This window comes from Polaribacter glomeratus, from assembly GCF_002954665.1.
In the GTDB taxonomy this organism is placed as follows: domain Bacteria; phylum Bacteroidota; class Bacteroidia; order Flavobacteriales; family Flavobacteriaceae; genus Polaribacter; species Polaribacter glomeratus.
The window spans coordinates 541,608-599,278 of sequence record NZ_MSCM01000001.1 but is presented as its reverse complement, the minus strand read 5'-3'; the positions used below and the strand labels follow the sequence as shown (position 1 = coordinate 599,278).

Here is a 57,671-nt window from a genome sequence, read left to right as displayed (position 1 = left end):
TTCTTCTTTTGTGGTGAATTTTGAAAAAGAAAAACGAACAGACGTTTTATCTGCTTCTTGATCCTTTAAAATTTCTGCCAATACATGAGAACCTTTATTGCTTCCACTTTGACAAGCAGAACCTCCTGAAACAGCAATTCCTGCCATATCTAAACTAAACAAAAGCATATCATTTTTAACAGGAAAACGAACGTTTAAAATAGTATAACTACTTTTTTCAAAGTCTGATGAACGTCCGTTAAACTGAATATCCGAAGATATATTTTGCAATTCAGTACTAAAATAATGTTTTAGGTTTTCTATATATTTTGTATCACTTTTAAGATTATTCATTGCAATAGTTAGCGCTTTATCCATTCCTAAAATGGAGTGCACATTTTCTGTACTAGACCTCGCTCCTCTTTCTTGATCACCGCCATAAAACATTGGTAAAACTCCGAATCCTTTTTTAAAAAAAGCAAATCCAACTCCTTTTGGTCCGTGGAATTTATGAGCGCTTGCAACGAAAAAATCTAGTGGATATTTCTGTAAATCTAGCGCATAATGCCCAATTACTTGCACGGTATCAGAATGAAATAAAGCATTATATTTTTTGCATAAAACACAAATTTCATCCACAGGTAAAATGTTACCAATTTCATTGTTGATGTGCATTAAACTAACCAAGGTTTTTTTATCCGAAGCAGCTAAAAGCTCTTCTAAATGATTTAAATCTATAACTCCAAATTCATCGACATGTACAAAATCTAAAATGATATTTTGAGTTCTTTGAAGAAACTCCGCAGTATGTAAAACCGCATGATGTTCAATTTTTGAGGTTATAATTCTTTGAACGCCTAAATTTAAAACGGCATTATTTAGAATTAGATTGTCGGCTTCGGTTCCGCCAGCCGTAAAAATAATTTCTGGTGCGGTTACGTTAAAATGTTTTGCAATATTTTTTCTAGCAGTTTCAACGGCTGATTTTGCTTTTCGTCCAAATTGATGGGTAGAAGAAGGATTTCCAAAATTTTCTTGCATCGAAATATGCATTAATTCTAAAACCTCAATATCAATTTTTGTAGTAGCGGCGTTGTCTAAATAAATAGCTTTCATGTTACAAAAATACGTTTTATTAGGGAAGTTTTAAGGAATACGAGCTAACTAAAAAAAACGAAATTAAGAACTATTTAATGACACGGATTTTCAAGGATACTAAAGTAAAAATAAAAATCAGCTTTTCTTGTTTCCTGTTTCCTGTTTCCTGTTTCCTGTTTCCTGTTTCCTGTTTCCTGTTTCCTGTTTCCTAAAATTAAAAAAACGACCATATAAGCACATAGAAAAACATAGCTTTAGTCTCTTTTTCTTCTTTCTTCTTTCTTCTTTCTTGTTTCTTGTTTCTTGTTTCTTGTCTCTTGTTTCTTATTTCCTTAATTAGTATCAGTATAAAAACCCTCTACTTTCCTACTCTGTAGGATTCTGAAAAACGTACACTTCTGTAGCTCCTAGACCATATTTTTTGTAGGAAGCATCATAATATCTCACCGGATATTTATTAAGTAAATAATGTAGTTCAGATTTTAAAACTCCTTCGCCAACTCCATGAATAAAGACAATTTTAGAAATTCTTTTACTAATAGCAAACTCAACTTTACTTTTTGCTGTATCTAATTGCAGGTTTAACATGTCATAATTATCCAAACCTCTTACAGACTTTACTAACTTATTAATATGCAAATCAACCTCTAAAATAACTTCGTGTTTTTCTTTTTGAAAAAAGCTTTTTTTAGGCTTATTAGATATCATTTTCTCTTTTAAAAGATCGTTGTTTATATCAGAAAACTTACTTAACTCATCTTGTTCCTTACCAATTTTAACCAATTCTGATTCATGAAAATTAAAAATCATTCCATCTGTAGTTTTAATAGAAACTATGCCACCGTTTACATTGGTTACGATTCCTTTTAAAACATCATCTAAAACAGCAACTTTATGACCAATTTCTAAACGCATTCTTAACTTAATTTTAATTTACAAAAATACTTTATTTCCTTAACTTGCAATCAAAAATAACAAGATGCTTATCTCTTCAACAATTTCTTTAGAAAACTTTTTTGTAAACGCTTATAAAAAAGCAATAATTTCTGATGAAAGAAAAATACTTTTACTTAAAATTTCTGATGCAATTGCGAAAGAATACACTTTAAATAAAGAAGTTAACCTTAATTTTATATGTACTCACAATTCAAGAAGAAGTCAATTAGGGCAAGTTTGGAGTTTTTATGCCGCTCATTATTTTAAACTGAATATCAATGCTTTTTCTGGCGGAACAGAAGTAACCGCTTTTTATAGAAATACGGTAAAAACCCTTCAAAAAGTTGGTTTTGAGTTTCAGTTAACAGATTTTTCTCATCAAAATCCTACTTATCAAATTTCTTTTAAAGGGACAAAAAAAGCTGTTTTGGGTTTTTCTAAATTTTATAGCGATCCTATAAATAAAGAACCTTTTATGGCAATTACAACGTGCAATAATGCGGATGTAAATTGCCCATTTATACCAACTGCAAGTCACCGTTTTCATTTGCCTTTTGTAGATCCAAAACATGCTGATGGATCTGATATACAAGAAGAAACCTATTTAGAAACGAGCCAACAAATTGCTGCTGAAGTTTATTTAATTTTTTCTGAAGTTAAAACGTTAATCTAGCTATTTCTTAAAAATAACACTTGTTGTGAAGCAACCATCTCGAATTTCTGTTTAAATTTAAATCTAAATGGAAAATAATTTCATGAGAACTTAAATTACCACCAAGTGTTGATAATTTATAATCATACGCGTATCCTACTCTATATTTCTCATTAATGATAAGTGCAAATAACGCACTAACTGAGTTTTCATAGCGATAAGACAACCCTGCTTCTATAATTTCTTTGTACAAAAAATTAGAATTAATGTCTACAGAAATAGGTAAATTAGGAGCGTATCTCACCATTGTTGATGGTTTAAATAGCAAATCTTCTGTTAGTATAAACAAAGCGCCTGTTGAAAAAAAATAGTTTGCATTTGTTGCAATTTTACCATTATCAATATTTTCTTGGGTGTAAAATTGTGGCGTTTCTAACAAATAAGGCAAAGATAAACCTACATAAAATTTTCTATTATAATAAAAAGTACCAAATCCTACATTGGGGAAACTACCTGTTGCAGAAGCGTATATGTCATTATCTGGTGTAATTCCGTTTGCCAAATTATTACTGTAAAAAGTAATTCCGCTTTTTAATCCAACGGCTAGTCTACCATATTCTGATGTTACAATTGTGTAAGAAGCATCGATATTTACATTTGTACTTTCTGATAAACCTATTTTGTCATTTACAACGGTAGCACCAAAACCTAGGCCCATACTTGTTCTTCCGTTTACGGAAAAAGTTCTAGTAACTGGCGCACCCGCTACACCTACCCATTGATCTCTTGACAATACAGACATGCTTAATTCTGCTCTAGAACCAACGTATGCAGGATTTATAATCTGCATATTGTATAAATATTGTGTATAGTTGGGTACTTGTTGTGCATCCGTATATAAACTAAAAGTAAAAATGAATACTATTGCCCAAGTTTTAAACCAATGAGTTTTAGCGTTTTTAATTTTAAAGACAATATCGTTATTAGTTCGTATCATCTTATCAATTCTATAAAATTTCTAATTGGCTTTGTAGTTCCGTCATTAAAATCTAACGTGTAAAAATAAACACCAGCCGGAACGGGATTTCCATTGCGAGTTCCATCCCACCAAATTGGGTTTACCCTGCCATTATTAGTATAGTTGTATACTTCATTTCCCCAACGATCAACAATATTTAGTTTAAAATTTGCATACTCTTCAATACCAGATATTTTAAATAAATCGCTTTTACCATCAGAATTTGGTGAAAATAAATTAGGATAATCATTGTCTTTAATAAAACCTATTCCCGCTGGTATAAATGTATTTGATACATTTGATAGGTTTGTAGTCGCTTGCAAAATTAGTGTTTCTGTGTCTTCGTTTAACGCATCTTCTAAGGTTTCTACAGCTTGAATTATCGAAGAAGTGAAAGCGGGAATATTCGTAAATATAGCAATCGGTTTGTAATCTTCATTTGCATTTGCAGTATCGTCTAAAGTTTCTAAAATAAAATTTATTGGACGATAATTTTGCATCGGTTGTAAATCTGCATTTAAAAGCCTGATTGTAAACACTAAAACACCACCTTCAACAACAGTTATATCTTGAATATCCACTAACGGATTTGGATCAATATCTAAAATTACACCTGTTTTATTTAAATCTTGAGCGCCAATATTATTTGTTGTAACGACACCAATTACATTTAAATTTTCTTCTTCTAACTCGTTTAAATTATCAGTTTTTGTAGCAATACTAAATGAAATTTGTGTGTTTGCATTGTTTGGATTTACGGTGCCATTAATGGTTAAGCTTTCTAAAATTGAAGTATAATCATCTGGACTTATAGCAAGGTTATCACTTGTATTAATTTCTATAATGATGGGTGTAGAACTTGGGTTACTTATTTTAATTGTGTGTTCTAAATCAATGCCTTCTTCTTCTCTAGAATTATTCATTGTAACTGAAGGCTTTGCATCATTGTCTAAAATAGTACCGATTCCTCTAATACTATTATTTATGGTATTGTTGGATGTAATTGCTCCGTTTAATGTAAATAACTCATCCAATTCATAGATAATATCCTCTAAAGAATTTACTGTAAACTGAATGGTATTCGTAAAAGGAGGAATCGTGAAAGTTGTATTTGTAAAACCACTATAATCGAAAGGAGAAGTAGCTACATCATACACATTTGTAGTATCCGTGCCGTTTATAGTTGATAAATTAATATCAATTGGCGAAGCACTTTCTATTAAAATACTGTTGTCGTTTTTTGTAACTAACTTTAAAGTAAACACAAAATCCTCTCCTTCTGTTGCAATAACATTATCGATAACAACAATAATAGCTAGTATTTCTCTCCAATCTCTTTCTGGATTATCAATATTATCTATGTTTGGAAAATCCGTAGGAACTTGTCCATTTGTAGGATTTACTAAGTTTCTATTCCTATCAAAAGCATCATCAAGGCCGTCGTTGTCTGCATCTAAATTAAACGCTATTGTTTCTGCAATTCCGTCGCTATTTGTATCCCAACCTTCAATACGATCATCACGAATATCATTATCAGAATTTAAATCTATGTAATCGAAAATAGTATCGTTGTCTGTGTCTGTAGGATTAATTCCGTTTGGATATGCAGTATCAATTCCTGTTGATGAAACAGTGCCACTTAATGGTTTATAATTCTCTGTTAATTGTGCTTCAATGTTGTCTACAATTCCGTCTCCATCCGCATCAATATCTAAATAATTAGGATTTCCATTTGCATCAGTATTAGGAATTGTGTAATTAATTGAAGCATTAGGAGAATCATTATTTTCTAGCGCATTATCCAGTCCGTTTGCGCCAACTGCATTATTCGTTGCACCATTATTATTGGTGTCTTTAATTGCATTTCCTGCCTCAACAATGTCTAAAATTCCATCATTATCACTGTCTAAATCAAAATGATTTGGAACGCCATCGCTATCAAAATCAAAAATATCTACAATTCCGTCTCCATTCGCATCTGCTCCAAAATCTGTATCTCTATAATTTGGAATAAAATCCGCATCATCGTCATCTAGCGGATTTAAACCATTGTATTCTAACGTATCTAAAATGGTATCATTGTCATCATCAATATCGATGCTATTTATAATTCCGTCATTATCTGTATCTGTAGAAGCGTTTACAATTACAGATCCAAAGGACTCCGTTGGGTCACCCAGCGGAACTGTTGATGTAAAAAAAGCAGTATTTATCCCAATACAAGACTCACTATAAACCACCGAAAATTGAATCGTAATCGTTTCATTTACTTTTAATAATCCTGATGTTCCATCAAAAAAAGAACTATCAGAAGAACCATCAAAATCTACATTTAATATAGGGTTTGTAGTTGCTGATGATTTTTGAATAAACGGTTTTGTTACAGAAATTATATTTCCGCCACAGATGTTTGTTAAATCATCTTTTAACTGCAAATTTTCTAATTGTACAGATTCACTCGTATTTTTAATCGTAATTTGAAACGTAACTTCTTCTTGTTCTAAAATAGTGTTTGGTGCTTTTTTAACCTCTGAAATTATCTTATTTGTGCTTGACGAAGAGGTAAATAAAAATCGCATACTTGCTCTAGTACAATCACATTGCAATGAAGAAGATACAATTTCTGTAGGCGAATTTGATTTGTAATATCGATCTAAATGATTTCCTAAATTATCCGACCAAACAACAAAAGAGTTCAATCTTTTATTACTAGTCGTCGTTTCATCAAAGCCATCGAGACCTCCTTGTGTTTGAGATTTGTCATTTTGATAAAAATAGCTGTAATTAGTTGAAGAATAAGGCTCTATTAAATAAAAAACCTCTAATATTATAGTTTGCCCTGGTGCAAGTGACGTATTTGGCATTAACAAAGTTGAACTTGTATCACCATTAAAAGCAGTATTAACTAGAACATTTGGACCAGAAACTTGGTTGACTTTTAATTCTTGAAAAGTAATTCCGTTATCCAAAAAACTACCTAAACCCATGTTATAATTTACATTATTAGCCGTAGAAGTTCCTTCGTTTGTAATAATTACTGTATTAATATAATCATAAGTTCCATCAGAATTTATGGTTCCTGGAGGATCTAATAAATCATTAAACTTAGGCACATGCAAACCTGCAGCTATAACCGCTTCTGTAGTATGAAAATCTGTAAGCGTAAAGCCATCCGAGTCATTACCTCTATCTGAAGTAACATTTATAGTACTGTCAAAATCAATTCCAGCGCCAGAAGGTGTTGGGTTTGGCCTACCATTACAAAAAGGATTTACGGTAACACAAAAAACAACTACAATATTTTGTCTAGGATATAATGTTAGATTAGCTATTGCATCTGCATTAAAAATTGAATTTGATGTTACGTTTAAGAAATTAGAGTTTGTAGCAGCACCCGTAAATTCTCTTGGGTAACCAGTATCGTTTATATAATCTGGTGTAAAATTATTATTGTAAATTTCTACTCCGTCAACGCCAACAACACAACCGTTGCCAAAAGTTGATTGCAAATTACTCGTTAAATCTATGTTTTTTATCAAACTTGAAGGATGATAATCTCTTGCTGTACTTTTATTTTTAAGAACTACTGTATATCTTAATTTATACTCTCCGTTTGCCGTAAATCCTTGATTACAACTACTAAATGGTGATATATCTAGCAAATTATCAATATGTTCTACCGTTAATAATAAATTGGCAGTTGTTGTAAAAGTACCGTCAGAAACCGTATAAATAATTGTAGGAACGTTGCCTGTATAATTTAAAAAAGGAATAAAAGTATAACTACCGTCTGTATTTATTGTAATACTACCTTCGGCAAGTACGGCTAGTTGACTTGCTACATATGATATACCATTTACATTAAATGCGGAAACGGTTAATATATCGTCTGGATCTGCATCTGAGTCATTTACTAAAACTCCTGGAGCAGCAACATTTAAAGTAGTATTTACTTCTGCAGTATCATAATCAACTTGTGCAAATGGTGGAACTTGTGCTGTTAAAAACTGTAAAAATGTTAAGAAAAAAAATAGTACTATAAAATGTCTTTTTTTCATACCAGAAAAACAGGGTTTAATAAATACATAAAAATATAGGGTTGTTGAAAAACTTAGATTTTTAAATTTTTATCGTAAGGAATACTTTTTAATATGTGAGTGATAACATTAGCTCTAGCTTCCGTTTTTCTATTAGCACGTATAATTTTCCATGGAGAGATTTTAGTGTTCGTTTTTGCAAACATGGCGTTTTTATACTCTGTGTATTGATCCCATAAAACCTGTGCTTTTTCGTCTAACTTGGTCATTTTCCATTGTTTTAAAGGATCATTTTTAATATCTTCAAAACGTTGTGCTTGTTCTTTTTTAGAAATAGACATATAGATTTTAACCAAATGAATTCCAGATTCTAAAATCATTCTTTCAAAATCGTTTACTTGATTCATAAAAATATCATATTCTTCTGGAGTACAAAATCCGTTTACAGGCTCTACGACAGCTCTATTATACCAACTTCTATCAAAAAACACCATTTCGCCAGCTTTTGGAAACTGTTCTACATAGCGTTGAAAATACCATTGGGATTGCTCATCTTCCGATGGTTTGGGTAATGCTACAATACGCATATGACGCGGGTTGATTCGCTCTGTTACCCTTCTAATTGCGCCACCTTTTCCTGCTGCATCTCTTCCTTGAAAAACAACAATTATACGTTCATTATTATTAATTGCCCAAGTTTGCATTCTAATTAACTCGGTTTGCAATTTCTCTAATTTTTTCTGATAATCGATATATCTAAGCGCTTTTACAATATTAAAAGGCTCTTTAGATAACAAAGCTAAAAATCCTTTTTTAGAATTTAACTTTTTAATGTCTGATGCTGTTAATTTTATATCCATAAAATTTAATCTATTTGTAAAGTATTAGAACGATAATAACGCATGGCAATGTTTGGATCTGGATTTACAACAGTACCCGCATCTAACTTACCTTCATAATCAAATTGTGATAAAACGTGTCTCATCGCCTCTAATCTTGCAACTTTTTTGTCATTGGTTTTAATAATCATCCAAGGACTATAAGAAGTGTGTGTTTTTGAAAACATTTCTGACTTATAATGTGTGTATTTATCCCACAAAATTTGACCTTGTTTATCCACCGGACTAAATTTCCATCTTTTTAAAGGATTTTCTTTTCTTGCTTCAAAGCGCTTTTGCTGCTCCTCTTTAGTTATTGACAACCAAAACTTTATGATAACAACGCCATCTTCATACATCATGTGTTCAAATTCTGGAACTTGCACTAAAAATTGTTTGTATTGACTACCAGAACAGAAACCCATTACAGGTTCTACAACAGCTCTATTGTACCAGCTTCTATCAAAAAAAACAATTTCACCAGGATTTGGTAATTCTTTAATATATCGTTGAAAATACCATTGCCCTTTTTCTACATCCGTAGGTTTATTTAATGCTACCAATCTGCTCGATCTTGGGTTTAAATGCTCCATAAATCTACGAATATTACCACCTTTTCCGGCAGCATCTCTTCCTTCAAAAACAATCGCAACTCGTTTCTTTTTTTTAGAAATATAGTTTTGAAGCTTTACAAGCTCTATTTGTAATAATCTTAATTCGTTATTATAAGAGAGTGTATTTACTACCTTATTATAAGAAATATTCTTTTTCTGTAAAAGAGATAATAGTTCTTCATTATTTTTTATGTTCTCGAATTCTTCTCTGCTCAGGGCTTCTTTGGTATCCATGTATTAAATTTAAAAGGTCTAAAATAAAACCTTTTTTTTAAAAAGCTGTTAAAATTTCACTCTTTTAAATTAGTTCTTTTATATTTGTTTACTATGAAATATAGCTTTTATTTTTGTTTGCTTTTCCTTTCTTTTCAAATTCTTTCTCAAGAAAAATTCTCAAAAGAAATAACACTTACAACGGATAATGATTTGTATGTTTCTTCTAAAAAAGATAGATATTATACAAATGGAATGTTTTTAAATTACAGATATCTTTCTAAAACTAAAAAAGAAAATCAAGAAAAAAGAATTTTTGAAATTGAAATTGGTCACGAAATGTATACGCCTTACAAGGCAATTGTAGAAAACATTAATGATCATGACAGACCTTTTGCTAGTTATTTATATGGAAGTTTTGGTGTTAATCGAATTTATAAAAATGATAAAATTCTAAAAACTTCTATACAAATTGGAGTTATTGGTCCAGACGCTTTTGGTAAAGAATTACAAGATTTTATACATGATATTTACGGGTTTAAAAGAGCAATTGGCTGGGAGTATCAAATAAAAAATGCTTTTGGATTGAATTTTAATACCGAATATTCTCAGTTTTTAGTAAAAGATGAATCAAGTAATTATGATGTATCTTGGATTAATGAAGCAAAACTAGGAACCGTTTATACCAATATTTCTTCGGGGTTTTATGCAAGACTGGGTTTAAAAACCTTGGCTAAAATTACAAATTCAATTGCTTTTAACACTAATTTAAATGATGAAAACACTGCCTTTAAACGAGAAACAGAATCTTTTTTATACATAAAGTCAATGGTTAGGTATGCACTTTACGACGCTACATTACAAGGTAGTTTTTTAAATACAACGAGCCCAGTTACTAAGGAGTTAATTCCTTTAGTTTTCCAATTAGAAGCAGGTTTAAAATTTACTGCTAACAGGTTTAATTTTGGCTATGCTTTTCATTTTAGCACAAATAAATCGAACCAATTAAGAAATGATAATGGCAATATTTTTGGCACAATTTCTTTTCATTATTTACTGCATTAATCTGTAAAGAAATCATCTTTAAACCCTATTAAATAGAGCTTTTCTTGAGCTCTTGTAATAGCGGTATACAACCATCTAAAATATTCTTTAGAAACACCATCTGGCAAATAAGGTTGTTCTATAAACACAGTCTTCCATTGCCCACCTTGAGATTTATGACAAGTCATAGCATACGAAAACTTTACTTGTAAAGAATTAAAGTATTTGTTCTTTTTAATAGCTAAAAATTGTTTGTATTTAGATTTTTCGTGCGCATAATCTTCTTTTACCGCTTGATATAATTTATTTGATTCCTCATAGGTTAAGGACGGACTTTCACTGGTTAATGTGTCTAATAAAAGCACCGTTTCAAAAGGTTGCATTTCTGGGTAATCAATCATTTTTAACTCAACTTCAGCAAAATTAAAACCGTACAATTCTTTTATAGAAAAGATTTTTAAAACTTGGCAAATATCGCCATTGGCGATAAAACCTGCTGTAGAGTTTTCTTCTAACCAATAATAATTATTTTTTACAACCATCACAAAGTCGCCAGCAGAAATTTCATTTTCTTGTCCGCGAATTCTCATTCGTATTTGCTGATTGTATTCATTGGCTCTTTTATTAGAGCGCACAATAAATGCAGTATCTTCTACTCCATCAGAATCATATGCAGTTACTAAAGCGTCTTCAATATCATAACCATCCGTTAATCTTTTAATATCAGGAAAATGAATATCAAACTGAAAGCTATTGCCTTCATTTTGTAATAATAACCTTAATTGTGTTGCATTTGCTAAAATACCCGAGTTTTCATGCTGTCGCATTACTTCATCTAATTCAATTTCTGTAACACTTTTATGATATTCATAGGTTAAAGTATCTGCTATTAATGCCGGACTTACGTCTAATTTTACGGGCGGAAGTTGCGCTGTATCACCAATAAAAATAATTTTACATTTTTCACCTGCATATACATAAGATATTAAATCGTCTAACAAAGAACCAGATTCAAACAATTTTTGATTTTGTCTACTATCTGGAATCATAGAAGCTTCATCAATGATAAAAATAGTGTTTTTATGTTTATTTGGTTGTAAAACAAAATCTACAGAACCATTTGATTGCTTTTTAGGAAAGTATATTTTTTTGTGAATTGTAAATGCGGGTCTTTTAGAATAAATAGAAATCACTTTAGCTGCTCTACCTGTTGGCGCCAATAAAACTGCTTTTTTGCCCACAGAAGTAAGCGCATTTACAAAAACACTTATCGTAGTTGTTTTTCCTGTACCGGCATATCCTTTTAATAAAAACAATGAATCTTTTTCTTCATTAAAAATAAAAGTGCTTAGTAAATTTAGTAATTGACCTTGTTTAACCGTTGGTGTGTATGGAAATTTCTTTAATAGTTCCTTATAAAAATCAGAAGATATTTTGTGCATATGTATTTTAAATGACCAAAGATACATTTCTTTATAAAGAAAAATTTTTATCATTAAAAAAAAAGTGTAGATTTGCGATAAGACTATTAAAAAACAATATAAAATGAATTTATTATTAATGATTATTGGAGCTATCGCAGCTGCTGTCGCTGTAGCCTTTGTTGTAGTTAAATATTTACCTCTAAAATTACGATGGATTCCATCTGTTATACTGCTGCTCTTAGCAATATATTTGGGGATTAAAATTTATGATGGTATTTTAGAACCTATTAAATTTAATGAAGAAAAAATTGAAAAATTCTCGGCTGTTGTAGATAATTTAAAAATTATTAGAGATGCAGAAGTAAAATATTACGAAGTTAACGCGCAATACACCAATGACAAAGCTGGTTTAATTAATTTTATCAACACAGCTAAAATGGCTATTACCGAAACTAAAACAATTGTAGTTCAAGTTAACAAAGGTGGTGGTGTAATTATTGACGAAGAGAAAAAAGTTACAGACACTATTGGCTATGAACCCGTTTTAAAATATTTTAAAGGTAGAAACTTTACAGATATGTTTAAAGTTCCTGGTGTAGAAGGTGCTGAATTCGAAATAGAAGTTGGTTCTGTTGAAAAAGTACCAGGTTTAGTTGTTGCAACTTTTAGAGCAAGAACTCCTAAAAAAGGAATTTTAACCGGTATGAATGAATCTTTAGTGAAACAAGAAATCGAAGCTATTGAGAATGATCAAATTAAAGGTGAGTATGTTTCTGTAGGTTCTTTAGAAGAAGTTACCACTGGTGGAAACTGGCCTCCTGCTTATGATAAAAAAGACGGTGCAAAAAAAGACGAGTAAAATTTCTTTACAGAAAACAAAAAATATAGCATTATCCATCCAATTTAGTTTGGATGGATTTTCTTTTTGTGTAACTGACTCAGAAACACAAGAAAAAATTTATTTTACAGCATATCAATTTGAAGAAACCTTAAATTCTCCTGAAGATTTACTAGAAAATATTGAGTATATCTTTAAGAATAACGCAAATCTACAATTTGAATACACCTCAGTTTTAGTTATTCATAAAAATAACTTAGCTACGCTTGTACCTTCAAAATATTTTGATGAAAATAAACTAGCTTCCTATCTTAATTTCAATATTAAAACATTAAGTACAGATTTTATAGCTTTTGATGAAGTAACCTCTATTGAAGCTAAAAATTTGTATGTCCCTTATATAAATATCAATAATTATTTATTTCAAAATTTTGGTGAGTTTGAATACAGACATCATCATACAATTTTAATAGAAAAATTATTAATGCTTAAAAGGTTAAATGAAAAAACAATGTTTGTCAATGTGTCTAAAAACTCATTTGATATTGTTGTCTTAGAAAATAAAAAAATTATTTTTTTAAATTCATTTTTATATCAGACAAAAGAAGATTTTATCTATTATATTTTATTTACAGTAGAACAAATTCAACTAGATACAGCTATTTTTAAGTTGTTTTTTATGGGAGACATTCAAACTGAATCAGAAATTTATAAGATTGCTTACAAATACATAAAAAATATCTTTTTCCTAGAAAGTCAAAATTCCATTTTCAAAGATTTAGAAGCACCAAACCACTCTAACTTTATATTACTAGGATAATGAGAATAATATCAGGAAAACTAAAAGCAAGACGTTTAAGAGCACCTAAAAACCTACCAGTTCGGCCAACAACAGATATGGCAAAGGAAGCTTTGTTTAACATTTTAAACAATCAATATTATTTTGATAGCATCACTGTTATTGATTTATTTACCGGAACTGGAAATATTAGTTACGAATTTGCCTCTAGAGGTACAAAAACTATTTATGCAGTAGATGCTAATTTTAATTGTATAAAGTTTATTAATACAACTGCTAAAGAACTAGAATTAGACATTATTACCTACAAAAGTGATGTGTATAAATTTCTAGAAAAAACACCTTTAGAAGCAGATATTATTTTTGCAGATCCTCCATATGATTTTGAACTTGAAAAATTTCTTGAGATCATTGAAACTGTCTTTACTAAAAAAATGCTGAAAAATGATGGTGTTTTAATTATTGAACATTCTAAACATACAGATTTAACTACTCATGCAAAACATAGCTACGACAAGCGTTATGGAGGTAATGTGTTTAGCTTTTTTGAAAATTCTACCGAAGAAGAAACAGAAAATTAAAGTAAGGATGTTATAATATCGGCTATTGAGATTCCTTCTGCATCTGCTTTGTAATTTTTTACAATTCTGTGCGATAAAATAGGAATAGCCACCGACTTAACATCTTCTATATCTGGAGAATATTTACCATTTATCGCGGCGTGTGCTTTTGCCGCTAAAATTAAATTTTGTGATGCTCTTGGGCCTGCTCCCCAATCTAAATAACTTTTTACCATATCTGTAGCTTCGTTAGATTTTGGCCTGGTTTTGCCAACCAAAGTAACTGCATATTCTATTACATTATCTGTAACTGGTATTTTTCTGATCAATTTTTGGATTGCAATAATATCTTCACTAGTAAACAGGGCATTTACTTTTTGCTCTATGTTGCTTGTTGTGCTTTTAACAACTTCTACTTCTTCTTTAAATGAAGGATACTCTAAGTTAATAGAAAACATAAAACGGTCTAATTGAGCTTCTGGCAAAGGATATGTTCCTTCTTGCTCAATAGGGTTTTGAGTTGCCAAAACAAAAAAGGGTAACTCTAATTTGTAATGATTTCCAGAAACCGTTACAGAACGTTCTTGCATAGCTTCTAAAAGGGCTGCTTGCGTTTTTGGTGGAGTTCTATTGATTTCATCTGCTAAAATTATATTAGAGAAAATAGGTCCTTTTATAAACTTAAACTGTCTATTTTGATCTAAAATTTCGCTTCCTAAAATATCCGAAGGCATTAAATCTGGTGTAAATTGTATGCGTTTAAAATTTAATCCTAAAGCATTAGAAACTGTATTTACCAATAGAGTCTTAGCTAAACCTGGTACACCAATTAATAAAGAATGGCCTCCACAAAAAATAGATATAAGTGTAAACTTTACAGCTTCTTGCTGACCAATAATTACTTTACCAATTTCAGATTTTAATGAATTATATTGAACTACTAATTCATTTACAGCTTTAACATCAGACATTTTTTACTTAGTTTCTTTTTTCCAATTTTTTTCGAAAGTACATTTATTATGATCTGCAGACATTTTAATATATGTATCTTTTATTTTCTCTTTAGACCATTTAGTAACGGTTTCTTCTTTCTTTTTTCTTAATGCTAAATCTTGAATCTTTACATAATCTTCAACTAAATCTGCTGTGTGAGTATCTGTTCTATCTTTCATAATTATGAATTTAAACATTTTCTCTCCGCTTCTATTTTGATCAAAAAAGACATCTGAAAGTTCGCCTTTTTTTAACTCAGCAACCCTTGCATATAAATCTGGATCCATTCTGGTTAAATCAAATTTAGCATCACCAGTATACGGATTTACAATTGCGCCGCCATTATTTTTGGTTTCTTTATCTTCAGAATATTTTTTAACCGCTTCTTCAAAAGTAATTTTGCCTTCTTTAATATCTTCTGCAATTTGTTCTGCTCTAACTTGGGTATCTTTTAATCTGGTTTCAGGAATATCTGGCTGCATTAATATATGTGATGCAACCCTCATGTTTCCTTTAATTTCATGCAATTGCATTAAATGGTATCCAAAATCTGACTTAAATGGTTTAGAAACTTGATTAACATCTAAACTAAAAGCCATTTCTTTAAACTCTTTTATAAATGGTGAGTCTTTAGTTACCTCGTATTGCCCTCCATTTTGGGTAACTCCTGGATCATCAGAGTTTATAATTGCTTTCATTTTAAAGCTAGCACCATCTTCTATTTGCTTTTTAATCTCTTCTAATTGTGTAACAATTCTGTCGTTTTCTTCTTTAGTTGGAGCTGCATATAATACAACTTGCGCCAATTCTATTTCTGCAGGAAACTCTGGTAATTCTCCACTATTTTTTAATCCGTTAAAATACAAACGAACTTCTTCTGGTGTTACATCTATCTTTTCGGTGATTTTTTCCTGTTCTTTTTCAATTAAAACATTTTCTTTTTGAACAGTATATAATTCCTTTTTTAAGTCGTCTAAATCGTTAAAACCATAAGCTTCTATTACTTTATCTTCACTGCCATACTGTTGTGTAAAATACTGTATACTTCTTTCTACTCGGCTGTTGATATCTGCATCGGCAACTACAACACTATCTACAACGGCGTGGTGTGCTAAAAGTTTTTGTTGCATTAACTCCTCTAACATTTCACAGTCTGTAATAGTAATTTTACCTTCTGATCTAATTTCTACTTCTTGTTTAAATTTCTCTATATCAGAATCTAAAACGATGTTTTTACCAATAACTACAGCAACACCATCTATTTTTATTTTTTGAGCAAAAGTTGATATACTCATCAACCCAAGAAAAACTGATAAAAAGGTTAATTTAGTATACTTTAAAATTGTTGTTTTTTGTTGCATCTTTTACTAGTATTTTTTCTATATCTCTTATTAATTCAATTTTACGTTTGTGTAAAATCATTTGTTTTATGGTAGGTTTAATATAGCTTAATGGAGCTGTATCATTCCTTAATAAAACGTTTTTTATAGTGGCCAAATATAACCCTAATGAATCTTGTTTTTGGAGTAATTTTGATTTTTTTAACATATTATCCTTCGAAAAAGGAACTTTTAACAAAACCTTATCTAATTGTGTCCAAACAGAATCGTTAAACTGAAAATGCTTAAAACTTAATTGCTGTTTTTCTAATTTTTCTAAATCTTCAATTTTTTCTGATGCAAAAAGTTTTATAAGCTCATTTTTATTAATTACTTTTTTAGTAAAATGAAGATATTTAATTTTCACTAACTCTTCGTTCAATCTAAAATTTTCTTTATTTTTTGAGTAAAAATCAATAATTTCTTCTTCTTTTATAACGGTATCTAATTGTTGTTTAATAAGTATTTCTTTATAGTTATTAATAAGTAGACTTTCTCTATAATCTTTAACTAATGCAGAAATTTCATTTACTTCTTCTAAAGAATTATTGTTCTCTGCTTTTTGCAGTAATATTTGTTTTATTGCCCAATTATTAATAAAACTTTTTACCAAAATGAGACTATCTTCTTCGCTTATATCTTCTGGTAAAATACTATTTAAATCTTTTTTGAAAAGCTTTTCTGTATTTACAACTGCAACAATTTCTGATGTTATTTCGGTATCTTCTTGCATTTTAAAATAATTACAAGAGTTTAATAATACTATCGTTAAAAATGCAATTAAAAAATGTTTCATTAGTTGCTTTTATAAAATTTAATCAATTTTTTAAGTTGTCTTTTATCAACGTCTATAACGCTTTTTCTTCTTAAATCTGATATCCAATTTTTTTCTAAAAAGTTTTGATAATCGTTCATTACTTGACCTTTTATAGAATCTAATACCTTTGGCTGATACTCTTTTATATGATCGTTAAAGAAAGTTTTTAAGCCCAAGGAGTCTTTAGATGATTTTTCCCATATTTTCTGTTGCATTAACTCAAACAACAACAATCCGTCTTTATACTCTTGAATAGTATACGCAAATTCTGGTTCTGATTTTTCTAAATTATCTTTATAGTAAGATAAAATTTCTGAATCTTTAAAGTCTTCAAAACTTTGATATACGGGAATATCTGTACTTTTATTAAGATAATTTACAAACTGCTCTTGCGTTATTTTTAGGTCATTTATTGATAAAATTATTGATTGCAGTGAATCTTTTGAAATTGATTTTAAATCGGTTCTATTAAAAATATCTTTCGCTTGTTCATTTTCTACAATAGCATATTTTTTCTTTAATTTGTTAATTACCGCCTTTTGAGATAACTGAGCTCTATCACCAGATCTTACTTTACTTTTTAAATCACTCTCCATTTCACTAAAGGGTGCAATAGGATGTTTTTTAATGAGTTGAACAATATGCCAACCAAAACGTGTTTGAAATGGTTTAGAGTATTCGCCTTCTTTTTGCAAACTATAAGCAGCATCTTCAAAAGGTTTCACCATCATTCCTGGTCCAAATTGTCTCAATTTTCCTCCTTTAGATTTTGTACCAACATCACCAGAATATTGTCTTGCTAAAGCACCAAATTGCTCATCACTTTGTAGTTTTTTATAAACTTCATTGGCTAGAGCTTCACCATTCGTAGAAGTGTCTGTTATTAAAATATGAGCCACTTCAACTTCGCCTTTCGATTGTCTTAAAGAATCTACTTTTAAAATATGATACCCAAAACTAGTTCTAAAAGGTTCTGAAACTTCACCAACCTTGGTGTTATAAGCAGCAGCTTCAAAAGGATATACCATTCTAAAAGCAGAAAAATAACCTAAATTACCTCTATTACCTGGTTTGCCAGATTTTTGATCATCTCTGGTAGAAGGGTCTTCAGAAACCTCTATCGCAACTTCTTCAAAATCTTCTCCTTTTATAATTCTATCTCTAATTTTTACAATTTTCTGATACGCCTCTAAAGTATCTTTTGGACTAGGAGTTTTTGGAGTAATAATTAAAATGTGTTTTGCTTTTACTTCATTTTTTGTTCTAAAATAAGCATCCTTAACAAGTTTGTTTATAAAAGCCGAATCTTGCATATAAGGGGCAGAAAGCTGATTTCTATAAGTCTCCATTTCCCTTACATAAGACGTTAAAGTGTCTAAATTTATACCATAAGCTTCCTTTACTTTAAGCTTATAGTTAATAAAAAGGTCTAAATTTTTCTCAACATCTTTTGCTTCTTCATTATCAATTGCGTCTAAATTTTTTTCATAAACTCTCTTAAAATCAGAAATAGTGATTTTTTCACCATCAATAGTAAGTAAAACTTTGCTTTTCTTTTGTGCAAAAACGATGCTTGAAAAGCCTAAAACGACTAATAAAACTAACTTTCTCATAAATTTATAATGATATAATTCCTTTAATTTTTTCTGCTTTTTTGTAATACTCAATTACTTTAGAAGCACTTGCTATTTGTAATACGACAGAAAGACTATTATATTTTCCTGTTTTAGATTTTTTTGTTTTAATAACTGCACCCGTGTTATTAAATATTTCTTGCACTTCTTCAAATTGATTTTCATCCGAAGGAACAATAAATTTATACATATACTCTGCCGGAAAACTTGTTGTGTCTTCTAACTGAGTTTTTAATTTGGTGTAAAACGCATTTTTTTCACTCATTTCGCTCATATTTACATCTCTTTTAAGTATTTAAAAAATAACCGCCCACAATATTACATTAAAAATTAGTTTTATAAAACGAATGATTTATTTTTGTGGCACTCAAATTTTGGGTGAAAAATCAAAATTAATAATTCTAAGACAAAATACTTGCAAAAAAATCAGCAAAAAATCGTTTTAATTGGTGGTCCAGGAACAGGAAAAACAACTGTTTTAAATAAATTAAAAGAAAAAGGTTTTTTTTGTTTTAATGAAGTTTCTAGAGATGTTATTTTAAAAGCACAGAATAAAGGAATTGAACAACTCTTTTTAACAGAACCGCTACTATTTAGCGAAATGCTTCTAGAGGGTAGAGAAGAACAATTTTTATCTGCTGAAAAAAGACAAGAAAATATTGTTTTTTTTGATAGAGGAATTCCTGATGTTCATGCTTACATGAATTATTTTAAAACTGATTTCCCTGCTACTTTCTTAGAAAAAAGCAAACACTATAAGTACGATATAATCCTACATTTTTCTCCTTGGAAAGAAATACATATCACAGATAATGAGCGTTATGAGACTTTTGAAGAATCTTCTATTATTGATACTTTTTTACTAAGCGCATATTCAGAATTGGGATATAAAATTATAAACGTTCCTTTTGGTTCTGTTGATGAAAGAACTAATTTTATTATTAATTCGCTTTCTTGCGAATTATGATTTCGGCAAAAGAAATAATACAAGAATACTGGAATTTTTCTTCTTTTAGAGAACCTCAAGAAGAAATTATAAACGCTGTTTTAGAAAAAAAAGATGTAATTGCGCTCTTGCCAACTGGCGGCGGAAAATCGATTTGTTTTCAAGTTCCGGCTTTGTTAAAAGACGGCGTTTGCATTGTAATTTCGCCTTTAATTGCTTTAATGCAAGATCAAGTTGAAAACCTAAACAAAAGACATATTAAGGCTACAACTATAAAGTCTGGTTCTTCCCAAAATGAAATTATTACACTTTTCGATAATATTAAATTCGGGAATTTTAAATTTTTATATATTTCTCCAGAAAGATTACAATCCACCTTTATTCAGCAAAAAATACAAGAGTTAACTGTTTCTTTTGTTGCGATTGATGAAGCGCATTGTATTTCTGAATGGGGAAGTGATTTTAGACCTTCTTACCGAAATATTAAAATTTTAAAAGAACTAATTCCTGGTGTAAATTTTATCGCACTCACGGCAACTGCAAACAATATCGTTTTAAAAGATATTGCAGAAAATCTTGAATTAGAAAATACGCAGCTATTTAGAAAATCTTTTCAAAGAGAAAATTTAGCCTATCAAGTTTTTACAGTAGAAGACAAATTATTAAAGCTAGAACAAATTTTTACAAAGACTAAAAAGCCAGCAATTATTTATGTTACTTCTAGAAAAAGAACAGAAGAAATTAGTAATTTTTTAAACGCTAAAAATTATAAAAGCAGTTTTTATCACGCTGGATTATCTGCTAAAGAAAAGCAACTTTCTTTTGATAATTGGATGACAGAAAAAACACCAATCATAGTTTCTACAAATGCATTTGGAATGGGAATTGACAAGCCAAATGTTGGTATTGTTGTGCATTTTGATTTGCCTTTTAGTATCGAAAATTACATTCAAGAATCTGGTAGAGCAGGCAGAAACGGCAACAAATCTTTTGCTGTTTTATTTAAAAATGAAAATGATATTGCTATCTACAAAAAGCAAATAAAAAAAGCATTACCAAACATTGCAGAAGTAAAAGAAGTACACAGACAATTATACCAATATTTTAGAATTGCAAAAGGAGAAATAATTGATAAATATTACAGTTTTAACCTTTTAAAATTCTCTAAAATTTATAATTTTACAGCTGTAAAAGTAGATGCAATTTTAAAGATTTTATCTAATAACGGCATCCTAGAACTTACAAATACATACAATCAAAAATCTACAGTACTATTTACTGCAAGCAGCAAAAATGTTGTTTTATACGCCATAAACAATATCTATAACAAGAACTTTATAGATTCATTATTAAGAACTTATAGTGGTTTATTTAAACAAGAAGTTAAAGTAGATGAATTTCTACTCGCCAAGAAAAACAATATTACTTCTAGACAAGTAATTGCCAATTTAGAACAATTAGAAAAAGAAAATATACTAACTTACAAGAGTGTAAAAACAGATACAGAAATTCGTTTTTTAGTTCCAAGAGAAGATGATTTAACCATCAATAAATATTCTAGAGAAATCGTGCAATTTTTAAAACAAAAAGAAAAAAAGTCGGATGATTTTTTACTGTATATTCAAAATAATTCTATGTGCAGAAACACACAAATTTTAGATTATTTTGATGAAAAATCAACCAAAAATTGTGGCATTTGCGATGTTTGTTTGTCTAAAAAGAGTTCAAAAAAAATTGCTATTTCTTTAGAAATTCTAGCAATTTTGAAACAAAAAAATGCGTTAACATCGCAAGAAATAAATCAACATATAAAGGCAAATGAAAAAGACATTTTAATACATTTGCGTGTGCTTTTATCCGAAGATAAAATACAAATAAATCATCAAAATAAATACCAACTAAAATAAAATTATGAAAGATGTACGTATCGTTTTTATGGGAACTCCAGATTTTGCGGTTACCATTTTAAGACATTTAGTAGACAACAATTATAACATCGTTGGTGTAATTACGGCTGCAGATAAACCTGCCGGAAGAGGAAGAAAACTAAACGAATCTGATGTTAAAAAATATGCGTTATCAAAAAATTTAACAATTTTACAGCCTCAAAATTTAAAAAATGAGACGTTTCAACAAGAATTAAAAGCATTAAATGCCGATTTACAAATTGTAGTTGCATTTAGAATGTTGCCAGAAGCAGTTTGGAAAATGCCAAAATTTGGTACTTTTAATCTTCACGCTTCTTTATTACCGCAATACAGAGGTGCAGCGCCAATTCATTGGGCAATTATAAATGGCGAAACAAAAACAGGTGTTACTACTTTTTTTATTGATGATAAAATAGATACCGGAGAAATTATTTTACAAAAAGAAACTGCAATTGAAGATACAGAAACTGTTGGTACTTTGCATGACAAATTGATGTTTTTAGGAGCCGATTTAGTTTCTAAAACTATTGATTTAATTTCTGATGGAAATATAACAACTAAAAAACAACCAGTTCTAGAAGAAAAATTTGCCCCAAAGTTACATCCAGAAAACACAAAAATAGATTGGTCTGCTCCATTAGATAGTATTTATAATAAAATTAGAGGTTTAAATCCTTTTCCGGCTGCTTGGACGATTGTAAAAAATGAGGATGAAGAAATATCAGTAAAAATTTATGCAGTTCAAAAAGAAATTAGTGAGCATCAGTTTAATGTTGGTAAAATAATTACCACTAAAAAAGAGCTAAAAGTAGCAGTAAATAATGGATTTATTATTATTGACGAACTTAAACTTTCTGGAAAGAAAAAAATGGACTCAAAAAGTCTTTTAAACGGTTACACTTTTTCGCAAGAAGCAGAAATGCTTTAACCCTTTATTGATGCGGTTTTAAGAGTTTTTGATTTTTCAACCTCTCCTTATTAACAATTTGATGCTATTTATTAACAAAAAGGCACTTTTTTTAAGGTCAAACTTGCGCAAACCCTTAATCCGTCTATATTTGTTAAGCTATTACAGCACAAAAATAATATTCAATTAATTTAAAATCTATTTATTATGAACAAGTCTGATTTAATCGATGCAATGGCTGCTGACGCAGGAATTTCTAAAGTAGCAGCTAAGGCAGCTTTAGAGTCTTTTACAGGTAATGTAACTTCTGCTTTAAAAGGTGGTGGTAAAGTTGCTTTAGTTGGTTTTGGTACTTTTTCAGTTTCTAACAGAGCTGCAAGAAGTGGAAGAAATCCACAAACTGGAAAAACGATTCAAATTGCTGCTAAAAATGTAGCAAAATTTAAAGCTGGAGCTGGATTAAGCGAAGCTGTAAACTAATACGTTACAACTTAAAGCTATAAGGAAACTCTCTTTTAAGGGAGTTTTTTTTATACCTATATTTTACATATATTTACTTATGAGCCACTTAAAACCTCTTAAAGGAAGATTGCTAATTGCAGAACCATCTATTTTAAATGACAGTTCTTTTAATAGAGCAATTATTTTAATCACAGAGCATACAAACAAAAATTCTGTTGGTTTCATTTTAAACAGACCTTTAGAATATACACTACAAGATTTATTACCAGAAATAGCGTGTAATTTTACAATCTATCAAGGAGGACCTGTAGAACAAGATAATCTTTATTTTGTGCACAAGGTTCCCCATTTAATACCAGAAAGCATAGAAGTTGATAGTGGCATTTTTTGGGGTGGTAATTTTAAATCATTAAGAGAATTATTAAATAATGGTGATTTAGAAAGTACTGATATTCGTTTTTTTCTTGGTTATTCTGGCTGGGATAAAAATCAACTTACCGATGAATTAAACTTAAACTCTTGGTTTATATCAGAAAATGATATTAAAAATATTTTATCTACGGATGATGAATCTCTTTGGAGAAATAAAATACTACAAAAAGGCGGTGATTATAAACTTTGGGCAAATGCACCAAGTGATGTTAATTTAAATTAAGAAGTAGTTACTTCTAAAACCCTTAAACTCTTACTTATTTTATCTGAAAAACTAGTTGTAAATGTTTTCTTCTTGTAGTTTGTTACTGCCTGAATACCTATAATTGCATTGGTTATAAAAACTTCATCTGCTTTTTGAATTTCAAAAGGAGAAATGGTGGTTTCTTCTATAGAATACGCTTCGTTTTTAGTAATTATTTCAATTACCTTTTTTCTAACGATTCCTTTTATACATCCTTCTGTATATGCAGGAGTTTTAACTACATTTCCTTTTAGAATAAAAATATTAGCATTTGTTACTTCAACAACTCCTTTATTTTCGTTGATTAAAACACAATTGTCTAGCTCATTTTCTTTCGCAAAAATACTAGCTAAAGTATTCACCATTCTATTGTTTGTTTTTATAGTTGATAATAACCCTGAATAATTATAAAAGTCTTTAAAAACATCTACAATATAAACATCTTTAGTTACATAAGTATTTGGTTTTGCATCAATAAAATAATGAATTTTATTCGTTTTTGGTGTGTATAAACCACCATCTCTACGATACACGTTTAATCGAACTCTAAAAGAAGTATCACTATCTTGAGCTGCCACTGTTTTTAAAATTTCTTGCTCTAAAAATTCTAAGGTAAATTTCATAGGTATCTTCATGCGTAACATCCTCATAGAGGACATCAATCTAAAATAATGATCTTCCCAAAAAACAACTCTATTATTGCTAACTTTTATCGTTTCAAAAATTGCATCACCATATTTAAACCCTCTATTTTCAGGAGAAAGTTTCACATTTTCTTCAAATAATAATTCGCCATTAAAATTAATCATCAACATATATTTTAGACTTGCAAAATTACTACATTTTAATAAAAATTGGGCATAAAAAAACCCAGCAGTTTGCCGAGTTTTATTTATTTCAATTAATAATTATGCACCAATTGTGTGTTTTAATTCATCAATTTGATTTTCCCAAAGTTGTTTGGACTCTTCTACCTCATCGTCATCATCAGCAAAATCTGTAACAATTAAAGAAACATCTTTAGTTAAAGCGTCAACTTGAATCTTAATTTCAAAATAACTTTCGTCATCTTTACTCTCTAACCACTTAAATCTAATTCTGTCTTCTGACTTTTTTATAATTAATTCTGCTTTTTCTTCTACACCTTCCCAAATAAAAGTAAACATTTTACCTCTAGAATTCACTTTATCAGCAAACCACTCTTGCAAATTAGAAGGTGAAGAAATGTACTGATACAGCATGCTAGGTGACGCACGAATAGGGATTTCTAATTCAAATTTTACTTTATCCATTGTTAAAACGTTTGGATTACAATATAGGTATTAAATCTATTTAAAAAAAATTAAAAACACTTCTTGCGTATATGTAAAAATCGATTATATTTGCAGCCTCAAACACAAATGGCGAGGTAGCTCAGTTGGTTAGAGCGCAGGATTCATAACCCTGAGGTCACGGGTTCAAATCCCGTTCTCGCTACAAACTTCAATCGTTTACAAAACAACAGTTTAGTTCACTCTAAACTGTTTTTTTATGCTTAATATTCAAGAAATCATTACCTTTAACTCCAAAATTGAACACGATTTGGAACACGATTTGGAACACAAAAAGCTTTTTTCTCCTGCTAAAATATATTCCGCAAATGGAAACCTTTCTAAGCGCTGGTATATCTATTTTTCATTCAGAAATCCTAAAACAGGAAAACTTGAAAGGATGCAAAATATTTATGGGAAGGCTAATATCTACAAAACAAAGGAAGAACGATTGCAGGTTTTAACCTCTTATAGAAAGAATTTACTCATTTTACTAAAAAAAGGGTACAATCCTTTTGAAAATAATGAAAAACTATATCAAGAAATAAACACAATAAAAGACAATAAAGTTACGCCAGCGACTTCAAAAGAAAAGCCAGTTGAAAAGGAAGTAGAAATAGTTAAGACAGATATCTCAAAAATTGAAAGTAACACAGAAATTTTAGATAATGCAACGTCTGCAGAAATTTTAGATACTACGAATCTTTTACTACTTAATACCGCTTTTGAATTTGCTTTAAACTTGAAAGCCAAAGAGGTTAGCAAAGGAACAATCTACGATTATAAAAGAAAAAGTATTCATTTTACAAAATGGCTAGTAGAAACAAAACCTGAGGTAAAATATATTACAGAAATTTCTAGAAAAGATCTTATCAATTATTTAAACAGCATTCTACTAAAGACTAGTGCTAGAAATTACAACAACTACAGAGTAGATTTAAGTAGCTTGTTTCAAGTACTTAAAAACAACGAACACGTCGGCGAAAACTTTCTAAAAGGAATTCCTATTTTAAGAACGACCCCTGAAAAGCATAAAAGATTTTCTGAAGAAAAGCAACAAGAAATTTTCAATTATCTAGAAAAAGAAGATGAAATACTTTTTCTATTTATCAAATTTATTTCTTACTCACTTATAAGACCTGTAGAAATCTGTCGTTTAAAAATAAAAGACATTGATTTAGAAAGCAAAACAATGCAATTTAAAGCAAAAAATAGTCCTTTAAAAACAAAAATAATTCCAGAAATTTTATTTAAAGACTTACCTGATTTAAGCAAATTAGATAAAGAATCCTTCCTCTTTACTCCTACTAAATTTGGTGATTTATGGGAAGCTACCGACAACAATAGAAGAGATCATTTTTCAAAAAGATTTAAAAAAGTAGTAAAGGAACACTTTAAATTAGATGAAGATCATACCATATATAGCTTTAGACATACCTTTATATTTATACTCTACAATAATCTACGAAAAACAAAATCTCCATTTGAAGCTAAAAGTGAATTGATGCTCATAACTGGGCACAAATCTATGACCTCTTTAGAAAAATATTTGAGAAATATTGATGCTGAACTTCCTGCTGACTACTCTAAATTATTCGAGAAAAATGAAAAATAATAAGAGAAAAAATAGTGACATTTTTAATGACCTAAGAGATAGAGCAACATACCCTTCTATATTATTTATACCTCTAGACTACTTTAGTAAATTTTTGACAGAAAAAGAACTGAAGGCTTTAGATTGGATGTTTGATCGAATCGTTTTTGCAAGAGCAAAAATGGATGTTTTATTTATGGACGAAAATGAAATTAATTTTGATATTTTCAAAAAGCAAGATTATCTGCGTGAAAATTTATTTGAATTAGTAGATCTAAAAACAGATTTGAAACGAACTCAATTTGAGTTTATTTTTGAAAGGTATAAAGATCACATTTTAGCAATGGAATATTTCTTTGATTTAATGGTTAAAAAAATTAATACTGGAACAAACGTAGAATATTCAAAATATATTAAAATATTTGAGATTCAACTAGCTTATATAAGTATGCATCAAAAGTCTTTCAATGAAGCATTCCCTTTATATGCAGAAAAATACAAAAGAGAAATTGATCTTGATGCATTTATTATTGATAAAATCATAGAAAAAACTGCAAAAGAAACTCCAAAAAAAGCTTACACAAAACCTAAAGAAAAATTAATAACAGATTTTGAATCACAAAACTTTCTGCTTAAAACTGTATTTAAGTTAGATCAAGATATTTTAAACTAGAATCTTTTTCAAAGCCTCTAACTCTACTCCTAAATCAGTAAACATATTTATAATACTGCTTAATTTTAATTCGTGTTCTTCGTATTCTTGGGTGTTGATACTGCAGGTAAACTTCCATAATTCCAATACTTCTGTAACAGGAACTTCATAGGCTTGATAAGAGGAATTATCTGGTTTTAACAAAAAAGATTGCTTCTCCTCTACTTGATTGTACAACCTTTTGTAAGTCATTCCGTCATCTTTTGTAACAACAATATATGATTGACCACTTTTTGCGCTCTTAATATCCTCGACAAATTCTGCTACTAAATACGAACCATCTTTCATTGGCAACATCGAATCTCCTTTAATAGGAAATGCTCTGTGTTTTCCTTTTGGCAAAAAAGGGAGTTTAATTTTTTCTAATTGTTCTATATATTCTGGATCGTCATAGCCTAATAAATAACCTGCGGATGCTTTTGCAGAAACAACTTCTATCAAGTTTTCATTATCACTATCCACCGTTATTGGAAACAAGACTCTTTTATTACCAACTTCAATAAAAGAAACATCTTTTGCCTTTGTCAAATCGTTTTTGATAATAATGTCTATCGGAATTTTAAAATAGGTAGAAAAATCAATTAAAAAATCAATTGTAGGTGAAGATCTGCTTTCTTCATAAGAACTTATTCTTGATCTTGTTACCAATAATTCTTCCGCCAAAGATTCTTGTGTTAACTTTTTAAGGGTTCTTAGGTGTTTGATGTTTTTTGATAAATTATTCATAATGCTACAATATTGAGCAACAAATGTACGAATTTGTATCTAATTTTACAGTGTGAAAAAAAATATTTTACATCTCGATTTAGATACTTTTTTTGTTTCCTGCGAACGGTTGATTGATAGCAGGTTGCAAAAAAAACCGTTGTTAGTTGGCGGAACTGGAGACAGAGGTGTCGTGGCTGCTTGTAGTTATGAAACGAGACGATTTGGCGTGCACTCTGGCATGTCTATGAAAATTGCGAAAAGACTGTGCCCCGAAGCAATCATTATCCGAGGAAATACAGGTACCTATTCTAAATACTCAAACTTAGTAACCGAAATTATCAAAGAAAAAGTACCCGTTTTTGAAAAAGCAAGTATTGATGAATTCTATGCAGATCTCTCTGGTATGGATACTTTTTTTGGAAGCTATAAATATGCTTCTGAATTGCGTCAAAAAATAATCAAAGAAACTGGATTGCCTATTTCTTTTGGGATGTCAAAAAATAAAATAGTTTCCAAAGTAGCTACTGGTGAAGCAAAACCTAACAATCAATTGTTGATCGATGAAGGTTTTGAAAAATCGTTTTTAGCGCCTTTGTCAATTCGAAAAATCCCATCCGTAGGAGATAAAACCTATCAAATTTTACGGAATCTTGGCGTTGATAAAGTAAAGGTAATTCAAGAAATGCCTTTAGAAATGATGATTAGTGTTTTGGGTGCTAACGGAAAAACGATATGGAAACGCGCAAACGGCATCGACAATCCACCAATTATTGCCTTTCATGAACGTAAATCTTTATCCACAGAAAGAACGTTTAACAAAGACACTATTGATATGAAAAAACTAAAAGAAACCATTTTTGCAATGGCAGAAAATTTAGCATATCAATTGAGAAAAGGCGATAAATTAACAGGAACGATTAGCGTAAAAATTAGATATTCTGATTTTAACACCTATAGCAAACAGATCAAAATTCCTTATACAAGTGCAGATCACATTATTATTCCTACGGTGTTAGAATTGTTTGAAAAATTATATCAAAGACGATTATTAATACGATTGGTAGGTGTAAAAGTTTCTGATATTGTGAGTGGAAATTATCAAATTAATCTTTTTGATGATAATGTACAAATGCTAAATCTCTACAACGCTATGGATAACATCCGAAATAAATATGGCGAATTAAGTATAATGAGAGCGGCTGCGATGGGCGCAAAATCTATTGGACGATTTAGCAATCCGTTTAACGGAGAACCGCCTTTAATATTAGCACATCGAAAACAATAGTGTATGTATCTAAATTGTCATTCGTATTATTCGTTGCGTTATGGTACGTTTTCTGAAATTGAGTTATTGCAACTTGCTAAAGAAAATGGTATTGCGAGTATTGCACTTACAGACATTAACAACACGTCTGCGTGTTTAAATTTTGTGCAACAGGCTAAAAAACAAGGAATAAAACCTATTATTGGGGTTGATTTTAGAAATGGCAATACCCAACAATTTGTAGCACTTGCAAAAAGCAATACTGGCTTTGAAAATATAAATCAATACTTATCTTCTTTTTTAGAAGCAAAAAAAGCAATTCCTAACAAACCTATTTCTTTAAAAGAAGTGTATATCATTTATCCTTTTGAAAAAGTATTGGAATTGAATTTAACTTCTTTTGCTGAGAATGAATTTATTGGAATCTCTATTGCTGAAATCAATAAACTTCGTTTTTCCTATCTAAAAAAATACCAAGATAAATTGGTGATTCAACAACAAGTGACCATTCGAAATAAAAACGATTTTAATGCACATCGTTTATTGCGTGCTATTGCGAACAACATGCTATTGAGCAAATTACCAACAACCGAAGAATGTTTACTATCAGATCGCATGCATGCTGCAATAAAAATAGAAGAATATTTTAGCGAGTTCCCTTTTATTATTGCAAATACAAAAGCATTACTAGAAAAATGTACTATTAACTTTGGATTTGACACTGAACGTGAAAATCAAAATTTACAAGTCTATTGCTCTACTTTTGAAGAAGATTGCGAAATGTTATTGCAATTGTGTACTGATAAAATTCACAAACGATATCAACATCCTACGCAAAAAGTACATGACCGACTTGAAAAGGAATTGAAAGTAATCATCGATTTAAAATTTGTTTCCTTCTTTTTAATCAATTATGATATTATTAAATACGCGAAAGAAAATAACTTTTTTCATGTGGGTAGAGGAAGTGGCGCAAATAGCATTGTTGCTTATATTATTGGTATTACGGATGTAGATCCGATTGAATTAGATTTGTATTTTGAACGTTTTATCAATCCGTTTAGAGCTTCTCCACCTGATTTTGATATTGATTTTTCATGGAAAGATAGAAATACCGTTACGCAATATATTTTTGATCGTTTTGATAATGTTGCTTTGTTAGCAACCTACGTTACTTTTAAATACAAAGCAGTTGTTAGAGAATTAGGCAAAGTATTTGGATTGCCAAAAGAAGAAATTGATAAATTAAGTAAAAGATTAGCGCCAAATCAATTGGATGATATTTCTAAATTGGTTTTAAAATACGGGAAACTCATCGAAGGCTTTCCAAATTATGTGAGTGTACATTCTGCAGGAGTTTTAATTTTGGACAAACCCATCCATTATTTTTCTGCAACCAATTTACCTCCAAAAGGATTCGCTACCGTTCAGTTTGATATGAATATTGCAGATGATATTGGTGTTTTCAAATTTGATATTTTAGGGCAACGTGGTTTGGCTAAAATTAAAGATGCCTTAGAAATTATCAAAGAAAATAATCCTGATGCTCCTAAAATAGATATTACAGATGTTGAAACTTTTAAAAAGGATAAAAACATTAATAACCTTTTAAAAACGGGCGGTGCTGTTGGTGCGTATTATGTAGAATCGCCTGCAATGCGTGGATTGATGCAAAAACTACAAACGCAAGATTATTTAGGTTTGGTGGCTGCAAGTTCTATTATTAGACCAGGCGTTTCGGGTTCTGGTATGAAAGATGAGTTTATAAAAAGACATCGTTTTCCTGAAAAACGCAAAGAAGCGCATCCTATTTTATTAGAAATTATGCCAGAAACCTATGGCGTAATGGTGTATCAAGAAGATGTAATGAAGGTTGCAAATCAGTTTGCAGATTTAACCTTGGGTGAAGCTGATATTTTACGAAGAGGAATGAGTGGAAAATACCGTTCTGTGGAAGAATTTAAAGCGGTTGAAGATAAATTTATTTCTAATTGCAGAAAAAAAGGACATAAAGACGACTTAATTTTTGAGGTTTGGAATCAGATTAAAAGTTTTGCAGGATATGCGTTTGCAAAAGGACATTCGGCGTCCTACGCAGTAGAAAGTTACCAAAGTTTGTTTTTAAAATGCTACTACCCTATTGAGTTTATGACCGCTGTTTTAAATAATGGTGGTGGTTTTTATTCTACAGAACATTACATTCATGAGGCTAAAATGTGTGGCGCACTTATAGAATTACCTTGCATTAACAAAGGTGATCATGCAAATAGTGTAAAAGGAAAAACAATTTATCTAGGTTTTGGATATTTGAAAAATATAGAACATTTATTAATCCAAAGAATTTTAACGGAACGTCAAATTTATGGTGTTTTTCTTTCGTTGGATAATTTTATAGATCGCATTGCAATTAGTATTGAACAACTTACTATTTTGATTCGTATTAATGCGTTTCGTTTTACCAATAAATCTAAAACAGCATTGCTTTGGCAGGCCATTTTTAAATTAAAAGGAGCAAAAAAAGAACAGGAACAACAGCAGATAAAACTCTTTCAATTGCAACATCAAAATTATGAAATTCCGAAATTAAATACGCATTGGTTAGAAAATGTATATGATGAAATGGAGTTGTTAGGTTTTACAATTCACGATTATTTTTCATTAGTTACAGAAGCATTTCATCCGCATATAAAAGCGAAAGAAATGGAAGTTTTTACAAACCAGAATGTTTTGTTATACGGACAATTAGTAACCACCAGATACAACAAAACATCCCAAGGAAAACTAATGCGTTTAAGCACTTTTATTGATGCGGATGGCAATTATTTTGATGCCGTTCATTTTACGGATGTGGTTCAAATTTACCCAATTAACGGTATGGGAATTTATGCTTGTTATGGAAAAATTACAAATCGTTTTGGCTTTTGTAGTATGAATGTGATAAAATCTAAAAAAATGAGTATTGCTGGGGATCCTAGAATGTAAATTAATTTGAAAATTTAAAGTGTAAAGTTTAAATGATGGTATTGCAAATATAGATTGCAGATTGCGGTGTATAAAAATTACGGTAAACATAGGTTTTATGATAGTTAAAACTAAAAAAGCAATACCTTTTTTAGCAATACTGCAATACCTTTTGCAATACCTTCTGCAATACCGCAATACTCGAATACCGTAATACTAGAATACCAAATTAACGGAATATGAATTTGTACCTTTTATGGAAAAATTACAAATAGTTTTGGCTTTTGTAGTATGAATGTGATAAAATCTAAAAAAATGAGTATTGCTGGGGATCCTAGAATGTAAATTAATTTGAAAATTTAAAGTGTAAAGTTCAAATGATGGTATTGCAGATTGCGGTGTATAAGAATTATGATAAACATAGGTTTTATGATAATTAAAAATAAAAAAGCAATACCTTTTTTAGCAATACTGCAATACCTTTTGCAATACCGAAATACCCTTTTTTAGCAATACCAAAACACGGCTAGCAATGCCGTTAGCAATACCAACAATATCAAAAAAGACCGAAAACAATACTAAAAAAGACCAGAACATTCGTTTTAGCAATACCGCAATACCTTCTGCAATAACGCAAAACTCGAATACCGCAATACTCGAATACCCAATTAACGGAATATGAATTTGTGCCTTTTATGGAAAAATTACAAATAGTTTTGGCTTTTGCAGTATAGATATCATTAAAAATAAAAATAAGTATTGCCGGTGATCTAAGGGCTTGGGGCATTTTGAAAACTTAATAAATCTAAGTGTTCGCTTTACCTCCCATAATTCCCCAAACTAGCCTTCAAAATCCCAATAATCTCTTCTCGCAAAGATTGTGGACTTAAAACCTCTACCTCTGATCCGATTTTTAAAATTTGAGTTTTAAATTCATAATTAGGATATACAAAAAAATCAACTTGATGTTTGTTTTCATTATTTTTAGGAAGTATAACTTGCGATGAATGTAAAGGCAAACTACGCATGTATTTTACATGCAATTCGTCAACCAATAAACTTACTTTTTCTGGGGCGCCTTCACCATAAGTCACACCAACCGTGTGATTAAATTTTGACAATCTTTCTGCAAAATCTTCTCTTTTTTTCTTCGATAATTTCTGAATCTCAACATTTGTAATTCTATCAATACCAAAAGTTCTAATTTCATCACTGTTATCTAAAGCCCCAACAACATACCATCTATTTAAATATTCTTTTAAAATAAGAGGTGTAATCGTATATTTATGATTAGAATTTCGCCAAAAACTTTCATGTAAAAAAGTAATCTCTCTTTGTTCTTTAATCGCTAACAAAATATCTTTTAGATTTTCTATTCCTTTAAAGCCTTTAGAATCATCAAAACTTACGTATTCTAAAATTGTATTACTATCTTTTAAACTATTAGAAAAAATATCAGCAACCTGAACAATCTCAAGAAATTTAAAAAAAGAATCAACCTTCACACTCTTTTCTTCATTGATAAAATACCCTTTTTGTAGATAGTGGTATTCTATTTCCACTCCTAAATCTGCTCTAATTTTAGAAAAATACCTTTGTAATGTTCTTTCTGAGATATACTGATCTCTTTCTCCTAAATGCGATATAATATCTGTTTTTGTTGGGTATTGCTTATCGTATACAAACTGAATTAAAGATTGAAAACTCAACGGTATGTTATAATTTGACATCGCTTTTTTTTTATAAATATAAAAATAATAACGACACCTAATGACGTACTTATAAAATACTTTTGAAAAATAATTATGCCTCCAGAACTTAACCCATAAATACAAAAATTAACAGTACAATCTATGATTACTATTAAATGTTTTGGAGAAGGTAGTTGGATTCATTTATTGGATTCAACGACGAAAACAGTAAAATGCTATAATATAATTGCTGCTAAAATGAAACTTCCAATTGAAGAGGCTCTATTAGATATTTCATTTTATCAACACTTTAAAAATAATATTGATGAAATTGATCACTTAATTATTGATTCCTTTGGAGGTTTATTACATTTACAAAACGCCACAATAGAAATTTGGTTTGACAGAAAAAAAGTAGCCAAAATTCCTTTTCAAGATTTAGTTACCACCACTTCTCTCTTCCCACTTTATAAAACGACTAAAATAGACTTCAAAAAAAACCAATTTGAAAAAGGGATTTATTTAAAAGAAACCGTAATTGGTTGTGTTGGTGTTTATAAAATTGATGCTAAAAATTTTGACATCAATTTACTTTCTTTTCAACTACTTACCTCCTTTTTTAACCCTACTCTTTTATTAATCAACTTTACGTACCAAAATATTTTACTTAAAAAAGTAAAGGATGATTGCTTAACCATGCATCAAGAAATAATTATTTTAGAATAATTTATATTTTATTTTTATTAATCCGACACGGGTTGTCGTAGTTGAAGTTGTTCTTTGTATCAAACTTTAAAAAACGAGAGCACATGGTACCAAAGTTATTAGAATTACAAAACAAATTTGAATCGAAAAAAGAGATTCTAGAAAATGCAAGAATCATTTTAAAAACCGAATTTATTGGAATAGACAAACCCATAGATGCTATTATAGATGCTATAAATTCATGGTTTATGCTTTCTACAATGCAAGAAAGACCTTTCATTATTAATTTATGGGGATTAACAGGTGTTGGCAAAACTTCCTTATTAATACGAGTAAAAAATATTCCATCATTATCAACAATTTGTTTAAATAAAAAATAATGAAACATCGATTAGGTATTTTTAAGATTCAAACTGCACCCTTTTTATGTGATTTTATTCAAAAATTTAAGTTCAAAAACAACGATAAAAACCTGTTATTGATTCGTAAATTATATGCTACATTAAATCAGAATGATGCTTTTGAAAAAAAAGCTTTTCAACATATTTATAATGCAACTTGTTTTTACACTAATGGAGAGAAAGTAATTTCTTATAGAATAGAAAATGGTTTTCATGAATTGGGTATTCATCATCATATCCATAATTTTGAGCATTACTTTTCTAAAAATTTATCAACTCGAGAACTTTGTGATGTAAATTTTTCTTTTAAAAAATATCGCTTTAAAGAAAGCTTAGAAAAAGAAATTTACGCTATGCTTTCTGTAAAAGAAGGCAAACAAAAAGTACTGGTATCAAATTCTGATGTTCATTATATTCAAGCTTTTAAGGAGCAAAACATTGGCATCTATCTACAAATGAATACAATCAAGGTCATTGAATATTACACCAATGATTTAATAGTTATTTCTAAACGGTTAGAAGAAAAACATACACCCATAAAATTGAAATCTTGTTTTAATTGTGTTTATTTTAAAATGATGGATGATTTACCTCTAGTTTCCAACAATAGCTTACATACTTGCATGCTGATAAAAGAAAAAGCAACTGATATAGAATTCAATGAAGCCATTACTCATATTTGGAGTTATTGCAGTGCATATAAGCCTAAATAGTACCCGATTTATGAACCTTTTTTAAATATTTATTATGAATCATATACTTTTAACATCAGATAACACCTCTAATAGTGTAGCGCAAAGATTTAATGAAATTGAGATTACTCTTACCTCTTTTAGCAACAAACTAAGACTGCTTAATCTTGGAATTATAAGGGGGATTAAGGAAATTAAAAACTGGGAACTTTATCAAAACATGACTACACATCAGTTTAACAAATTTTTAGAGGCATTGATCCAAATAAATGAACTAAATTTATTTATAACACTCGAAAGAAAGAGAAACCAAAGACAACTAGAAATTAATTTTGCTAAACTTCTGGTAATTTGTTCTGTATTTAATAATTACATGAATATGCCTTTAATTAACGCAATAAAAAAAAACATTAATCACGATAACTTAGACCCAAATGAATTATTTTCTAAACTATTTAATACCTACGAAGTATCTAAAGATTTTACAAATAGTGCATCAGTGATTGAAGATTTTATATATAATAACTTTAAAAATGCTACATTTAATAATAGAAATTATATTGAATTTGATTACTTTAAAACCTACGAAGATTTTACTATTATATTAGGCATCAGAAATGGAAAAAATATAAGAAAATTAAACCCAACAGCTTTAGAGATTTCTAAAAAGGAAAGTTTTTATTTTCACAGTCAAGATAATTTATTGTCGGTTCAAAATTCAGAAAACTATATAAAAAAAAGAATTATAGCTTCTAAATTAGCCATCATTTGTGAGGAAAATACTGAAAATGAATTTGGCTTCAACAGAACCTTTACCCAGAAAATAAATTTAATTGAAAACTATTTAGAGAGCAGCGATACATTTAGAGATACTATTGACAAGTATTATACTGATATTTACTTCTGGAAGTCTGGTTTCAGGATTTTAATGCAATCTCATTGTAATCCTCATGAAATTCAGACCTATGTAGATTATATAGAAAACCAGAGGAATCATTTAGGTTCAAATTTTACTCTAAAAGGTAAAACGTATAAAAGTATTATAAATCAAATGGAAGTTTGGCATGACACCATAACATACAATGAAATAGAAGGAAACCCCATTGTATGGGGAACAAAAGAAGAAGGTGCCTTAAAAACCATTACAGTAAAAGATAAAATATACGAGTATCAACAAATAATTGATTCCTTTGAATTATATATAGAGGGGCAAAAGAAAAAACATTGTGTGTACACCTATTTAGATCGTTGTGTAGAAAAGAAAATTCAGATATGGCGACTTTATGAGAAAAACACCAATTATGGTTTAACTATGGAAATAAAAAATGGAAAAATAACACAAGCTCTGGGAAAATTCAATATGGCAGACCACTATTTAGAGCGAAATGTTTTAACAGTAATGGCTAAAAGGGAAAATTTAAAAATATATATTTAAAAAAATATGCTATCAAAATCAAGATATTTAAAACGATTAAAATGTCAAAAAGCATTGTGGTTAAACAAGTATAAAAAAGAAGAAGTAGTTTATTCTGAAAGCACGCAACACGTTTTTAGTGTTGGGAATACCGTTGGTGATTTAGCACAAGATTATTTCCCAAATGGAGCATTAGCTTTAGTTGATCATTATGCAAATTCTAAATCTATTGCTAGAACCAAAGAATTAATTGCTGATGGAGTAACTACCATTTACGAAGCCACTTTTGCCGCTGAAAACACTTTGGTTGCTGTAGATATTTTACATCAAATTGATGGAAAATGGCACGCATTTGAAGTAAAGAGCACCAATTCTGTAAAAACTGAACACATTAGAGATGCTGCCATTCAATATTTTGTGATGACCAATGCAGGTATTGAAATTGAAGATATTTCTATCATGTATTTTGATAGAGCGTATGTAAAACAGGGAGAAATTGTACCTCAACAATTGTTTACTTATGAGAGTGTATTTAGCAGAATTCAATCTTTTTTACCCGAAATACCTAAAAATATTGCTACCTTTTTAGCAGTGTATCAACAAGAAGAACCGACTGTTTTAATTGGAAATCATTGTGATAAACCTTACCCATGTGAATTTGCCAATTATTGCCAAACATTAAAGGAAAACCAACCTATTATAGAGGAATGGGCAAATGAACCTGAATTATCAACTGAAATCAATTATAGAAACGAAAAAGCTATTCAACAATTTTTAGTAGAAAATCCGTATCCAATTTATTCTTTCGATTTTGAAACTATTATGGAAGGAATTCCAAAATATGATTATACGAGACCTTATCAGCAAGTTCCTTTTCAGTATAGTTTGCATTATCAAAAAGATGCAAATTCAGAACCTCAACATTATGAATTTCTAGGAAATGGAAAAGATGATCCTAGAGAAGGATTAATTATACAAATGATTAATGATTTAAATCATTATAATAATGATGGGAAAATTTTAATGTATTCTAGTTTTGAGAAAACGATGATTAAAGGCTTAATTAGAGATTTTCCAAAATACACAGAAGAACTAGAGCGTATAATTGAGCGTTTGGTAGACTTAGGTGTGATTTTTAGAAAATACTTAAAAACAGAAGCCACACAAAGTACATGGTCCTTAAAAACGGTACTTCCTACTTTTTTACCACAACTTTCTTATCAAGATTTAGAAATTCAACAAGGAATGGCGGCTATGGATGTTTATAGAAATTTAGATAATTCTATAAATGAAGAAGAATATCAACAAGATAGAAAAAACATGTTAGCGTATTGTAAGTTGGATACTTTGGCTGTTTTGGAATTATATAACCTCCAATATTCCATTGCTGAGGTAAAAAAATGCCAAGATTGTAAACATTTTTTCCAAACAGGAATGGCAATGAGAATGGGTGGGAATTCTGGGTATTGTATGTTAATTCAAAATAACGATAGTGCTGGTATAGTTACAAATGAATACGGTGTAAGATCTGCAAAACCGAGTGCAATTAAGAAAAACACAGATACTTGTAGTAAATTTGAAAAAGGATATTAAAGCATATAGGTTTTACTATTTCTTATAATATCACCTGTTTATACGTGCGCATTGTAAACGCTTTTACTGCTTCCATAATAATTGGTGTAAATATGCTGATAAACACTAGCTGTTTTTAATCCTACCTCTTCATCGGAGTAAAAATCTTGAGGTAAATACAATAAGTTATCATAAATGGCACTTTTTACTTGTGCTTTAATTTGTCTGCTTTCTCGCCAGTTATTTATTTTTAGTTTTTCAGATTTTAAAGTTTCTAAAGTTTTGGCAGCAACTTTTTTAACATCTTTTAGTTCTTTATTACTTAATTCTTTTCCTTCTTTTAATAAATCAAAAATAGCAAGTGTTTCCTGGTCTGGCAAATTTTCACGAACAACACGTTGCTCTTCTTCAGAAAGATCTGCTATAAAGTTACTAAGGTTTTCAAAAGTCCTAACCGTATCTTCCAAGCTTTTACCTTTGTTATATTCATCTATAATTTCTTTGTAACGTTCGTAGAATTTAATTCGCAAAGGGTTTTCTTTCATCATTTGCTCTAGACGTTGCTCAATAGCATCTTGTAAATTAAATACAAGCGTATTTTTACGAGGTGTTTTAGCAAAAGCAGCTCTTAATTTATCAAAATCTAGCGAAGATAAATCAACATAAATTTCGTCTTTTGGCTCTCTAAGAATTCGATCCTGAATTAGCACACTGTCACTAACAATTTCCTGTAAATCCATGATTATTTGAGTGACGTCTGCTGATTTTACATTCTGATTTAATGCCGAATAAATAGCTTCAATAGCATTGTAATTTTTAACGTGTTTTTTTAATAAGTCATTAGGGAATAAAGCTTTGTATTTTCGAAATACATTACGAGCCATCATTTCAAATGTGGTTCTAGTAGTTTCATTCAAACAAACACAATCTACTGCTTCCTTAATTTTTGCAATTTTAGACATTGGTTTTGCATCTTTCAGTTCTTGTAAAGAAAATCGCAATCCTTTTAAATATGCTTTTACATCTTTTATCGCTTGTTTTAGTTCTATTTCTACATCTTCTAAAGGCTCAATTGGTTTACCTGATGGTTTGCCTTTTCCTCCAGACTTTCCTCCTTCACCATAAATAGAATAGGCATGTTCTAATTGCTTATACACATTTCCATAATCTACAATCAAACCATTTTCTTTTTCATCATCGTAAACACGATTGGCTCTTGCAATAGTTTGCATTAATGTATGTCCTTTTATTGGCTTGTCTAAATATACGGTGGATACGCAAGGTGCGTCAAAACCAGTAATCCACATGGCACAAACAATGGCTAATCGAAATGGATTGTCTTCATCTTTAAATTCTTTTTCTAAATTACGTTCCACTATTTTTCTACGATGGATTTCGATATCTAAATTCATTTTACGGAATTTATCGACTTCGTTTTGCTCACTACTCACCACCACACAAACTTCAGTTTCTTTTACTTTGTTGTATTTACGTTTTAGTTCTTGCGCTTCTTGCTCGTCTTCTGCGTTCTCAATGCGCGTTTCTAGTTCTTTTAAATATGCTGGCCAATACCTCATGATTAGCTCGTACATCCTAACTGCTGTTGGTTTGTCTAGCGCCACATACATAGCTTTACCTTGATAACCACGTTCGTTAAAATGCCAAACTAAGTCTTTTGCAATAGCTTCTAATCGAGGTTTTGCGGTAAGTATTGGATAATCTCTATTAAATAAATATTCTAATTTTTTCTTTTGGTCGTTGTCTAAATCTTCATTTTCAAATACAGCAGCCATTTTTTCGTCTAGCTCAGGATTTGTAATGTCTAATTTTTCACCTCTATTTAAATAACGCAATGGTAATGTTGCTTCATCTTCAATAGCACGTTTAAAATCATAGATAGAAACATATTCTCCAAAAATATTCTTCGTAAATTCTTCTTCATCCTTTATAATTGGTGTTCCTGTAAATCCTAAATAGGACGCATTAGGTAAACCGTGAAAACGCATATTTCTAGCATACGTTCCAGATTGTGTTCTATGCGCTTCATCACTAATTACAATTACATTTTTACGGTCTGTAATTAATGGATATTCACTTTCTAATTTTGGATCTATAGAAAACTTATGAATTAATGTAAAAACATAGCGATGATTTTCTGATAATAATTCTCGTAAATGTTCTCGCCCAGAAATTCCGTTCTTTTTTCCTGCAATACAGTTTTTATCATTTACAACGCCAACGCCAGAAAAGGTGTCATACAATTGGTTTTCTAATTCTGTTCTATCCACAGCAATTAAAAAAGTGTAAGAACCACCTAGTTTTCTGTGAATTTTTTCGCACAAAAATACCATAGAATAACTTTTTCCAGAACCTTGCGTATGCCAAAACACACCCAATTTACCTTCTAAATCTTCTATATTATTTACGTTTTTTATTACTTTATTTACACCAATGTATTGGTGGTTTTTCGCCATTAATTTTACAATATCTCCATGAGAATCGTCAAACAATAAATAGTTCTCAAAAATATCCATTAAACGATGCTTGTCGCAAGTACCACGTAACATGGTGTCTAAACTTACTTCTCCCTCTTCATCTTCTTCGATACGTTTCCATTCTAAAAAATATTTAAAAGGACTTGTAATTGTTCCTACTTTTGCGTCTGTTCCATTGCTTAAAATGATAAATGCATTGTTATGGAACACATGAGAAATGGTGTCTTTATAATCTTTTAAATTGTCTGAATATGCATGTCGCAAATCTTGATGATGTGCTTTGAGTTCAAAAAACACTAATGGAATACCATTTACAAAACCAATAACATCAGGTCGTCTCAAATACAATTCTCCTAAAACTTCTAATTGTCGTACTGCTAAAAAATGATTGTCGTGATAATCATTGAAATTAAAAACGTTGAGTTTTGTTTTTATCAATTCTCCTTTATCATTAGTATAACTTACAGGAATACCATTTTTAAGTAGGTTACTTTTTTCCTTATTAATTTTTCCTAAAGTTTGATCGGCTATTTTTTGAGTAATTAATTCAACAGCTTGCTCGTACGCTAATTCTGGATGATTAGGGTTTAATTTTTTAAGTGCTTGTAACAAATACCGCGTTAAAACAACCTCGCTTTTATCTTCTCTACCTAACAAACCATGTTCTCCAAAGGATTCTTTTTTCCATGCAGAAAGGACTGTCCACCCTAATTCTTCTAATACATCTTGTGTTGCCTGTTCTATTAAAGCATCTTCTGAATATTCGTAGCTCATGATCGTACTAATTTATTTAATCGTGTTTGGTATCCTTGTATGTAATTTCGTTTGGACTTTTCATTTAAAAAAGATGCTTCAATTAGTAGTAATACTTTATCGCTTTTAGACGTTAAACCTTTAAATACTTTATCTACTTGTTTTTTTGAAATTCCTGCTTGTTCTCCTAAACTATAAAACTGTTCTGTAACTTTACCTTGTGCTAAATTTGGTGGTAATAATCCTTCAGTTAATGCAAAGTTATTATCGTCTATATGGATTCTACTGTTTAATAAATCGTACGCAGGACTTAATTTAAAATCGCCTAAAGGTGTTTCTATCAATGAGAAGTTTTTAAAATGTGCATCTCCATTAGAGAACACATAATTAAAAAGTATCAGTTTAAATAACTTGATAGATTCTACAGCATAAGCTGGTGTGTACTTTTTTAAAATAGTAAAGAGTTCCAGGTAATTACCTACATATTTAAAATCTTCGCCATGTGTTTGTGGTGTTCGTTCTGCCAAAGAAGCAAAATCTTCTTGAGCTAATTTAGTACCATCGGCTTTAACATCAAATCGTTTTGTGATATAAGCAGGATCACCATTTTTAAAAAATATAAGTGCATTTTCTGCAGTTTCCATATCAAATACTTGTCGTGCAATTTGCATTGTTAAATGCTCGTTTGCTGGCATTTGATCTGCATTTTTACCAACGTTTGGAATCGGTTTTAAAATGTATTGCCCTTGTTCGTTTTCTTCTTTTAAGCGTAATTTATTTTTTTCTAATACCACAGAAAATTTTTCTTGTACTCCAGAAATAGACATACGCTTTCTATTTTCTGTAAACAAAGCATCAGTATTCTCATTACTTGCTGGCGCATCGTATGGTAAAATAGCACTTACTTTTTTACCGTAAAAAACACGTCTTAACGCAGTATTGCTATAGGTTATGTAACCTTTGGCAAGTGTACTTGGACAAACTGTTATTTGCGGTAAAGTCATTATGCTTCAATTTTTTTAAGGGTAACTGCACCAATAGTATCTTGTTTTGCGGTAGTAAGTAAAATACCAAAATGGTCTTTGGTGTCTATTCTATTTTCAAAACAAACCGTTTGTTTGTTTGATCCTTCTGGCAACATATTATAAAAAAAAGGGAAAAGATATTTAGAATGGTATTCTTGTTGCGTTTTTGGTAATGTTAAACTAATTGCAGGTTTTTCTTTATCATTAAACCATTGGTTGTGGTATGTAAACACAAAACTAGCATCATCTAACTGTGTTAACAAGCCAGCGATTTCTTTTTTAAATAAAACTTCTGCTTGTCTCATTATTTAGTGATTTCTTTTACCCTATAAGATAATTCCATACCTAATGCATTACCCAATTTATTTAAAGTTTCTAAAGTTGGGTTTCCTTTGCCGCTTTCAAATTGTTTTAACGTTCGCAAACCTACACCAGAAAGATCTGCAAGCATTTCTTGTGTTACATCTAGGTTATCTCTACGTGTTTTTATAGCTTCTATTAAATCTTCTGAGTGCATTATATTGCTCTTTTTATGTAAATATATGCCTTTTTATTGATTAAATGTATGATAAGTGCTTTTTATTGCACTATTGATATTTTTATTGTTTAATTGAAATAAAACAACGCTAAAAGTGCTTTTTGTTGCACTAATTGAGTTGTGATTTTTTAAGCTTTTTTGAGTGTTTGTACTATTAAACCGTCTTCTGAATATTCGTAACTCATAGTTTATTATTTACTAACTCTGATAAAACCTGAGGAGAACCTCCATTGAAAGTACCGTGTATATTAATAAATTCTTTAAAATTTACAAACAACTTATCTTCATCTTTATAATTATGGTTAACAGCAATAAATTGTCCTTCCTTCCACATCTTTTCTTTTAACTTACTAGCATACCATTTAAATATTAATAGCTCATCAACTGTATTAAAATCAATTTCACATTCTGATACTTTATTTTTTAGTAAGTTTTCTAAATCTTTTGACTTTTTAAAGTCATCAAAAAACAACTTAAAAGCTAAACTATCGGAATCTATATCTCTAATAATTCGTTCCCAATCTCCAAAATTATATTTCCAATAATAACTAGACCATTTTTTCTGCCAATATGAGCCATACCAGAATAAAGCAATTCTAATTTTATTAACATTCCTGTCATCTATCTTTCCATCATCTTTTAAAGGAAATAGTGCATACAATTTTTCTTTAATTAAGGTTAGTTCACCAATTGAAAGTTTATCATTAAATTCTATTAAATGAGATGAGTTTATATTTCTTAAACCGGTTCCTTCCAAATTTAAAGGGTGATCTTCTATTTCCCATATTAAACTTTCATAAAGAAGTAAATCAGAACTTGAGTTTATTCTCAAATTATTTAGGAAGCTATACTTTAAATTTTCATTTACAGTTCTATAACTAGTTTTTATTTTTGATTCGTCTTCTACATTTGGTGTGTCAAAACCTTGATTTAAAGTATCAAAAACACTATTTACATCTATTATTCCAATAGTTTGTTTTAAAGCTGAAACAGCTCTACTATAATTTTTAAATCTAATATAAAAGAAACGTAATACTCTAAAGACCTCATCCACATCTAAACTAGCTTTAGGTCTATTTTTTATATATAAAAGCCAAGACCAAATAAAAACCATTTTATTTTGTTCTGTCCCTTTATTTTTGTCTGAATAATCGGCAAACCAATCTGTTTCGTTCTTATTAAATACCTCCCAAATATCTTTTAAACAGTTATTAACCCAATTAGAATAATGATAATTATATTTCGATTTAAAAGCTTTCGAATTATCAATTAAAAACTTAAAAGCATTGATATATTTTTCGACTAATTCAATTGACAGCAAATCTTCTATTTCATCTGCCAAAAATTCTTTATTATTATAAATTTGATAATTTTCTAAACCAGCAATACAGTTAATAAAAGCATTGTATCCAAAATCTGAACTTTGGACAACTCTAGTTTTGTCTCTATGTTTCCAAAAAAAATGTTGCCAACTTTCCCATTTTTTTCCTGAATTAAACAAATCCTTTCCATCCAGCATTAACGCGGCTTTAGTAATTTCATTATCTGCTAAATCTTCTCCTCTAGCATTCATTGTTATATACAATTCCTCTCCTTCTGACGTAACCTCAGTTTTAAAATGCCAAAAAACAATATTACTTAATAGATGATTATAGTATTTAGTTTCGCAATTATAAACCTGTTGTATATATTTTAATGAGTTAATCATTGCATTAATACTAACATCTGTTTTATAATCTTTTAAAAACCAAGTTTGCTTTTCAATCTGTTCTAAATCTTCAGTTGAATTTGTCTTCTCTACAAATTCTAAAAGAAATCGTTTTGTTAAGTCTCTAACTTTAAAATCAAAACTCATAGATACGCCATCAAACCTAATTAATGATAAGAAATCATTCTTCTTATCCTCTTTTAAAGCAAAATAAAAGACAAGTAAAAACAATGTTGTAAAACGTTGTTGACCATCTATTAAATTTTCATCAAGAAATCTGTCGTTTTGTACTTTAACATAATCTGGTTTATAAGAATATAAAAAACCTATGTTAATATGTGCATTTCCTTTTGGTAAATTACAACATTCACAACCATCTCCTATTTTCAATTTTAATTGTTTTAAGAATTTAGTAATTACCTTTTCATTATTTCCCCAAACATATTCTCTTTGTATCTCAGGGATAATGAAATTATTTTGAGACAATAACGTTAGTAAATTCTCTTCCTTTAAAAATGCTTTTTGTTTTTTACTCATTTGAAATAGGTTTAAAAAATTCTTCTAAAGTAGTATGTATTCCAACTGCATTTTCTTCTATATCTTTTAAAGTCCAATTATTTAAATCGTTAGAAGATGTGCTTTTAATAAATGTATTTAATGTATGTTGTCTTACATATAGACCATTAATAGTATTTGTTATCACATTTGTTCTTTTTAAAGCGTATTGACTATTACCAAAACCTCTGTTTATAGTTAAATGCAATAACACTAAATTGCCTAAGGAATTGACTGGTCGCTTTTTATGAATTGTAGATTTAAATTCATTTAATGCTTGAGATTGCTCTTCTTCAGTAATAGCGTCCCATTGTTTTTGGTCATATTCAAAATATGGTATATGTTTTAATAAATCGTAATCAATATTAAGTGAATCTATGTATTCGTTAAGTTTCTCTATTGGATTTGGCAATGCTTTTATTTCATTTAATTCTCTAGGTGTACCAGAAAAAATATGTTCTTTATCTTCTTTATAATTTTTAAAATATCTTGGCTTTAAAAAAGGCAATGGGTTTCCTTTTTCTTTAGTTTTGCTATGCTCCATAATATCTAATACTATTAAAATTTGCTGAATAATTCCCGTATCATACCAATTTGTGGCATTTTCTGAATTATAATCTTTTATTTTAGACATCCAATAATCATATCCTGATTCTTCTTTTTCTGGATTTTCTTTGCCAAAAACAGCATTTTTAAGTTGCTCTAAACACCATTCATTTATAAATTGACTCCTTGTTTTATTTTTAGAAATCCATTTATCATAAACTTCTTTAATTTTAATTTTTGAATGCGCAAATAGAAAACCTAAAAAATGATATATTTTTCTATCCTCAAACCAATCTTGTAAAACACGATTTAGCTTTAATAATGATTGATACATTACAAGAGCTTCTTCTTTCTCAAAACTATGCAATGTAATATCTGATTCTCCTTTAATTTCGACCCATATTTTATAAAGTAGATTAATAGGATGTTCTTCTTGATTAAACTTTATAGTTTCCTTAGTTCCTGTTTTAATTTTAGTGAAATTCTGAAAATATAATTTTACATCTTCACGACTCCACCAACTATTCATTTCGTCTAATTCCCAACCAATACGAGTTCTTCTTTGATTTAATTTTAATATATCCTCAACATTTTCAGCATCAAAATCTTCTAACTCTTGTTTTGCTACTCTGGTAATTAAAATAGCTCTAACTAAATCTGAACCATCTAAATGCACTTTTCCTGCATTTAAGTTCATAAACAATTCCTGTTCAGAAACTTGTTCTACTTTATTGACTATAAGCTTTACATGATTTAAAACAATATCTTTATAATTATCTATATCTAAAGTTCTGTTTGGGTTTGAAAACCAAGAATCTATTGTTTTTAACGCTATAAACATGTGGTATATATCCTGATAATCTACATCATAATCTACTTGAGAGATAATGAAGGTTTTAAAATCTTCAGCTTCTAGTATTGTTTTAATAATATTAGATTCATTTGCTATTACTTTCTGAATAAAATCATTAGAAGGCTCTCGTACAGCATAATTTATCATGCCTTCTACTATATTATTAGCCTTTAAATAAGATAATAAAAGTGTTACTGTAGTTAAGCGTTGCTGTCCATCAACAACATTTAAGTAAGATTCATTTTTTAAATTTTGAAATAACGTAATATTTTGTAAACAGTAAAAATGATCATTATCTCTTGTTAAAGAAAATTTATAAATATCATCTAGTAACTGGTTAACTTGCTGTTCGCTCCATTTATAACCTCTCTGGTATTCTGGTATGTTATAAATTTTTCCTTTTGGATATGTGGTAAAAACCTTTTGTAAACTATATAGTAATTCAGCCATTTATTTTTTTAATTATATTTTTCAGACTCCTCTGCAACCATCCCCAAAACTTCACCAACCTACAAACTCTCCACATCTACCAAACCACTCATTAAACGTGGTAACAAAATATCTCGCGCTTCTTTTAAGTGTTGGTTTTGCTTGGTTAAGTTTTTAATTTGTTTATCAATATTTGAAGTCAAATGGTTGAATTGAATATTTATTTCTTCAGTAGCATGTAATATTTCAATTCTTTCAACATCTTTTTTAGTAACTGAATTATAAATTGCTCCTCCACCCATTAAATTATCTTCATAAAAGATATTTTGAAGTTGATATAATAGAAAACTATTCCAATGTTTTTTATGATTAATTGAGGCTAAACCACGACCAATTATTAATTTCTCTATTGCAACATTTAATCTACCAACAGGTGCGCGAACGCTAAACAAAATAGAATCTTCTTCTGCTATTCTATTTCCTTGTGTTGACCAAGATGAATTAGTTGGAAATCTTAATCCGTAATCTTTTACTCCTTGATGAAATGGTAATCCTTTTTCTTCATTATTATAAAATTCCGATTTAGGACTTTGTCCCATTACTAGATTAGCACATTCAACAAGTTTCACTTTCTCCCACCCAACAGGCAACCCACTAACCGCATCAATCTCCACATTCTCATAACCATGAAATTTAAAACGTACAAACCACTCTTCATAGGTTTGTTGTGCTTGTTCTTCTAATAATTTTATGCGTTTTAGGTTGTTTTCTATTAAATCATCATACCCCGATAAAATGGAGGCTATTTTGCGTTGGGTTTTTAGTGGTGGAAGATTGATTTTAATGCTTTTTACAAAACCAGCATCAGCTCTTTGTCTTCCTGAAGAACCAACCATACTGTTTATAGCATTCTGCTGAAACCAATGTGTTTTAGATAAATAATAAACGAAATCCGTATCTGTAATATCCTTCTTTCCTCTAAAAACAAAATATTCAGTAGATCCAAAACCAGACTTTCCATTTAACTCTTTTGCTTGAGCAATCTTTCCGTTTTGTAAACAAGGTGTAATTCGAGCAAAAAGAGTATCTCCTTCTTCAAATTTAGAACCGCTACCTTTTAAGCCTTTTTCTATTATAGGTTTTACATACTTAATTCCACTATCTAAGTTTTCCATTGGTATAAATGGATAACTTTCATCTTTCTTCATTTTAATCTTTGGTGGAAATTGAACTACATCACCAAATCTTACTTCTATCCAACCTTCCATCATAACTTCACAGATTGAATTTGTTGCATTAAACTATTGGCTTCGGTATTGAGTTGTGCTAATTCGGTATGAATTTCTTTCATTCTCCATTTGTAGTCAAAATCCATATTAATATCAATTTTAACACCAACGTAGCGCCCTGGTGTTAAGCTGTAGTCTTGTGCTGCAATTTCTTCTAAAGACGCTATTTTACATAAACCTTCTACATCTTGGTAAATTCCTTTTGGGAAATAAGCAACCAATGCTTCCCAATCTATAATAGCCTGTTTCCCCTCTTTTAAGCTTTCCAAAACTCCAGAAGCATAGACACTTAAAGGCTTGCTTAAAACTGTAATTTTATTTTTAACAGGTGCTAATTGTTTTGTGATCTCTTGCTTTTTAAGCTTTGCCTTTTTTCCTTTTTCTTCAATTAATAATAAGCTACTTTTTAAGCTTCCTATTAATTGCTCTATTTCTTTAAAAGGTGCTTTTAGTTCTTTATAAAAATCGTTTATGGTTTCTAAAGCGATTGTTGGGTATGTAAGCTTGCTGTCTAAACCTTGTTTGCCAAATTTTTCAGATTCAAAAATTACACTAAACTCTTTATATGTTTGCTCATAAACACTGTAAATAGCAGAGAACTCTGCAGTGCAGTTATCTTTGTGAAATCGAATACTACTAGAAAAAGCATTTTCGTTTTTTCTGTAGAGTTCTTTAATAGTCGTAATGTTATTTTGTTGCCCGATAGAAAAATCATTAATGGTACTTGTAACTACCCTAAAGGTGTTTCTGGCATCGATCATTAATACTTTATCCTTATTTATTTCTTTTTTCCCTTTGTCAAAAAACCAAACGTGGCAAGGTAAAGAACGTGTGTAGAAAAAATTATTACCTATAGAAACCACACAATCTACATCTCCTGTTTCAATTAATTTTTGGCGAATTAGCTTCTCTGCATTTCCTGCATCTGTTGCTGAACTTGCCATAACAAAACCTGCTCTGCCTGTTTCATTTAAATAAGCATGAAAATATTGCATCCATAAATAATTCCCGTTACCAATAGTGCCTTTTCCTGTTAATGGTGCGCCAAAAGGCAAACGTTCATCCTCTGCTAAAAACTTATTATTTGAATCTATTTTATCGACATTAAATGGTGGATTTGCCATGACAAAATCACACCTTCCTGTTAAATTTGGTGTATGTGGATTGGTGTAAAAACTATTGGCTTCTATAATTTTGCCTTCTATACCGTGTATAGCAAGGTTCATTTTTGCCAAACGGGTGTTGTTGCTTTTTAGCTCTGTACCATATACCGTAATCGCCTCATTAACACTTTTGTTTTCATGGTCTTTTATAAAATGTGCGGTTTGTACAAACATACCGCCAGAACCACAAGCAGGATCATGAATAATACCATGATTGGGTTCTATAAAGTTTACAATCAAATTTACTAAAGAAGGTGGTGTAAAAAACTCACCACCTTCTTGCGCTCCTGCGCCTTGCATAGAGAATTTCATTAAGAAAAACTCGTAAATACGTCCGAAGACATCGCCTTTAGCATGTTTTACTGCATCTTTATTAAAAACACGTACCAAAGCTCGCAAAAGTTTATCATCAAACTCTTGGTAGCTTTTTGGCAGAATCCCTTCTAAATCTGGATATTCCGCTTCAATAAGCTTCATGGCATTATTAATAGCTTCCGCTATATTTTCTACTTCGGGTAATGCTGCTAAATAATCGTACTTGGCTTTTTCAGGAAGCATAATGGCTCCTGCCGCTGTGTAATCTTCTTTTCTGACTTCACGTTTTTCTTTAGTTCGTGGGTTTATTGGTAAATTAGTATGTACTTCTATCTTGGCATCTTCGTATCGATTTTGCGCAAAACGTAATAATACTAAACCTAATAATGGGTCTTTATATTCGGCAGCTGTCAGTTTAGAGTTTGCTCTTAAATCGTCTGCAGCATCCCAAAGTTCGGTTTCTAATTGTTTAATGGTAGATTGATTCATTTACTATTTTATGCTTTGTGGTTTTTAACTTTTCTTTAGTTGTTTTATTTATAAAATGATTAATCTTTACCAAAAATGCTATCAAAATTCATAGAATCTTCATCAAAATCTTCATCGTGACGATCTGGAAACATCATATCTAATTCTTCTTCAGGATCGAATTCTCGTGAATCTTTTATAAATTGTTCTATTTTTTTTATCAGTTTTTCTAGTTTGTCTAATTCAATAGAAGCTGGTACTTCTTTCGTTGGAACAAATCTATATTTAGGATGCTTCTCTGCTTGCTCAAATAAATATTGCGTGTCTAACTTTATTTCATCAATTAAATCATAAAATTCACGTTCTTCAAAGTCCGATTCTATTTCCTTTAGTTTATTAAAAGCTTTTTGATATTTTTAGAAGTAATTCATTTTTCTTTTTGTTGCAATTTAATATATAAGTGCGACATAATGCGTCGTATTTATCTGGATATTTCATTTCTTTTTCAGGAAAATAAAAGTACTAAAATGAGTTGAAATAGAATTACTGAAACCCATAATTATTAATAAAAAAGAGAAGTACTTCATGAAAAGTTAATAATCAAAAATCTATTACATCTTTTTTGATACTGTATTATAAAATAAATTAACAAATAAAAGAGATAAAATGAACTGATTTTAGGGAAATGAAAAAGTTTTTTTTAATATAAATTACCTTTTATCTGTCTAAAGATTTTATTAAAATAAAAGTTTGAATTCAAAAATAAAATCATAATTTTACCACTATACATTATATAACCAAGTGAACAAAAACTGCACACGTTTTGGAACACGATTTGGAACATTTTTAGCATAAAAAACACATTTTCAGGTATATAAATCGAACTTTTTCGAATTCATAACCCTGAGGTCACGAGTTCAAATCTCGTTCTCGCTACAAGGCTAAGCCTAATTAAATCAACGAATTGTGTCTCACAATTCGTTTTTTTATGCCTTCTATTTTCTTACTTTTGCAACGAGTACACAAAAGAGTACACGATTCAGCTATGGAATTGAATTATTCGGAACCCAAAATCTTCACTGGCGGAGTAGATATAAATACTTGGACTAAGCTCTCTACAAAGGAGAAAAAAGAAGCTATGTCGAAACATTGGTATGTTTATTATTCTTACCGAAACCCAAAAACAGGCAGATTAAAAAGGCAAATTAACATAAAAGGAGGTGCTAATTTTTACAAGGACAAAAAAAGCCGTTATCATATATTATCAAAGCTTAGGGAAAGTTTAGAATATGTTTTAACACAAGGCTTCAATCCTTATGAAGATAATAGTTCTTTAGCAGAATTTATTGAGCAAAAACTTCTAATGGATGAAACAGAAACTAAAAAAGTAATTACACCTATTGAAAAAACCATACCAATAGTAAAAGTTGAGCCTATTTTAACTGTATATCCAATAAGAAAAGCTTTTAATTTGGTGTATCAAATAAAATCTAAAACACAAAGTGTAAACTCTCATGGAAATTTTAAAAGTAGGATAAATAGGTTTCTCGAATGGATGAAAAAAGAAAATATTGATTTAAAAAAAGATATTTCTATCATCAATAAAAAGCTTGTAATTGAATACTTAAACACAGTGCTAGCATCTTCTAGTTCTCGAAATAGAAATAACACGAGAACGGATATAAGTTCGTTATTCCAAACATTAGAAGATAATGAAATAATACAAGATAATTTCGTTAAGAAGATTAATATATTAAAATCAACTCCAGAAAGAAATAAAACTTACACAACTACTGAACAAGAAAAAATATTTGAATACCTTAAAGAACATGATAAGGTATTGTATTTATTTGTTCTTTTTGTATCCTACAATTATTTAAGACCTGTTGAAGTTTGTAGATTAAAAGTTGGAGATATTGACATCATTGATAAAAAGCTGTATGTAAGAGCTAAAAACCAAGCTGTTAAAATTAAAATTATTCCTGATATTCTTCTTAAAGAAATTCCTGATTTATCAGAAATAGATAAAGATTTCATTCTTTTTACACCCGACACTATTGGTGGTTTATGGGATACCATAGAAAATAATAAAAGAAATTATTTCACAAAACAATTCAAGAAAATAAAAGATCATTTTGGATTAGGAAAAGATTATGGATTGTACAGTTTTAGACATACTTTTATAACCAAGTTATACAAAGAAATGGCTAAAACCGCTACTCCATTAGAAGTAAAAAGTAAATTACAATTAATAACAGGTCATTCAACCATGCAAGCATTAGAATTATATCTACGTGATATTGATGCTGTTTTGCCTGAGGATTATTCAAAACTATTAAAATAATGGAACATAAATATTTTGGAATTTTAACCGAAGAAATGTATAATTCCTTTAGTGATAAAGAAATGTTTAATTTTCTAAATGATAACAACTTAATAGAATTATATACAAATCTAACAGTTAATCATAAAAGGAATACAAATCAAAAAAATGGCTTTGAAATTTTTGCAAAACCTAATCAGAATGAGACTGCATATTCTTTTTCAGACAAGTTGGTTCATGAGGTTTATGCATTTATAAAACTTTTAATTATTGGGTCTATCAATACTAACTTATTGATTTTTAATAGTGATTTTGAAATTAATAATTTTGGCTTTTCAGATAAGAAAATGAAAAAATCTGCCTTAAAAATATTTAAAAATTATTTTTTTGACTTAGTTAATAAACAGCAAATTATATCAGATAAAAATACTGGTAAAGAGCTGGATAATCAAAAAATGATTCCTGCACTAAAGAAGGTTCAAAATAGTTTATTTGAAAAGTTGAAAGAAGAAGAAACAATTATAACTTGTTATTTATTTGGATATATCGATCATTTTGATAAAGAATTTTTAGACAAAGACCCTATTTTACTAGAAATTTACGAGTTTGAAAATAAGCTAAACATTATTATTGAACTTAATAAAAAATTTCAGTTTGAAAAGGATGATATTTTCATTTCAAAAAGTATAGCTCAAGTTACTTACGAGAAATTTCCGGATGAATTTGATTCCATCGAAGTATTAGAATTTATTGAACTAATAATGAATGATAGTAAATATCAATTTAGAAAATTTGCGTTAGGATTATTCTACGCCTTAAAAATGGAGTTAAACTTAACAACAATTTCTGCCGAGGGGTTTAATCAATTGCTAACAGAATGTTTTAACTGTAATTTTAAAAACTTATCACTTGGTAATTCAAGTGCTAAAAGTCATGTTGAAAAAGTCGAAATGTTTATATCGAAGTACCAAATATTCATTTCTAAGAGCTAGCTTTTTTCTGTTTCACTAAAAACTTCATTAATTCACTACAATTCACTAGATTTTCATAAAACTTCACTAAACAACTCACTTTTTTAAACATCTATATATTAGTTACTTGCACTCAGTTAAATATTATTAGCTGGGTTTTTTGCATTTATAAGGAATTGCATTCAACTTTTTTAATAAGTATTTATCAAAAACAAAAATGTTAAATATAAAAAAGTAAACAATGAATACAACAACCATTAATTTTAGAATTGACGAACTGTCAAAAGACGAACTTCAAGAAATTGCAGATCAAAAAGGTATTAAAGTTTCAAATTTAGTACGAGATATCATAACTGAGTACTTAGAGAATCATCATTATCCAACTAAAGAGGTTCAAAAGGTTCATGAGGTTATTTTACCTATCCCACCAAATTATAACCATTTTCATTAAATCAATTTTAATATGTTACAAGATAAAATTGATATTATATCGAAAGATATCGCAATTAATCAAAAACTACTCGAAGATAAAAGTTCGGAGAGTGGTTGTTTGATTATCAAAGAAGCGAACACTTGGATCGAGGAAGCCAAGAACAGACCTATACCTAATATGCTTTTTAGTGAATTTTGGTACGAGAATGAAGTATGTATTTTGTTTTCAGACACCAATCTGGGTAAATCGATACTAGCAGTTCAAATTGCTGATAGTATTAGTAAAGGAATTGCAATTGAAGGATTTAAACTAGTTTGCAAAGTACAGAAGGTTTTGTATTTAGATTTTGAATTATCCGACAAACAGTTTGAAAATCGATGTTCAGAAAATTATCAAAATCACTATTATTTTAGTCCAAATTTTTTAAGAGCAGAATTAGATTCAGACTTAGAAATTCCTAAAGGATTTAATACTTTAGAAGAGTATTTATGTAGCACACTTACAAATACAATTCAAAAAACGGAAGCAACAGTTTTAATTGTTGATAATCTAACCTATTTAAGTCACGAAAACGAGAAAGCTAAAGATGCTTTGTCTTTAATGAAAGCACTAAAAAAACTATCAAAAGAGAAAAACATTTCCATTCTTGTATTGTCACATTCTCCTAAAAGGGATGAATCTAAACCAATTAGTAAAAATGATTTAGCGGGTAGTAAAATGCTCATGAATTTTTGTGATAGTTCTTTTGCAATAGGGTCTAGTTCTCAGGAACCATCTTTCCGTTTCATCAAACAAATTAAACAACGTAACACAGAGCATTTGTATCACTCAGAAAATGTGGTGGTTTGCAGTGTTGATAAGGAAACTAATTTTTTAGAGTTTCAGTTTGTAGGTTTTGATTCAGAAAAAAACCATCTTAAAACCTATGGTTCTTCAGATTTAGAAGAAAGAGATGTTCAAATGGAATTATTGATTTCTGAAGGATTATCTAATACAAAAATAGCTGATAGACTAGGACTATCAGAAGGAGCAATTAGAAAAAGAATAAAAAAATTAGGTCTATAAAATGGTGGCAACTGATGTATATACGATAGCGAAAGCTCTTTCAAAAGAAGAGTTTATTAGGCTGTCTGATATGCTCAGAAAAGAAGTGAATCAAACTAAAATTAAAGCACCTTCAACAACTAAACTTCCCGACTTTACCATGGAAGATGGATTACGTTTTCTACTAAAACATTACATTAAAAAAACAATTAAAACATAATCGTACCATTCGTACCCAAAAAAGAGGTACGAATGGTACGAATTATATGAACGTTATGAATACCATTTATAAATATAGTTTAGATACAACCAGTAAAAAATTTGTTTGTCCTAATTGCAATAAAAAAACATTTGTAAAATTTATTGACAATGAAACTAATCAGTATTTAAATGATATTGATGGTAGATGTGATAGAGAAAGTAAGTGTGGTTACTTCAAAAAACCCGATAATAAATGTATTACAAAAAGTATTACAAATTGTATCACAGAAGTAATACAACCAACGTATCACAATAAAGATCTTGTGTTGCAATATCGTGATACATTGCAAAAAAGCAACTTTATTGTTTATTTATTGAGTGTTTTTGATGTAAAAAGTGTGTTACAAGCTATAAAAACTTACAATATTGGTATCACAAATTATTGGCATGAAGCAACTATATTCTGGCAAATAGATACTAAAAACCGAATTAGAGGTGGTAAAATAATGCAGTACAATTGTAATACAGGTAAAAGAGTAAAACAACCTTTCAATCATGTGAGTTGGGTTCACAAACAATTAAAACTAAATAACTTTGTATTGCAACAATGTTTATTCGGTTTACATAATTTGACCAACATTTCTAAAGATGATATCGTTTGTATTATAGAATCTGAAAAGACTGCTATTATTATGAGTATTCTATTTCCTAATTATTTGTGGTTGGCAACAGGTAGTAAAACGAGGTTTAAACAAGAAATGTTACAACCTTTAAAAGAATACAACGTGATTGTTTATCCTGATAAAACCGTTTGGGAATCATGGAACAAAACCGCAATACTTTTAAATAAACAAGGTTTTCACATTCAATGTAGTTCATTATTAGAGAATTTAGATATTGAAGATGGTGGTGATTTGGTTGATTTTTTGATTTAATCAGTTGTGAATTGATTTCAAAATTGTATTTTTCGTGATGAATCACAAATGTAATTAATTCTAGCGTTGTGCATATACCGTTGTGAATTGATTTCAAAATTGTATTTTTCGTGATGAATCACAAATTCATGAAGCGATCCCTGGTAAGTCTGTAAGTTGTGAATTGATTTCAAAATTGTATTTTTCGTGATGAATCACAAAGTTACGAGCAAGGTAAAACGATTACTTTTTGTTGTGAATTGATTTCAAAATTGTATTTTTCGTGATGAATCACAAAAGTAGTGGCTCCTGTACCCCCAAAGAATCCGTTGTGAATTGATTTCAAAATTGTATTTTTCGTGATGAATCACAAATACCTGTACTTAGATTAAACCAATAACCCCGTTGTGAATTGATTTCAAAATTGTATTTTTCGTGATGAATCACAAACAGATCAATCTACGAGTAAAGCTACAATTGGTTGTGAATTGATTTCAAAATTGTATTTTTCGTGATGAATCACAAACTAGGAATATTTTTAAACAATTTAAAGCCTGTTGTGAATTGATTTCAAAATTGTATTTTTCGTGATGAATCACAAATATTATTGATAACCACTATTCAAGTTACCAGTTGTGAATTGATTTCAAAATTGTATTTTTCGTGATGAATCACAAACTTCCCATTCGTCTGGCTCTGCATCAAAGTGTTGTGAATTGATTTCAAAATTGTATTTTTCGTGATGAATCACAAATTTTCATATACAAATACGTTGTAGGTAATAGTTGTGAA

Annotated in this window: 50 protein-coding genes, 1 tRNA gene and 1 CRISPR repeat array (1 of these 52 only partly in view); of the genes, 27 read left to right on the top strand and 24 right to left on the bottom strand. The window is 29.7% G+C overall.

Annotated elements, in window-relative coordinates; all coding sequences use genetic code 11:
- On the bottom strand, nucleotides 1-1,095 hold the 5' portion of the coding sequence (locus tag BTO16_RS02565) for a cysteine desulfurase family protein (protein ID WP_105020093.1). Its footprint begins 39 nt before the window's first position; 1,095 of the gene's 1,134 nt are visible here — the first part of the coding sequence; its start codon is at nucleotides 1,093-1,095; its stop codon lies off the left edge, out of view.
- A gap of 348 nt (nucleotides 1,096-1,443) precedes the next feature.
- Nucleotides 1,444-1,992, bottom strand: a complete 549-nt coding sequence (locus BTO16_RS02560) for a Smr/MutS family protein (RefSeq protein WP_105020092.1) — start codon at nucleotides 1,990-1,992, stop codon at nucleotides 1,444-1,446.
- A 64-nt stretch (nucleotides 1,993-2,056) separates the two neighbouring features.
- Here BTO16_RS02560 and BTO16_RS02555 point away from each other — a divergent pair, with 64 nt between their 5' ends.
- Nucleotides 2,057-2,686 carry a low molecular weight phosphatase family protein gene (locus BTO16_RS02555; RefSeq protein ID WP_105020091.1) on the top strand — a complete coding sequence of 210 codons (630 nt, stop codon included), beginning with the start codon at nucleotides 2,057-2,059 and terminating at the stop codon, nucleotides 2,684-2,686.
- A gap of 7 nt (nucleotides 2,687-2,693) precedes the next feature.
- On the opposite strand, the gene BTO16_RS02550 is transcribed toward BTO16_RS02555, so the two are convergent.
- The 4 genes from BTO16_RS02550 to ppk2 (BTO16_RS02535) are packed head-to-tail and all read right to left on the bottom strand — an operon-like array spanning nucleotide 2,694 to nucleotide 9,446.
- Complete coding sequence (locus tag BTO16_RS02550; protein WP_105020090.1) at nucleotides 2,694-3,662, bottom strand: PorP/SprF family type IX secretion system membrane protein; 969 nt, start codon at nucleotides 3,660-3,662, stop codon at nucleotides 2,694-2,696.
- Nucleotides 3,659-7,741, bottom strand: a complete 4,083-nt coding sequence (locus tag BTO16_RS02545; protein ID WP_105020089.1) for a T9SS type B sorting domain-containing protein — start codon at nucleotides 7,739-7,741, stop codon at nucleotides 3,659-3,661. The genes BTO16_RS02550 and BTO16_RS02545 overlap by 4 nt, the downstream gene beginning before the upstream one ends.
- A 53-nt stretch (nucleotides 7,742-7,794) precedes the next feature.
- Nucleotides 7,795-8,580 carry a polyphosphate kinase 2 gene (gene ppk2, locus BTO16_RS02540; RefSeq protein ID WP_105020088.1) on the bottom strand — a complete coding sequence of 262 codons (786 nt, stop codon included), beginning with the start codon at nucleotides 8,578-8,580 and terminating at the stop codon, nucleotides 7,795-7,797.
- 5 nt (nucleotides 8,581-8,585) lie between these two features.
- Nucleotides 8,586-9,446, bottom strand: coding sequence for a polyphosphate kinase 2 (gene ppk2 / locus BTO16_RS02535; protein ID WP_105020087.1), 861 nt, complete (start codon nucleotides 9,444-9,446; stop codon nucleotides 8,586-8,588).
- 93 nt (nucleotides 9,447-9,539) lie between these two features.
- On the opposite strand from ppk2 (BTO16_RS02535), the gene BTO16_RS02530 reads away from it, so the two are divergent.
- A complete protein-coding gene (locus BTO16_RS02530; RefSeq protein WP_105020086.1) occupies nucleotides 9,540-10,490 on the top strand; it encodes a lipid A deacylase LpxR family protein in 951 nt (316 codons plus the stop codon).
- On the opposite strand, the gene BTO16_RS02525 is transcribed toward BTO16_RS02530, so the two are convergent.
- The gene (locus BTO16_RS02525) at nucleotides 10,487-11,911 is read right to left on the bottom strand and encodes an ATP-dependent DNA helicase (protein WP_105021484.1); all 1,425 of its coding nucleotides are present in this window, start codon (nucleotides 11,909-11,911) and stop codon (nucleotides 10,487-10,489) included. The genes BTO16_RS02530 and BTO16_RS02525 overlap by 4 nt on opposite strands.
- A 103-nt stretch (nucleotides 11,912-12,014) precedes the next feature.
- Here BTO16_RS02525 and BTO16_RS02520 point away from each other — a divergent pair, with 103 nt between their 5' ends.
- The 3 genes from BTO16_RS02520 to BTO16_RS02510 are packed head-to-tail and all read left to right on the top strand — an operon-like array spanning nucleotide 12,015 to nucleotide 14,111.
- Nucleotides 12,015-12,752: a hypothetical protein gene (locus tag BTO16_RS02520; RefSeq protein WP_105020085.1), complete on the top strand. Its 738-nt coding sequence runs from the start codon at nucleotides 12,015-12,017 to the stop codon at nucleotides 12,750-12,752.
- Entirely contained in the window at nucleotides 12,718-13,551 is an 834-nt protein-coding gene (locus BTO16_RS02515; RefSeq protein ID WP_105020084.1) for a DUF3822 family protein, read from the top strand. The genes BTO16_RS02520 and BTO16_RS02515 overlap by 35 nt, the downstream gene beginning before the upstream one ends.
- Nucleotides 13,551-14,111 (top strand): RsmD family RNA methyltransferase, encoded by a 561-nt coding sequence (locus BTO16_RS02510; RefSeq protein WP_105020083.1) that lies wholly within the window; start codon nucleotides 13,551-13,553, stop codon nucleotides 14,109-14,111. The genes BTO16_RS02515 and BTO16_RS02510 overlap by 1 nt, the downstream gene beginning before the upstream one ends.
- On the opposite strand, the gene BTO16_RS02505 is transcribed toward BTO16_RS02510, so the two are convergent.
- From BTO16_RS02505 to BTO16_RS02485, 5 genes are read right to left on the bottom strand one after another with little or no spacing between them, the layout of a single operon-like run.
- Nucleotides 14,108-15,061, bottom strand: a complete 954-nt coding sequence (locus tag BTO16_RS02505; RefSeq protein WP_105020082.1) for an AAA family ATPase — start codon at nucleotides 15,059-15,061, stop codon at nucleotides 14,108-14,110. The genes BTO16_RS02510 and BTO16_RS02505 overlap by 4 nt on opposite strands.
- Nucleotides 15,062-15,064: 3 nt before the next feature.
- Entirely contained in the window at nucleotides 15,065-16,444 is a 1,380-nt protein-coding gene (locus BTO16_RS02500) for a peptidylprolyl isomerase (protein WP_105020081.1), read from the bottom strand.
- The gene (locus tag BTO16_RS02495) at nucleotides 16,410-17,258 is read right to left on the bottom strand and encodes a hypothetical protein (protein WP_105020080.1); all 849 of its coding nucleotides are present in this window, start codon (nucleotides 17,256-17,258) and stop codon (nucleotides 16,410-16,412) included. The genes BTO16_RS02500 and BTO16_RS02495 overlap by 35 nt, the downstream gene beginning before the upstream one ends.
- The gene (locus tag BTO16_RS02490) at nucleotides 17,258-18,892 is read right to left on the bottom strand and encodes a peptidylprolyl isomerase (RefSeq protein ID WP_105021483.1); all 1,635 of its coding nucleotides are present in this window, start codon (nucleotides 18,890-18,892) and stop codon (nucleotides 17,258-17,260) included. The genes BTO16_RS02495 and BTO16_RS02490 overlap by 1 nt, the downstream gene beginning before the upstream one ends.
- Before the next feature lie 4 nt (nucleotides 18,893-18,896).
- Nucleotides 18,897-19,178, bottom strand: a complete 282-nt coding sequence (locus BTO16_RS02485) for a DUF493 family protein (protein WP_105021482.1) — start codon at nucleotides 19,176-19,178, stop codon at nucleotides 18,897-18,899.
- A 150-nt stretch (nucleotides 19,179-19,328) separates the two neighbouring features.
- Here BTO16_RS02485 and BTO16_RS02480 point away from each other — a divergent pair, with 150 nt between their 5' ends.
- The 5 genes from BTO16_RS02480 to BTO16_RS02460 all read left to right on the top strand — a co-directional run bounded on the left by BTO16_RS02480 (nucleotide 19,329) and on the right by BTO16_RS02460 (nucleotide 23,811).
- Entirely contained in the window at nucleotides 19,329-19,880 is a 552-nt protein-coding gene (locus BTO16_RS02480; RefSeq protein ID WP_105020079.1) for an AAA family ATPase, read from the top strand.
- Nucleotides 19,877-21,766 carry a RecQ family ATP-dependent DNA helicase gene (locus BTO16_RS02475; RefSeq protein WP_211298191.1) on the top strand — a complete coding sequence of 630 codons (1,890 nt, stop codon included), beginning with the start codon at nucleotides 19,877-19,879 and terminating at the stop codon, nucleotides 21,764-21,766. The genes BTO16_RS02480 and BTO16_RS02475 overlap by 4 nt, the downstream gene beginning before the upstream one ends.
- A gap of 4 nt (nucleotides 21,767-21,770) precedes the next feature.
- Complete coding sequence (fmt, locus tag BTO16_RS02470) at nucleotides 21,771-22,715, top strand: methionyl-tRNA formyltransferase (protein ID WP_211298190.1); 945 nt, start codon at nucleotides 21,771-21,773, stop codon at nucleotides 22,713-22,715.
- Nucleotides 22,716-22,901: 186 nt separating this feature from the next.
- On the top strand, nucleotides 22,902-23,174 hold the full coding sequence (locus tag BTO16_RS02465) for an HU family DNA-binding protein (protein WP_104808727.1): 273 nt from the start codon (nucleotides 22,902-22,904) through the stop codon (nucleotides 23,172-23,174).
- Between the two features lie 79 nt (nucleotides 23,175-23,253).
- Nucleotides 23,254-23,811: a YqgE/AlgH family protein gene (locus tag BTO16_RS02460; RefSeq protein WP_105020078.1), complete on the top strand. Its 558-nt coding sequence runs from the start codon at nucleotides 23,254-23,256 to the stop codon at nucleotides 23,809-23,811.
- Here the strand turns inward: BTO16_RS02460 and BTO16_RS02455 are convergent.
- Both BTO16_RS02455 and BTO16_RS02450 read right to left on the bottom strand, forming a co-directional pair.
- A complete protein-coding gene (locus BTO16_RS02455; RefSeq protein WP_105020077.1) occupies nucleotides 23,808-24,641 on the bottom strand; it encodes an aminotransferase class IV in 834 nt (277 codons plus the stop codon). The two genes, BTO16_RS02460 and BTO16_RS02455, sit on opposite strands and share 4 nt — an antisense overlap.
- Before the next feature lie 99 nt (nucleotides 24,642-24,740).
- A complete protein-coding gene (locus tag BTO16_RS02450; protein ID WP_105020076.1) occupies nucleotides 24,741-25,124 on the bottom strand; it encodes an START-like domain-containing protein in 384 nt (127 codons plus the stop codon).
- Nucleotides 25,125-25,234: 110 nt separating this feature from the next.
- Between BTO16_RS02450 and BTO16_RS02445 the strand changes: the two genes are divergently transcribed.
- The 3 genes from BTO16_RS02445 (at nucleotide 25,235) to BTO16_RS02435 (ending at nucleotide 27,409) form a co-directional block, all read left to right on the top strand.
- Nucleotides 25,235-25,308, top strand: a tRNA-Met gene (locus BTO16_RS02445).
- Nucleotides 25,309-25,362: 54 nt separating this feature from the next.
- Nucleotides 25,363-26,757: a tyrosine-type recombinase/integrase gene (locus BTO16_RS02440; protein ID WP_105020075.1), complete on the top strand. Its 1,395-nt coding sequence runs from the start codon at nucleotides 25,363-25,365 to the stop codon at nucleotides 26,755-26,757.
- Complete coding sequence (locus BTO16_RS02435; RefSeq protein WP_105020074.1) at nucleotides 26,747-27,409, top strand: hypothetical protein; 663 nt, start codon at nucleotides 26,747-26,749, stop codon at nucleotides 27,407-27,409. Before BTO16_RS02440 ends, BTO16_RS02435 begins: the two co-directional genes overlap by 11 nt.
- On the opposite strand, the gene BTO16_RS02430 is transcribed toward BTO16_RS02435, so the two are convergent.
- Nucleotides 27,401-28,174, bottom strand: a complete 774-nt coding sequence (locus BTO16_RS02430) for an XRE family transcriptional regulator (RefSeq protein WP_105020073.1) — start codon at nucleotides 28,172-28,174, stop codon at nucleotides 27,401-27,403. The genes BTO16_RS02435 and BTO16_RS02430 overlap by 9 nt on opposite strands.
- Nucleotides 28,175-28,226: 52 nt before the next feature.
- On the opposite strand from BTO16_RS02430, the gene dinB reads away from it, so the two are divergent.
- From dinB to BTO16_RS17540, 3 genes are all read left to right on the top strand, one after another.
- Nucleotides 28,227-29,441 (top strand): DNA polymerase IV, encoded by a 1,215-nt coding sequence (gene dinB / locus BTO16_RS02425; protein WP_105020072.1) that lies wholly within the window; start codon nucleotides 28,227-28,229, stop codon nucleotides 29,439-29,441.
- A gap of 3 nt (nucleotides 29,442-29,444) precedes the next feature.
- Nucleotides 29,445-32,402, top strand: coding sequence for a DNA polymerase III subunit alpha (locus tag BTO16_RS02420; protein WP_105020071.1), 2,958 nt, complete (start codon nucleotides 29,445-29,447; stop codon nucleotides 32,400-32,402).
- A 511-nt stretch (nucleotides 32,403-32,913) separates the two neighbouring features.
- On the top strand, nucleotides 32,914-33,063 hold the full coding sequence (locus tag BTO16_RS17540; RefSeq protein ID WP_170064402.1) for a hypothetical protein: 150 nt from the start codon (nucleotides 32,914-32,916) through the stop codon (nucleotides 33,061-33,063).
- Between the two features lie 136 nt (nucleotides 33,064-33,199).
- On the opposite strand, the gene BTO16_RS02415 is transcribed toward BTO16_RS17540, so the two are convergent.
- Nucleotides 33,200-34,111 (bottom strand): helix-turn-helix transcriptional regulator, encoded by a 912-nt coding sequence (locus tag BTO16_RS02415; RefSeq protein ID WP_105020070.1) that lies wholly within the window; start codon nucleotides 34,109-34,111, stop codon nucleotides 33,200-33,202.
- Nucleotides 34,112-34,234: 123 nt separating this feature from the next.
- On the opposite strand from BTO16_RS02415, the gene BTO16_RS02410 reads away from it, so the two are divergent.
- The 5 genes from BTO16_RS02410 to BTO16_RS02390 all read left to right on the top strand — a co-directional run bounded on the left by BTO16_RS02410 (nucleotide 34,235) and on the right by BTO16_RS02390 (nucleotide 38,877).
- Nucleotides 34,235-34,798 carry a hypothetical protein gene (locus tag BTO16_RS02410; RefSeq protein WP_105020069.1) on the top strand — a complete coding sequence of 188 codons (564 nt, stop codon included), beginning with the start codon at nucleotides 34,235-34,237 and terminating at the stop codon, nucleotides 34,796-34,798.
- Between the two features lie 83 nt (nucleotides 34,799-34,881).
- Nucleotides 34,882-35,157, top strand: coding sequence for a hypothetical protein (locus BTO16_RS02405; RefSeq protein ID WP_105020068.1), 276 nt, complete (start codon nucleotides 34,882-34,884; stop codon nucleotides 35,155-35,157).
- Complete coding sequence (locus BTO16_RS02400) at nucleotides 35,157-35,891, top strand: hypothetical protein (RefSeq protein ID WP_105020067.1); 735 nt, start codon at nucleotides 35,157-35,159, stop codon at nucleotides 35,889-35,891. Before BTO16_RS02405 ends, BTO16_RS02400 begins: the two co-directional genes overlap by 1 nt.
- Before the next feature lie 34 nt (nucleotides 35,892-35,925).
- A complete protein-coding gene (locus BTO16_RS02395) occupies nucleotides 35,926-37,305 on the top strand; it encodes a PcfJ domain-containing protein (RefSeq protein ID WP_105020066.1) in 1,380 nt (459 codons plus the stop codon).
- 6 nt (nucleotides 37,306-37,311) lie between these two features.
- Nucleotides 37,312-38,877, top strand: a complete 1,566-nt coding sequence (locus tag BTO16_RS02390) for a DUF2779 domain-containing protein (protein ID WP_105020065.1) — start codon at nucleotides 37,312-37,314, stop codon at nucleotides 38,875-38,877.
- A 38-nt stretch (nucleotides 38,878-38,915) separates the two neighbouring features.
- Here BTO16_RS02390 and BTO16_RS02385 read toward each other — a convergent pair whose 3' ends face one another.
- The 8 genes from BTO16_RS02385 to BTO16_RS17770 all read right to left on the bottom strand — a co-directional run bounded on the left by BTO16_RS02385 (nucleotide 38,916) and on the right by BTO16_RS17770 (nucleotide 51,014).
- Nucleotides 38,916-42,125: a type I restriction endonuclease subunit R gene (locus BTO16_RS02385; protein ID WP_105020064.1), complete on the bottom strand. Its 3,210-nt coding sequence runs from the start codon at nucleotides 42,123-42,125 to the stop codon at nucleotides 38,916-38,918.
- Nucleotides 42,122-43,108 carry a type II toxin-antitoxin system HipA family toxin gene (locus tag BTO16_RS02380; protein WP_105020063.1) on the bottom strand — a complete coding sequence of 329 codons (987 nt, stop codon included), beginning with the start codon at nucleotides 43,106-43,108 and terminating at the stop codon, nucleotides 42,122-42,124. The genes BTO16_RS02385 and BTO16_RS02380 overlap by 4 nt, the downstream gene beginning before the upstream one ends.
- Nucleotides 43,108-43,434 (bottom strand): HipA N-terminal domain-containing protein, encoded by a 327-nt coding sequence (locus BTO16_RS02375; RefSeq protein ID WP_105020062.1) that lies wholly within the window; start codon nucleotides 43,432-43,434, stop codon nucleotides 43,108-43,110. The genes BTO16_RS02380 and BTO16_RS02375 overlap by 1 nt, the downstream gene beginning before the upstream one ends.
- Nucleotides 43,434-43,646: a helix-turn-helix domain-containing protein gene (locus BTO16_RS02370; protein ID WP_105020061.1), complete on the bottom strand. Its 213-nt coding sequence runs from the start codon at nucleotides 43,644-43,646 to the stop codon at nucleotides 43,434-43,436. The genes BTO16_RS02375 and BTO16_RS02370 overlap by 1 nt, the downstream gene beginning before the upstream one ends.
- Nucleotides 43,647-43,848: 202 nt before the next feature.
- Nucleotides 43,849-45,912, bottom strand: a complete 2,064-nt coding sequence (locus BTO16_RS02365) for a DUF262 domain-containing protein (RefSeq protein WP_105020060.1) — start codon at nucleotides 45,910-45,912, stop codon at nucleotides 43,849-43,851.
- Nucleotides 45,905-47,779 (bottom strand): DUF262 domain-containing protein, encoded by a 1,875-nt coding sequence (locus BTO16_RS02360; RefSeq protein WP_105020059.1) that lies wholly within the window; start codon nucleotides 47,777-47,779, stop codon nucleotides 45,905-45,907. Before BTO16_RS02360 ends, BTO16_RS02365 begins: the two co-directional genes overlap by 8 nt.
- Nucleotides 47,780-47,838: 59 nt before the next feature.
- A complete protein-coding gene (locus tag BTO16_RS02355) occupies nucleotides 47,839-49,029 on the bottom strand; it encodes a restriction endonuclease subunit S (RefSeq protein WP_105020058.1) in 1,191 nt (396 codons plus the stop codon).
- Nucleotides 49,026-51,014: a type I restriction-modification system subunit M gene (locus tag BTO16_RS17770; RefSeq protein WP_105020057.1), complete on the bottom strand. Its 1,989-nt coding sequence runs from the start codon at nucleotides 51,012-51,014 to the stop codon at nucleotides 49,026-49,028. The genes BTO16_RS02355 and BTO16_RS17770 overlap by 4 nt, the downstream gene beginning before the upstream one ends.
- A 1,024-nt stretch (nucleotides 51,015-52,038) precedes the next feature.
- Here BTO16_RS17770 and BTO16_RS02345 point away from each other — a divergent pair.
- From BTO16_RS02345 to BTO16_RS02320, 6 genes are all read left to right on the top strand, one after another.
- Nucleotides 52,039-53,337 (top strand): tyrosine-type recombinase/integrase, encoded by a 1,299-nt coding sequence (locus tag BTO16_RS02345; RefSeq protein WP_245891941.1) that lies wholly within the window; start codon nucleotides 52,039-52,041, stop codon nucleotides 53,335-53,337.
- Nucleotides 53,337-54,308 (top strand): hypothetical protein, encoded by a 972-nt coding sequence (locus tag BTO16_RS02340; protein ID WP_105020055.1) that lies wholly within the window; start codon nucleotides 53,337-53,339, stop codon nucleotides 54,306-54,308. The genes BTO16_RS02345 and BTO16_RS02340 overlap by 1 nt, the downstream gene beginning before the upstream one ends.
- 220 nt (nucleotides 54,309-54,528) lie before the next feature.
- A complete protein-coding gene (locus tag BTO16_RS02335) occupies nucleotides 54,529-54,738 on the top strand; it encodes a ribbon-helix-helix domain-containing protein (RefSeq protein WP_105020054.1) in 210 nt (69 codons plus the stop codon).
- A 12-nt stretch (nucleotides 54,739-54,750) separates the two neighbouring features.
- Nucleotides 54,751-55,785 carry an AAA family ATPase gene (locus BTO16_RS02330; protein WP_105020053.1) on the top strand — a complete coding sequence of 345 codons (1,035 nt, stop codon included), beginning with the start codon at nucleotides 54,751-54,753 and terminating at the stop codon, nucleotides 55,783-55,785.
- A gap of 1 nt (nucleotide 55,786) precedes the next feature.
- Nucleotides 55,787-55,984 (top strand): hypothetical protein, encoded by a 198-nt coding sequence (locus BTO16_RS02325; RefSeq protein ID WP_105020052.1) that lies wholly within the window; start codon nucleotides 55,787-55,789, stop codon nucleotides 55,982-55,984.
- Between the two features lie 55 nt (nucleotides 55,985-56,039).
- Nucleotides 56,040-56,900 carry a DUF6371 domain-containing protein gene (locus BTO16_RS02320; RefSeq protein ID WP_105021479.1) on the top strand — a complete coding sequence of 287 codons (861 nt, stop codon included), beginning with the start codon at nucleotides 56,040-56,042 and terminating at the stop codon, nucleotides 56,898-56,900.
- A 3-nt stretch (nucleotides 56,901-56,903) separates the two neighbouring features.
- A CRISPR array of direct repeats spans nucleotides 56,904-57,633; the repeat unit is 46 nt; unit sequence GTTGTGAATTGATTTCAAAATTGTATTTTTCGTGATGAATCACAAA.
- Nucleotides 57,634-57,671 lie beyond the last annotated feature (38 nt).

What these genes read in the sequence shown, in the direction of transcription:
- ppk2 (WP_105020088.1), bottom strand. Translation starts at nt 8,580, where the DNA reads ATGGATATAAAATTAACAGCATCAGACATTAAAAAGTTAAATTCTAAA.
- BTO16_RS02545 (WP_105020089.1), bottom strand. Translation starts at nt 7,741, where the DNA reads ATGAAAAAAAGACATTTTATAGTACTATTTTTTTTCTTAACATTTTTA.
- BTO16_RS02455 (WP_105020077.1), bottom strand. Translation starts at nt 24,641, where the DNA reads ATGATTAATTTTAATGGCGAATTATTATTTGAAGAAAATGTGAAACTT.
- BTO16_RS02370 (WP_105020061.1), bottom strand. Translation starts at nt 43,646, where the DNA reads ATGCACTCAGAAGATTTAATAGAAGCTATAAAAACACGTAGAGATAAC.
- BTO16_RS02345 (WP_245891941.1), top strand. Translation starts at nt 52,039, where the DNA reads ATGGAATTGAATTATTCGGAACCCAAAATCTTCACTGGCGGAGTAGAT.
- fmt (WP_211298190.1), top strand. Translation starts at nt 21,771, where the DNA reads ATGAAAGATGTACGTATCGTTTTTATGGGAACTCCAGATTTTGCGGTT.
- BTO16_RS02410 (WP_105020069.1), top strand. Translation starts at nt 34,235, where the DNA reads ATGATTACTATTAAATGTTTTGGAGAAGGTAGTTGGATTCATTTATTG.
- BTO16_RS02390 (WP_105020065.1), top strand. Translation starts at nt 37,312, where the DNA reads ATGCTATCAAAATCAAGATATTTAAAACGATTAAAATGTCAAAAAGCA.
- BTO16_RS02555 (WP_105020091.1), top strand. Translation starts at nt 2,057, where the DNA reads ATGCTTATCTCTTCAACAATTTCTTTAGAAAACTTTTTTGTAAACGCT.
- BTO16_RS02320 (WP_105021479.1), top strand. Translation starts at nt 56,040, where the DNA reads ATGAATACCATTTATAAATATAGTTTAGATACAACCAGTAAAAAATTT.
- BTO16_RS02525 (WP_105021484.1), bottom strand. Translation starts at nt 11,911, where the DNA reads ATGCACAAAATATCTTCTGATTTTTATAAGGAACTATTAAAGAAATTT.
- BTO16_RS02500 (WP_105020081.1), bottom strand. Translation starts at nt 16,444, where the DNA reads ATGCAACAAAAAACAACAATTTTAAAGTATACTAAATTAACCTTTTTA.
- BTO16_RS02360 (WP_105020059.1), bottom strand. Translation starts at nt 47,779, where the DNA reads ATGGCTGAATTACTATATAGTTTACAAAAGGTTTTTACCACATATCCA.
- BTO16_RS02335 (WP_105020054.1), top strand. Translation starts at nt 54,529, where the DNA reads ATGAATACAACAACCATTAATTTTAGAATTGACGAACTGTCAAAAGAC.
- BTO16_RS02380 (WP_105020063.1), bottom strand. Translation starts at nt 43,108, where the DNA reads ATGACTTTACCGCAAATAACAGTTTGTCCAAGTACACTTGCCAAAGGT.
- BTO16_RS02340 (WP_105020055.1), top strand. Translation starts at nt 53,337, where the DNA reads ATGGAACATAAATATTTTGGAATTTTAACCGAAGAAATGTATAATTCC.
- BTO16_RS02475 (WP_211298191.1), top strand. Translation starts at nt 19,877, where the DNA reads ATGATTTCGGCAAAAGAAATAATACAAGAATACTGGAATTTTTCTTCT.
- BTO16_RS02515 (WP_105020084.1), top strand. Translation starts at nt 12,718, where the DNA reads ATGATAAAAAAGACGGTGCAAAAAAAGACGAGTAAAATTTCTTTACAG.
- BTO16_RS02365 (WP_105020060.1), bottom strand. Translation starts at nt 45,912, where the DNA reads ATGAGTAAAAAACAAAAAGCATTTTTAAAGGAAGAGAATTTACTAACG.
- BTO16_RS02375 (WP_105020062.1), bottom strand. Translation starts at nt 43,434, where the DNA reads ATGAGACAAGCAGAAGTTTTATTTAAAAAAGAAATCGCTGGCTTGTTA.
- BTO16_RS02465 (WP_104808727.1), top strand. Translation starts at nt 22,902, where the DNA reads ATGAACAAGTCTGATTTAATCGATGCAATGGCTGCTGACGCAGGAATT.
- BTO16_RS02385 (WP_105020064.1), bottom strand. Translation starts at nt 42,125, where the DNA reads ATGAGCTACGAATATTCAGAAGATGCTTTAATAGAACAGGCAACACAA.
- BTO16_RS02550 (WP_105020090.1), bottom strand. Translation starts at nt 3,662, where the DNA reads ATGATACGAACTAATAACGATATTGTCTTTAAAATTAAAAACGCTAAA.
- BTO16_RS02510 (WP_105020083.1), top strand. Translation starts at nt 13,551, where the DNA reads ATGAGAATAATATCAGGAAAACTAAAAGCAAGACGTTTAAGAGCACCT.
- BTO16_RS02450 (WP_105020076.1), bottom strand. Translation starts at nt 25,124, where the DNA reads ATGGATAAAGTAAAATTTGAATTAGAAATCCCTATTCGTGCGTCACCT.
- BTO16_RS02355 (WP_105020058.1), bottom strand. Translation starts at nt 49,029, where the DNA reads ATGATGGAAGGTTGGATAGAAGTAAGATTTGGTGATGTAGTTCAATTT.
- BTO16_RS02395 (WP_105020066.1), top strand. Translation starts at nt 35,926, where the DNA reads ATGAATCATATACTTTTAACATCAGATAACACCTCTAATAGTGTAGCG.
- BTO16_RS02495 (WP_105020080.1), bottom strand. Translation starts at nt 17,258, where the DNA reads ATGAAACATTTTTTAATTGCATTTTTAACGATAGTATTATTAAACTCT.
- BTO16_RS02440 (WP_105020075.1), top strand. Translation starts at nt 25,363, where the DNA reads ATGCTTAATATTCAAGAAATCATTACCTTTAACTCCAAAATTGAACAC.
- BTO16_RS02505 (WP_105020082.1), bottom strand. Translation starts at nt 15,061, where the DNA reads ATGTCTGATGTTAAAGCTGTAAATGAATTAGTAGTTCAATATAATTCA.
- BTO16_RS02460 (WP_105020078.1), top strand. Translation starts at nt 23,254, where the DNA reads ATGAGCCACTTAAAACCTCTTAAAGGAAGATTGCTAATTGCAGAACCA.
- BTO16_RS02420 (WP_105020071.1), top strand. Translation starts at nt 29,445, where the DNA reads ATGTATCTAAATTGTCATTCGTATTATTCGTTGCGTTATGGTACGTTT.
- BTO16_RS02520 (WP_105020085.1), top strand. Translation starts at nt 12,015, where the DNA reads ATGAATTTATTATTAATGATTATTGGAGCTATCGCAGCTGCTGTCGCT.
- BTO16_RS02325 (WP_105020052.1), top strand. Translation starts at nt 55,787, where the DNA reads ATGGTGGCAACTGATGTATATACGATAGCGAAAGCTCTTTCAAAAGAA.
- BTO16_RS02560 (WP_105020092.1), bottom strand. Translation starts at nt 1,992, where the DNA reads ATGCGTTTAGAAATTGGTCATAAAGTTGCTGTTTTAGATGATGTTTTA.
- BTO16_RS02485 (WP_105021482.1), bottom strand. Translation starts at nt 19,178, where the DNA reads ATGAGTGAAAAAAATGCGTTTTACACCAAATTAAAAACTCAGTTAGAA.
- ppk2 (WP_105020087.1), bottom strand. Translation starts at nt 9,446, where the DNA reads ATGGATACCAAAGAAGCCCTGAGCAGAGAAGAATTCGAGAACATAAAA.
- BTO16_RS02330 (WP_105020053.1), top strand. Translation starts at nt 54,751, where the DNA reads ATGTTACAAGATAAAATTGATATTATATCGAAAGATATCGCAATTAAT.
- BTO16_RS02405 (WP_105020068.1), top strand. Translation starts at nt 34,882, where the DNA reads ATGGTACCAAAGTTATTAGAATTACAAAACAAATTTGAATCGAAAAAA.
- BTO16_RS02430 (WP_105020073.1), bottom strand. Translation starts at nt 28,174, where the DNA reads ATGAATAATTTATCAAAAAACATCAAACACCTAAGAACCCTTAAAAAG.
- BTO16_RS17770 (WP_105020057.1), bottom strand. Translation starts at nt 51,014, where the DNA reads ATGAATCAATCTACCATTAAACAATTAGAAACCGAACTTTGGGATGCT.
- BTO16_RS02490 (WP_105021483.1), bottom strand. Translation starts at nt 18,892, where the DNA reads ATGAGAAAGTTAGTTTTATTAGTCGTTTTAGGCTTTTCAAGCATCGTT.
- BTO16_RS02435 (WP_105020074.1), top strand. Translation starts at nt 26,747, where the DNA reads ATGAAAAATAATAAGAGAAAAAATAGTGACATTTTTAATGACCTAAGA.
- BTO16_RS02530 (WP_105020086.1), top strand. Translation starts at nt 9,540, where the DNA reads ATGAAATATAGCTTTTATTTTTGTTTGCTTTTCCTTTCTTTTCAAATT.
- BTO16_RS17540 (WP_170064402.1), top strand. Translation starts at nt 32,914, where the DNA reads ATGCCGTTAGCAATACCAACAATATCAAAAAAGACCGAAAACAATACT.
- BTO16_RS02400 (WP_105020067.1), top strand. Translation starts at nt 35,157, where the DNA reads ATGAAACATCGATTAGGTATTTTTAAGATTCAAACTGCACCCTTTTTA.
- BTO16_RS02415 (WP_105020070.1), bottom strand. Translation starts at nt 34,111, where the DNA reads ATGTCAAATTATAACATACCGTTGAGTTTTCAATCTTTAATTCAGTTT.